This window comes from Streptomyces sp. NPDC127092 (assembly GCF_042722475.1).
Lineage (GTDB): Bacteria > Actinomycetota > Actinomycetes > Streptomycetales > Streptomycetaceae > Streptomyces.
This window is the reverse complement of sequence record NZ_JBHXFE010000010.1, coordinates 97,485-138,731: the sequence shown is the minus strand read 5'-3', so window position 1 is coordinate 138,731 and position 41,247 is coordinate 97,485. Positions and strand designations below refer to the sequence as shown.

General features: G+C 74.3%; 34 protein-coding genes and 1 pseudogene. 18 read left to right on the top strand and 17 right to left on the bottom strand.

Annotated elements, in window-relative coordinates:
• Positions 1-160 precede the first annotated feature (160 nt).
• From ACFWJO_RS11340 to ACFWJO_RS11310, 7 genes are all read left to right on the top strand, one after another.
• Positions 161-385: a hypothetical protein gene (locus ACFWJO_RS11340; RefSeq protein WP_386864456.1), complete on the top strand. Its 225-nt coding sequence runs from the start codon at positions 161-163 to the stop codon at positions 383-385.
• Entirely contained in the window at positions 382-1,671 is a 1,290-nt protein-coding gene (locus ACFWJO_RS11335) for a hypothetical protein (protein ID WP_386864455.1), read from the top strand. Before ACFWJO_RS11340 ends, ACFWJO_RS11335 begins: the two co-directional genes overlap by 4 nt.
• 187 nt (positions 1,672-1,858) lie before the next feature.
• Positions 1,859-2,443, top strand: coding sequence for a TetR family transcriptional regulator (locus ACFWJO_RS11330; protein ID WP_386864520.1), 585 nt, complete (start codon positions 1,859-1,861; stop codon positions 2,441-2,443).
• A 225-nt stretch (positions 2,444-2,668) separates the two neighbouring features.
• A complete protein-coding gene (locus ACFWJO_RS11325; protein ID WP_386864454.1) occupies positions 2,669-4,882 on the top strand; it encodes a molybdopterin oxidoreductase family protein in 2,214 nt (737 codons plus the stop codon).
• 133 nt (positions 4,883-5,015) lie between these two features.
• Complete coding sequence (locus tag ACFWJO_RS11320) at positions 5,016-6,503, top strand: CitMHS family transporter (RefSeq protein WP_386864453.1); 1,488 nt, start codon at positions 5,016-5,018, stop codon at positions 6,501-6,503.
• A gap of 190 nt (positions 6,504-6,693) precedes the next feature.
• Positions 6,694-7,359 carry a hypothetical protein gene (locus ACFWJO_RS11315; protein WP_386864452.1) on the top strand — a complete coding sequence of 222 codons (666 nt, stop codon included), beginning with the start codon at positions 6,694-6,696 and terminating at the stop codon, positions 7,357-7,359.
• A 151-nt stretch (positions 7,360-7,510) separates the two neighbouring features.
• A complete protein-coding gene (locus tag ACFWJO_RS11310; RefSeq protein WP_386864451.1) occupies positions 7,511-8,230 on the top strand; it encodes a class F sortase in 720 nt (239 codons plus the stop codon).
• 426 nt (positions 8,231-8,656) lie between these two features.
• Here the strand turns inward: ACFWJO_RS11310 and ACFWJO_RS11305 are convergent, their stop codons facing one another.
• The 3 genes from ACFWJO_RS11305 to ACFWJO_RS11295 are packed head-to-tail and all read right to left on the bottom strand — an operon-like array spanning position 8,657 to position 17,548.
• Positions 8,657-12,001, bottom strand: coding sequence for an ATP-binding protein (locus ACFWJO_RS11305; protein WP_386864450.1), 3,345 nt, complete (start codon positions 11,999-12,001; stop codon positions 8,657-8,659).
• A gap of 55 nt (positions 12,002-12,056) precedes the next feature.
• Entirely contained in the window at positions 12,057-14,924 is a 2,868-nt protein-coding gene (locus ACFWJO_RS11300) for a hypothetical protein (RefSeq protein ID WP_386864449.1), read from the bottom strand.
• Complete coding sequence (locus ACFWJO_RS11295; RefSeq protein ID WP_386864448.1) at positions 14,924-17,548, bottom strand: S8 family serine peptidase; 2,625 nt, start codon at positions 17,546-17,548, stop codon at positions 14,924-14,926. Before ACFWJO_RS11295 ends, ACFWJO_RS11300 begins: the two co-directional genes overlap by 1 nt.
• 608 nt (positions 17,549-18,156) lie before the next feature.
• Between ACFWJO_RS11295 and ACFWJO_RS11290 the strand changes: the two genes are divergently transcribed.
• The gene (locus tag ACFWJO_RS11290; RefSeq protein ID WP_386864447.1) at positions 18,157-19,548 is read left to right on the top strand and encodes an aldehyde dehydrogenase family protein; all 1,392 of its coding nucleotides are present in this window, start codon (positions 18,157-18,159) and stop codon (positions 19,546-19,548) included.
• Positions 19,549-19,619: 71 nt separating this feature from the next.
• On the top strand, positions 19,620-20,699 hold the full coding sequence (locus ACFWJO_RS11285) for a zinc-binding dehydrogenase (protein WP_386864446.1): 1,080 nt from the start codon (positions 19,620-19,622) through the stop codon (positions 20,697-20,699).
• 76 nt (positions 20,700-20,775) lie between these two features.
• Here ACFWJO_RS11285 and ACFWJO_RS11280 read toward each other — a convergent pair whose 3' ends face one another.
• The 3 genes from ACFWJO_RS11280 to ACFWJO_RS11270 all read right to left on the bottom strand — a co-directional run bounded on the left by ACFWJO_RS11280 (position 20,776) and on the right by ACFWJO_RS11270 (position 23,291).
• Entirely contained in the window at positions 20,776-21,738 is a 963-nt protein-coding gene (locus tag ACFWJO_RS11280) for a DMT family transporter (RefSeq protein ID WP_386864445.1), read from the bottom strand.
• Between the two features lie 161 nt (positions 21,739-21,899).
• Complete coding sequence (locus tag ACFWJO_RS11275) at positions 21,900-22,598, bottom strand: ArsR/SmtB family transcription factor (RefSeq protein WP_386864444.1); 699 nt, start codon at positions 22,596-22,598, stop codon at positions 21,900-21,902.
• Between the two features lie 18 nt (positions 22,599-22,616).
• A complete protein-coding gene (locus ACFWJO_RS11270; RefSeq protein WP_386864443.1) occupies positions 22,617-23,291 on the bottom strand; it encodes a TetR/AcrR family transcriptional regulator in 675 nt (224 codons plus the stop codon).
• A gap of 101 nt (positions 23,292-23,392) precedes the next feature.
• On the opposite strand from ACFWJO_RS11270, the gene ACFWJO_RS11265 reads away from it, so the two are divergent.
• From ACFWJO_RS11265 to ACFWJO_RS11255, 3 genes and pseudogenes are all read left to right on the top strand, one after another.
• The gene (locus ACFWJO_RS11265; RefSeq protein WP_386864442.1) at positions 23,393-24,544 is read left to right on the top strand and encodes an acyl-CoA dehydrogenase family protein; all 1,152 of its coding nucleotides are present in this window, start codon (positions 23,393-23,395) and stop codon (positions 24,542-24,544) included.
• 60 nt (positions 24,545-24,604) lie between these two features.
• Positions 24,605-24,820: pseudogene (locus ACFWJO_RS11260) on the top strand (YiaA/YiaB family inner membrane protein); the annotation flags it as partial.
• Between the two features lie 74 nt (positions 24,821-24,894).
• Positions 24,895-25,521, top strand: coding sequence for a TetR/AcrR family transcriptional regulator (locus ACFWJO_RS11255; protein WP_384416245.1), 627 nt, complete (start codon positions 24,895-24,897; stop codon positions 25,519-25,521).
• Here the strand turns inward: ACFWJO_RS11255 and ACFWJO_RS11250 are convergent.
• A complete protein-coding gene (locus ACFWJO_RS11250) occupies positions 25,512-25,976 on the bottom strand; it encodes a MaoC family dehydratase (RefSeq protein WP_386864441.1) in 465 nt (154 codons plus the stop codon). The two genes, ACFWJO_RS11255 and ACFWJO_RS11250, sit on opposite strands and share 10 nt — an antisense overlap.
• Before the next feature lie 103 nt (positions 25,977-26,079).
• Between ACFWJO_RS11250 and soxR the strand changes: the two genes are divergently transcribed.
• On the top strand, positions 26,080-26,544 hold the full coding sequence (soxR, locus tag ACFWJO_RS11245) for a redox-sensitive transcriptional activator SoxR (RefSeq protein ID WP_386864440.1): 465 nt from the start codon (positions 26,080-26,082) through the stop codon (positions 26,542-26,544).
• Between the two features lie 57 nt (positions 26,545-26,601).
• On the opposite strand, the gene ACFWJO_RS11240 is transcribed toward soxR, so the two are convergent.
• On the bottom strand, positions 26,602-27,675 hold the full coding sequence (locus ACFWJO_RS11240) for an RNA ligase (ATP) (protein ID WP_386864439.1): 1,074 nt from the start codon (positions 27,673-27,675) through the stop codon (positions 26,602-26,604).
• Between the two features lie 153 nt (positions 27,676-27,828).
• Here ACFWJO_RS11240 and ACFWJO_RS11235 point away from each other — a divergent pair, with 153 nt between their 5' ends.
• On the top strand, positions 27,829-28,041 hold the full coding sequence (locus ACFWJO_RS11235) for a hypothetical protein (protein ID WP_386864438.1): 213 nt from the start codon (positions 27,829-27,831) through the stop codon (positions 28,039-28,041).
• Here ACFWJO_RS11235 and ACFWJO_RS11230 read toward each other — a convergent pair.
• From ACFWJO_RS11230 to ACFWJO_RS11215, 4 genes are all read right to left on the bottom strand, one after another.
• A complete protein-coding gene (locus ACFWJO_RS11230; protein WP_386864437.1) occupies positions 27,987-28,706 on the bottom strand; it encodes a 3-keto-5-aminohexanoate cleavage protein in 720 nt (239 codons plus the stop codon). The genes ACFWJO_RS11235 and ACFWJO_RS11230 overlap by 55 nt on opposite strands.
• A complete protein-coding gene (locus ACFWJO_RS11225; RefSeq protein ID WP_384416232.1) occupies positions 28,706-29,317 on the bottom strand; it encodes a hypothetical protein in 612 nt (203 codons plus the stop codon). Before ACFWJO_RS11225 ends, ACFWJO_RS11230 begins: the two co-directional genes overlap by 1 nt.
• 105 nt (positions 29,318-29,422) lie before the next feature.
• The gene (locus tag ACFWJO_RS11220; protein WP_386864436.1) at positions 29,423-30,670 is read right to left on the bottom strand and encodes a serine-threonine protein kinase; all 1,248 of its coding nucleotides are present in this window, start codon (positions 30,668-30,670) and stop codon (positions 29,423-29,425) included.
• A 180-nt stretch (positions 30,671-30,850) separates the two neighbouring features.
• Positions 30,851-32,107, bottom strand: a complete 1,257-nt coding sequence (locus ACFWJO_RS11215; RefSeq protein WP_386864435.1) for an exo-beta-N-acetylmuramidase NamZ domain-containing protein — start codon at positions 32,105-32,107, stop codon at positions 30,851-30,853.
• Between the two features lie 186 nt (positions 32,108-32,293).
• On the opposite strand from ACFWJO_RS11215, the gene ACFWJO_RS11210 reads away from it, so the two are divergent.
• The 3 genes from ACFWJO_RS11210 to ACFWJO_RS11200 are packed head-to-tail and all read left to right on the top strand — an operon-like array spanning position 32,294 to position 35,405.
• Entirely contained in the window at positions 32,294-33,058 is a 765-nt protein-coding gene (locus tag ACFWJO_RS11210; RefSeq protein ID WP_386864434.1) for an SDR family oxidoreductase, read from the top strand.
• Complete coding sequence (locus ACFWJO_RS11205) at positions 33,055-34,755, top strand: AMP-binding protein (protein WP_386864433.1); 1,701 nt, start codon at positions 33,055-33,057, stop codon at positions 34,753-34,755. Before ACFWJO_RS11210 ends, ACFWJO_RS11205 begins: the two co-directional genes overlap by 4 nt.
• A gap of 56 nt (positions 34,756-34,811) precedes the next feature.
• The gene (locus ACFWJO_RS11200; RefSeq protein ID WP_385693561.1) at positions 34,812-35,405 is read left to right on the top strand and encodes a TetR/AcrR family transcriptional regulator; all 594 of its coding nucleotides are present in this window, start codon (positions 34,812-34,814) and stop codon (positions 35,403-35,405) included.
• Between the two features lie 53 nt (positions 35,406-35,458).
• Here ACFWJO_RS11200 and ACFWJO_RS11195 read toward each other — a convergent pair whose 3' ends face one another.
• Together ACFWJO_RS11195 and ACFWJO_RS11190 are read right to left on the bottom strand one after the other, a co-directional pair.
• Complete coding sequence (locus tag ACFWJO_RS11195) at positions 35,459-36,673, bottom strand: acyl-CoA dehydrogenase family protein (protein ID WP_386864432.1); 1,215 nt, start codon at positions 36,671-36,673, stop codon at positions 35,459-35,461.
• A gap of 6 nt (positions 36,674-36,679) precedes the next feature.
• Positions 36,680-37,732, bottom strand: a complete 1,053-nt coding sequence (locus ACFWJO_RS11190; RefSeq protein WP_386864431.1) for a phosphotransferase family protein — start codon at positions 37,730-37,732, stop codon at positions 36,680-36,682.
• Between the two features lie 150 nt (positions 37,733-37,882).
• On the opposite strand from ACFWJO_RS11190, the gene ACFWJO_RS11185 reads away from it, so the two are divergent.
• Positions 37,883-39,190 carry an enolase C-terminal domain-like protein gene (locus tag ACFWJO_RS11185; RefSeq protein WP_386864430.1) on the top strand — a complete coding sequence of 436 codons (1,308 nt, stop codon included), beginning with the start codon at positions 37,883-37,885 and terminating at the stop codon, positions 39,188-39,190.
• Between the two features lie 139 nt (positions 39,191-39,329).
• Here the strand turns inward: ACFWJO_RS11185 and ACFWJO_RS11180 are convergent, their stop codons facing one another.
• The 3 genes from ACFWJO_RS11180 to ACFWJO_RS11170 form a co-directional block, all read right to left on the bottom strand.
• Positions 39,330-40,241 (bottom strand): MBL fold metallo-hydrolase, encoded by a 912-nt coding sequence (locus tag ACFWJO_RS11180; protein WP_386864429.1) that lies wholly within the window; start codon positions 40,239-40,241, stop codon positions 39,330-39,332.
• Between the two features lie 128 nt (positions 40,242-40,369).
• Entirely contained in the window at positions 40,370-40,666 is a 297-nt protein-coding gene (locus ACFWJO_RS11175; RefSeq protein WP_386864428.1) for a hypothetical protein, read from the bottom strand.
• Between the two features lie 189 nt (positions 40,667-40,855).
• Positions 40,856-41,188 carry a DUF202 domain-containing protein gene (locus ACFWJO_RS11170; RefSeq protein WP_386864427.1) on the bottom strand — a complete coding sequence of 111 codons (333 nt, stop codon included), beginning with the start codon at positions 41,186-41,188 and terminating at the stop codon, positions 40,856-40,858.
• Positions 41,189-41,247 lie beyond the last annotated feature (59 nt).

Sequence of the window (41,247 nt, the reverse complement as noted above, 5' to 3'; positions counted from 1 at the left end):
CCGGAGTTCTGGGTCTTTTGCTGTCCCCTTTTTGGGTTCCCCTTTCCTCCCTGCTGTTGGTGTTTGTTGGGGACCCCCCCCCCCCCCCCCAACCCCAGCACCGGCACCGACACCGGCGCCCCCGGGCCGTATCCTCACCGTCACCATCACCGGCAACTCCGTGCAACCACCCCCTTCGCGCGTCGAGTTGAAGAAGGGCGAGCGCCTCACCCTCCAGGTGACGGCCGACCGCGCGGACACCCTGCACGTCCACGGCTACGACCGTGAGCTCCCGCTCACCGCAGGCCGTACGGCCACCCTCACGCTCACGGCCGACCGCACCGGTCTCTTCGAGGTGGAGACCCACGAGTCCGGACTCGTGCTCACCCAACTCGTCGTCCGATGACGGCACTCGCCGCGCCCGCGCCGCTGTCGCTCGCCCATGGCGTGGGCGCCCAGCACGACCTGCCCCTCTCGCCCTTCTACGCCTACGCCGGAGCGTTCGCCGCGCTGTTCGTCTCCTTCCTCTCCCTCGGCCTGCTCTGGTCCTCCTCCCGCTTCCGCGGCGACCTGGCCGGCCGCCCCCTGCCCGCTGTCGTCCAGCGCCTCGCCGACGCCCCCGCCACCCGCACCGCCCTGCGGCTGCTCGGCGTCGCCGCCGCGCTCGTACTCGTCCTTCACCTCCTCCTCGGCCCCGACGACCCCGACCGCAACCCGGCACCCGGCGCCGTCTACGTCCTGCTCTGGGTCGGCCTCGTCCCCGCCTCCCTTCTCCTCGGCCCCGTCTGGCGCCTGGTCAACCCGCTCCGCGCCCTGCACGCCCTGCTCCCCGCCCGGCGGCCGCCCCGGCCGCTGCCTGCCCGGCTCGGCATCCGGCCCGCGGCCGCCGGGCTGCTGCTCTTCACCTGGCTGGAGCTGGTCGCGCCCGACAACACATCGACCTCCGTCCTCCTCGCGGCACTCGGCGCCCACACCGCCGTCCACCTGCTCGGGGCCGCCCGCCACGGATCCGCGTGGTTCGCCCACGCCGATCCCTTCGAGGTCTACTCCTCCCTCCTCGCCCGGCTCTCCCCGCTCGGCCGGCGCGCCGACGGCCGACTCGTCCTCCGCTCACCCTTCAACGGCCTCGACGCCACACCGCCCGTGCCCGGCCTCGTCGCCACCGTCTGCGTCCTCCTCGGCTCCACCGCCTACGACGGCTTCTCCGACAACCCCCGATGGATCACCCTCCTCCAGACCTCACCCCTCGGCCGCACACCCACCGCGACCCTCGGGCTGCTCGGTGCCGTCGCCCTCGTCGCCGCGCTCTACGGGCTCTGCGCCGGAGGTCTCCGGCTCGTCGACCGCGAACTCACCACCCCACTCACCTCCTTCTCCCACTCGCTGCTGCCCATCGCCCTCGGCTATCTCGTCGCCCACTACTTCACACTCTTCGTCACCGAAGGACCACGTACAGTCATCATGGCAGCCGGCACTGACAACGCCTCCGCGCCCGCCCCACCGCTGGGTCCCGGCGGCCTCGCCGCCCTCCAGATCGCCGCGATCGTCGCCGGTCACGTCCTCGGCGTCATCGCCGCCCACGACCGCTCGGTCCGCCTCTTCCCGCCCGCACGAGCCGTCGCGGGCCAACTCCCGCTGTTCGCCCTGATGATCGCGTACACCCTCGGCGGAATCGGCCTGCTGATCGCCTGACCACGGCAGGAGCGGCATGATGGTCCCCGTGCCCCAGCCCACCCCGAAGCCTGCTCCCACCCCGAAGCCCGTTCCCTCCTCGAAGCCTGAGCCCACCGAGCAGCCCTCGCCCACCGAGCAGCCCTCGCCCGCCGCGGGTCCGGCGGCGCCCGCCACAGGTCCGGCGCCCGCGCTCCGCCGTGCCCCCGTGCAGCAGCGCAGCGCCGAACGCCTCGCCCGCATCCTCGACGCCTGCGCCGAGCTCCTCGACGAGACCGGCTACGAGCAGCTGAGCACCCGGGCCGTCGCCGTGCGGGCCGGTGTTCCCATCGGCTCCGTCTACCGCTTCTTCGGCAACAAGCGGGCCATGGCCGCCGCCCTCGCCCACCGCAACCTCGACAGCTACGCCGCCCGCATCACCGCCGGGCTCGCCGCGCTGCCGGCCGTCGACGCCATCGCCGTCATCGACACCGTCCTCGACGCGTACATCGCGATGAAGCGGACCGTGCCCGGCTTCGGCCTCGTCGACTTCGGCATTCCGGCAGCGGCGCCCGGGGAGCCGGCCGGGGACGAGGACCCCAACCTCCGCGTTGCCGACCGGCTCTGCGGACTTCTCGCCGCGCCGCTCGGCCGCCCGGTCGACGAGACCCTGCTGCGCAAGGTCCTCGTCTGCGTAGAGGCCACCGATGCCCTGCTCCGGCTCGCCTTTCGCGTCGACCCGGCCGGTGACCCGGCCCTCGTGGCCGAGACCCGTGAACTGCTCCACGCGTACCTCGGTCCATCACTGGCCTGACAGCCCTCGCAGCCGTCGCACGGCCCTAACCCAACACCCGCCCGACCGCCCTCCCGCGGCCCCACCCGAAACGCGCCCGACCGCCCCTCGCGCGCACGGCCCCAACCCCCCCGTTTCCCCTCCCGCCAGTAGCCGGCTGCGGGGTCTGTCGAACCTCCCTACTGGTCGGTATGCTCGCGCTTGCCCGCGCGCCACCGTCGTTGCCGCCGCCCCAGGGAGACCACCATGTCCACCGCCCTGCGCATCTGCCCCCTGTGCGAAGCGACCTGCGGGCTGACCCTCACCCTCGACGGCGACCGGGTCACCGCCGCGCGCGGCGACCAGGACGACGTCTTCAGTCAGGGCTTCATCTGCCCGAAGGGCGCCTCTTTCCCCGCGATCGACGCCGATCCCGACCGGCTCACCCGGCCGCTCGTTCGCGAGCACGGGACCCTGCGCGAGGCCGACTGGGCCGAGGCCTTCGACGTCATCGCCGCCCGGATCCGGCCGCTGGTCGAGGAGCACGGGCCGCACGCCGTCGGCATCGTCCTCGGCAACCCCAACGCCCACACCGTCGCCGGCGCCCTCTACCCGCCGCTCCTCGTCGGCGCCCTGCGCAGCCGCAGCCTCTTCACCGCCTCGACGCTGGACCAGATGCCCAAGCACGTCTCCAGCGGACTGCTCTTCGGCGACGCCTTCGCCATCCCGGTACCCGATCTCGACCGCACCGACCACCTGCTGATGCTCGGCGCCAACCCGCTGGATTCCAACGGAAGTCTGTGTACCGCACCCGACTTCCCCGGCCGGCTCAAGGCGCTGCGCCGTCGCGGCGGCACCCTCACCGTCGTCGACCCGCGGCGCACCCGTACCGCCCGTCTCGCCGACCGGCACCTCGCCATCCGCCCCGGCACCGACGCGCTCTTCCTCGCCGCACTCGTCCACACCCTCTTCGCCGAGGGACTCACGGACCTGGGCGCGCTCGCGGCGCACGTCGAAGGCGTCGACGACGTTCGGGAAGCCGTACGGGAGTTCAGCCCCGAGGCGGTGGCCGCCACCTGCGACCTCGACGCCGACGTCATCCGTACCACCGCCCGCGAACTCGCCGCCGCGCCCACCGCCGCCGTGTACGGACGGATGGGCTCGTCCACGGTCGCGTACGGCACGCTCGGGAACTGGCTGGTGGACGTCCTCAACGTCCTCACCGGCAACCTCGACCGGCCCGGCGGCGCCCTCTTCCCGCTGTCCGCGACCGCTCCCGCGCCCCGGCCCGCCGGTCCCGGCAAGGGCTTCGCGCTCGGCCGGTGGACCAGCCGCGTCTCCGGCCACCCCGAGGCCAAGGGCGAACTGCCGCTGGCGGCCCTCGCCGAGGAGATCGACACACCAGGGGAAGGGCGGATCCGAGCGGTGATCACCGTCGCCGCCAACCCCGTCCTGTCCGCGCCCGACGGCCGGCGCCTCGACGCCGCCCTGGACTCCCTCGACTTCATGGTCGCCGTCGACCCGTACCTCAACGAGACGACCCGGCACGCCGACGTCGTCCTGCCCCCGCCGCCGCCCTCGCAGAGCGCGCACTTCGACTTCGCCTTCAACCAGTTCGCCGTACGCAACCAGGTCAGGTACACGCCGGCCGCCGTACCGCTCGCCGCCGGCCGCATGGACGAGTGCGAGATCCACGCCCGGCTGATCCTCGCCGTGTCGGGAATGCACGGCGCTCCGCCGTCCGCCGTGGACGACCTCGCGATCGACGGCATGCTCGCCAAGGCCGTCGCGCAGGAGCACTCGCCCGTGTACGGCGAGGACCCGAAGGACGTGGCCACGCGCCTCACCGGAGCCACCGGGCCCGAACGGCGCCTGGACCTGATGCTGCGCCTCGGCCCGTACGGACGCTCCCACGGCCTCACGCTCGACGCGCTGCGCGCCGCGCCCCACGGCATCGACCTCGGGCCACTCCAGCCGCGGCTGCCCGGCCTGCTCAAGACCCGCAGCGGGCGCATCGAGCTGCTGCCCGCGCCGATCGCCCGCGATCTGCCGCGGCTGCGTGCCGCCCTCGACGCCTCACCGGACCCCGACACCCTCCGGCTCGTCGGACGGCGCCACCTGCGCTCCAACAACAGCTGGCTGCACAACATTCCGTCCCTGACCGGCGGTTCGAACCGCTGCACCCTCCAGGTCCACCCCGAGGACGCCGCCAGGCTCGGCCTCACGGCCGGCGCCCCGGCCCTCGTCAAGGGAGAGGGCGGCGAACTGGAGGCCGAGGTGGAGATCACCGACGCCGTGCGCCCCGGTGTCGTGAGCCTGCCGCACGGCTGGGGCCACGACCGTCCCGGCACCCGGCTCGGCGTCGCCGCGGGCACCCCCGGAGTCAACGTCAACCAGCTGCTCGACGGCTCGCTGCTCGACCCCCTGTCGGGCACCGCCGTCCTCAACGGCTTCCCCGTCCAGGTCGGCCCCGCCTCGTAGCCCATGCTGTGACCTGGGGTTTTGCTCGTATTGCTCACGCGTGAACGTCTTGTTAACGCGTGACGACGGCACCTACCGTCATCCGCACCGCCGCTCTGGCGGGAGTTCAAGGGTGAACGTGAGGTGTCCTCCCATGCTGACCATCCTCGGCTTCGCCATGATCGCGACCTTCCTGGTCCTGATCATGATGAAGAAGATGTCGCCGATCGCGGCGCTCGTGCTCATTCCGGCGTTGTTCTGCGTCGCCGTCGGCCAAGGTGCCCAGCTGGGCGACTACGTCATCGAGGGCGTCGGCAAGCTGGCGCCCACGGCTGCGATGCTGATGTTCGCGATCGTCTACTTCGGCGTGATGATCGACGTCGGTCTCTTCGACCCGATCGTCCGGGCCATCCTGCGGTTCTGCAAGGCCGACCCGATGCGTGTGGTGGTCGGTACGGCGGTGCTGGCCGCGATCGTCTCGCTGGACGGCGACGGCTCGACGACCTTCATGATCACGGTCTCGGCGATGTATCCGCTCTACAAGAGGCTCGGCATGAGCCTGGTCGTCATGACCGGTGTCGCCGCCACCGCCAACGGCGTCATGAACACCCTTCCGTGGGGCGGCCCGACGGCCCGCGCGGCCACCGCGCTCAAGCTGGACGCGGGCGACATCTTCGTCCCGATGATCCCGGCGCTCGGCGTCGGCCTGCTCTTCGTCTTCGCCCTCGCCTACGTCCTGGGCCGGCGCGAGCGCAAGCGCATCGGCTACCTCAGCCTGGACGACGTCCTCGCGCCGCGTACCGAGACCGTCCTGGTCACGGCCGGCGGCGGCGACGCCGAAGGCGGCGAGGGTACGGGCACTCGTACGGGTACGGCCACCGGTACGGGTACGGGCACTGGTGCGGGGACGGGCACTGGTACCGGCAAGGGCGCCGCGACCGGGACGGGCGCATCCGCGGGCTCCGCAGGCGCAGCCGCAGACGCGGACGCCGACGGCGGCTTCCAGGGGCTCGACCCGCGCCGCGAGACGCTGCGCCCCCGGCTGTACTGGTTCAACGCCGGCCTCACCGTCGCCCTGCTCACCGCGATGATCATGGAGCTGCTGCCCATCCCGGTGCTGTTCCTGCTCGGCGCCGCGCTCGCGCTCACCGTCAACTTCCCGAAGCCGGCCGACCAGAAGGCCCGGCTCGCCGCCCACGCCGACAACGTCCTCAACGTCGCCGGCATGGTCTTCGCCGCCGCCGTCTTCACCGGGGTCCTCACCGGTACGGGCATGGTCAAGCACATGGCCGACTGGCTGGTCGGCGCCATTCCCGAGGGCATGGGGCCGCACATGGCCCTGGTCACGGGTGTGCTGAGCCTGCCGCTGACCTACTTCATGTCGAACGACGGCTTCTACTTCGGTGTCCTGCCGGTGCTCGCCGAGGCGGGCGCGGCGCACGGCGTGTCGCCGCTGGAGATCGCCCGGGCCTCCCTGGTCGGCCAGGCGCTGCACATGTCGAGCCCGCTGGTCCCGGCCGTGTACGTGCTCGTCGGCATGGCGAAGGTGGAGTTCGGCGACCACACGAGGTTCACGGTGAAGTGGGCCGCGCTGACCTCGCTGGTGGTGCTCGCCGCGGGGATCCTGTTCGGGATCATCTAGGCCCTTCAGGACCGGGCTCTCCTGAGGCCCGGGGGGCGCCGGACAGGGCTGGACGGGGGGCGCCGAGGGCCGGACGGGTGGAAGTCGGAGGGCGGCACGGCACGGTGTCGCCCTCCGTGGCCATGTGGTGACCAATAGTCAGATTATCGGCCCGAGAGATCCGATATCTGACCGACTGGAGGAATCCCGCATGACCGTTCCGGTGCTCCGTCCCCTGCTCACCACCGCAGCCACCGCGCTCGTGATCAGCTCCGCCGCCCTCGCGGGCGCGCCCTCGGCGCTCGCCGCGCCCGGCGACAACGGCGACATCAAGATCCATGAGAAGGGCACGATCGAGCCCGACCCGAGCAACGACCCGAAGGTCTGCGAGTTCCACATCGCCGCCTTCAACTTCGACGGCCTCCAGGACGTCGACTGGCAGATCTTCAACCAGCCAGGGCCCAACCTTGCCGTGAAGGAGGGCAGCATCATCCTCGACCAGAACGGCGACGGCTACACCGCCGACATGACGCTCCCCGACGGCATGTACAAGGTCGAGTGGACGTTCCAGGGCCAGCAGGGCGCCAAGAAGAGCAAGGTGTTCAAGGTCGAGTGCGTCACCCCGCCCACCAAGCCGCCGACCCACCCGCCCACCACCGGCGGCAACGGCGACGGCGGCCACCACGGCAAGCCGCCGCACCACAAGCCCCCGCACGGGCCCGTCGGTGCCGGCGGAGGCGGAGCGGCCGACCCGACCTCTCCCGCCGCTGACAGCTCCGCCTTCGGCGTCGGATCGGCCATCGCCGCGGGTCTCGCGGGCACCGCAGGCCTGATCCTCATCCGCCGTTCGCGCCGCCGCAACGATGGCGCCGCGTAGGTCCGACATCCCGCGCGCGGCGGCACCCGCCGGCCCGGCCCCGTCCCCGTACGGGCGGAACCCGCGCCGGTCCCACCCGCGCGGGTCCGCCCGGCGCGGGCGCACCACCCGGCGCCAGCGCCGGCTCCTCCGGCTCGCCAGAACCATCGCCGTGACCGTCACCCTGGTCGTCGGCGGCGTCTGGTGGGCCCAGGGCGAGGAGCCGGCCGGCCCGGCACTCGCCGCCGGACCCGCAGCGCACGGTGTGGCTGCGGACGGCGGCGCCGGCGGTGACGGAACCGGCGGCAACGGAAAGGGGGCGTCCGGGCACCCGGGCGCCGCTCCCGGCGCCGCCCCGGCCGCCGCCGGGCCGGGGACCCGTGGCGCGACCGCCGCGCCGAAGCCCCAGCGGCCGCCCGAGCCTCTGAGCCGTTCCCGGCCCACCACCCTCGCCGTCCCCGCGATCACCATCGAGGCACCCGTCATCGGACTCGGCCTCGACAGCACCGGAAGCCTCGCCACCCCGCCCGTCGACAACCCGCGGATCGTCGGCTGGTACGCCAGTGGCGTCGCTCCCGGGGAACGGGGCACCGCCGTCGTCGTCGGCCACCGCGACACCCGCACCGGACCGGCGATCTTCATCAACCTCAACTCGCTCAACCCCGGCAACACGATCCGGATCGCCCGCGCCGACGGACGCGTCGCCGTCTTCACGGTCGACCGGGTCCGTACGTACGCCAAGTCGGCCTTCCCCAGCGAAGAGGTGTACGGGGCCACCCAGCGGCCCGAACTCCGCGTCCTCACCTGCGGCGGAACCTTCGACCGCAAGGAGGGCTACGCCTCCAACATCGTGGTCTTCGCCCACCTCACGGGCGTCGAGCGGGAGATCTGACCCGTGCGCCCCGCAGCCGACGCGGGCGCACGACACCCGGCACCACGCCAACCGGGACAGGCCCCGGCGGGTCGGCGACCGGGACGGGGCCCACGGCGTCTGGTGTCGGCGCCGCCCGGAACGGCCCGGCGCGGGACGGGACGGCCCGGCGTGGCGGCCCGGCCCCGCCCGCCCCAGCTCGGCCCGGCCCGGCCCCGCCCGGCCCAGCTCGGCCCGGCCCGGCGCGGAACCGCACCGCACCGCGCCGCACCCCACCGCACCGCACCGCGCCGCGCCCCGGAGCGCTCCACGCGATGCTCGCCCCGGCCCCCGCGATGCTCGCCCCGGCCCCTGCCGGGCCCGGCAGACCCACGCGCCGAACGCCGCCCCCTGAACCGGCCTGACCGACGAGGCGCCCGCCAGGGTCCGGCCGCCGGCCCGGCCTGATCAGGCGGACTGACTCCAGCCCTGGCGGGCCCGCGCGATCCTGCGCGTGCCCGCCGGATACGGCAGCTCGGCCGCGAGTTCCGCCGCGTGGACGAACTCCTCCTCGGCCTGCGGAGTCCGGCCCAGCGCGGCCAGGGCCGCCGCGTGCACCGTCCTCGCCTCCGTCTCGGCCAGCCGCTCCCCGGCGCGCAGCGCCCGCGCCACCTCGGTTGCCGCGACGTCCGCCGCCTCAGCCGGGCGGTCACAGCCCAGCAGTGCCCACGCCGTCAGATGCGCGGTGCCCGTCTCCCGGTGCCCGGCGAGCAGCGTGAGCGCCTCCTCAGGGCGGCCTTCCCGTACGGCCAGTTCGGCGCGTACCGACCGCACCTCGTACTGCGCCTGATGGTCGCCCTGGGCAAGGGCGGAACGTTCCGCCGGATCCAGAAGGGCCGCCGCGCCCGGCTCCGCCGTCCGTATCCGCACGCGGGCCAGGGCCACCAGCGCGTACGGGCGGCTCCAGGCGGCCTCGGACTCCGCGTCCCGCACCGCCGTCGCCGCCAGCTCGCGCGCCTCGGCCGGCTCCTCGACCAGCAGGTGCAGTTCCGCCAGATTGGCCCGCTCGAAGACCGTCGCGGTCGGATCGCCCGAGCGCTCCGCCAGGGCGAGCGCCCGCCGGCCCGTCGCGATCGCCTCCCGCAGCCGCCCCGCCCGCCGCGCCGTCTCCCGCAGCACTGACAGGACCGAGGCCAGCAACTGGGGATCCCCGTACGCCTCCGCGTGCGGCAGCGCCCCCTCCGCCACCGGACCCGCCTCCCCGAACCGGCCCGCGAGCCCCAGCGAGGTCGCCCGTGCCGCGAGCGCCCGGGCGAGCAGCCCGCGCTGCTCCGGGCCGGTCACCGCCTGCGCCGCCTCCTCCGCGGCGCGCGCCGCCGCCACTCCCTCCTCGTAGCGGCCGGCCACGAAGCACAGCACCCCGCGCGCCAGATGGTGCGCGCTCGCCACCGCCGGTGGCGTGCCCGGGCCCGGCACGGCCGCGTCGAGCAGCCGGAAACCCTCGTCCGTGCCCCGCGTCTTCGGCATCAGCTCCGCGAGCCGCGCCGCCGCGAGCACCCGGCCGTCCGCGTCCCCGCGCCGGTCGAGGTCGTCGAGCGCCTCGCGCAGCAGCGCCGCCGCCTCCTCGAACCGGCCCATCCGGCGCAGCACCGCGCTGCGGTCGATCCGGGCCCGGGCGGACTCGGCGGCCAGCGCGTCGAGCCGGTCGGTCAGTTCGGTGTAGTAACGGTCGGCCGTGTCGTTGGCGTAGAGCGCGGCGGCGCGCTCGGCGGCCTGGCGCAGATAGCCCGTGGCGCGCGGGTCGTCCGCCCGCGCCAGGTGCGTGGCGAGGGTGTCCACGGCATCGGGGCGACGCCGCAGCACCGACTCCGCGTACGCCGAGTGCAGCAGCCGCCTTCGGGCCGCCGAAAGGCCGTCGTAGCAGGTCAGCCGCACCAGCGGATGGCGGAAGGCGAGCCCGGCTGCCGGCCTGCCGCCCACGACCACCTGCCGCTCCTGCACCACCGACGCGGCCACCGCGGCCTCCACCGCCTCGGTGGCCTCGGCCGCCGAGAGGCGCGGGTGCCCGCCCCGGCAGGCCACGTCCAGGACCTCGGCGAGTGCCGCGTCCTGACCGGCCACCGCCACCACGTCCACCACCCTGCGGGCCGCGGGACCGAGGCGCCCGAGCCGCTCCGCGACCAGCTGCCGCACGCCCTCCGGGGCGCCGGACCCGCCCGTGCCCTCGCGCAGGGCGCGGGCCAGTTCGAGGGCGAACAGCGGGTTGCCCAGGGAGAGTTCCCACACCCGTTCCGGGGCGGGGCCGTCGCCGGTGTCACCGACCGCGTCCGCCGCCACGGCCAGACAGGCGGTACGGGACAGCCGCGGCAGCTCCACCGACACGGCGAGGGACCGCCGGCGCAGCGCGTCCAGGGCCTGGCGACGCGGATCGGTCCCGGAAAGTTCCTCGTCACGCAGAGTGGCGAGAAATCGCCAACCGCTTCCGTTCTCGCCGGCCAGGCGCGCAAGATGACTGAGGAGCTGGAAGGAGCCCGCGTCCGCCGCGTGGAGATCGTCCAGCACCACCACCACGGGCCGCTCCGCCGCCAGTTCGCCGAGCAGCCCCGCCGTCGCCCGGAACAGCCGGTCCCGCTCCTCCTCGGGACTGCGCCCCGCCTCCGGGCGCACCCGGCCCAAGGACGGCAGCAGCGAGGCCAGTTCGGGATACTCCGCCCCCGTACGGGCCCGCTCCGCGGCCGGCCGGTCCGCCAGCCAGCCGTCCAGGGCCTCGGCGAAGGGGCCGTACGGAGTGTGCCCCTCCGCGTCGTGGCCGGCGCCCCACAGCACGGCCGCACCGCCCCCGGCAGCCAGCCGGGCGGCCTCCCCGACGAGCCGGGTCTTGCCGAGCCCCGCCTCGCCGGTCACCAGAAGGGCGGGCGGCGCGTCCTCGGAAAGCAGCCGGGCCAGCACCTCGTCGCGACCGCGCAGCGGCGAGCCCGGCGGACGGCGGAGCGCGGCGGGCGGCGCCGGGCTGGCCGCGCGCGGGACCGGCCGGGGCGCGGCCAGGGCGAGGGCCTCCTGGTGCAGCGCCTCCGTCTCCGGCCCCGGACGCACCCCCAGCTCCGCGTCCAGGGCCTCCCGGCACAGGTGGTACTGGCGCACGGCCCGCCGCCGCAGCCCCTGGCGGAGATACGCCTCGATGAGAATCCGATGCGCGCCCTCCTCCGCCGGGGCCGCCGCCAGGACCCGCTCGGCGGCCGGCACCGCCTCCTCCGGTGCGCCCGCGGCCAGATGGGCGGCGGCGAGTGCGAGCAGGGTGCGCTCGCGCAGGGCGGCCAGGTGCTCCCGGCGTGCCTCGGCCCAGGGGGCGTAGCGGTCCTCCGGCAGCAGTTCGCCGGTGAAGGCGTCCAGCGCGGCGGCGAGACCGGCCCGCCCGCCGTGCGCCAGGGCCGCCTCGGCGGCGGCCTCGGCCTCGTCGGCGTCGATCCGTACGGTGCGCGGATCGAGGCGGAGGAGGGCGCCGTCGCCGGTCAGGTAGGAGGAGGCGGCACGCGGGGCGAGCTCCGGCTCGATCGCCCGGCGGGCGGCGTGCAGCGCCACCCGCAGGCTGCCCAGCGCGGCCTGCGGGTCGGCGTCGGGCCAGCAGACCTCCATGGCCTGCTCGCGGTGGAGGCGGTGCCCGGGGGAGACCGCGAGCAGTTTCACGAGCGTGCGGGCGCTCGGCCGGGGCCACCGCTCGGCGAGCGGCGCGTCGCCGTCCCGCTCGACCCGGAACCCGCCGAAGAGGTGCAGCCGCAGCAACGGCACCGCACCCGCTGATATGTCAGTGCTCATGAGGGCGCCCACTCTAACGGGCGCCCTCAGGAAGGAATTTCGCTATGACAAGGTGTTAGGAAAGGGACAGAACCCCCGTGATCATTCCGTGGAGCGAGGAGTCCGACAGCACCTGCCGCCCGCCGGACAGCTCGATCGTCCGGTCGAAGCCGGTGTCGTCCTTGCCGAGGCCGATCACCTCGTCCACCCCGTCACCGGTCAGGTCCGCGACGACGATGTTCTGCGTCGCGTAACCGGCCAGCTTGGTCAGGTGCTCGGGGTAGTGGCGACCGGCGGTCAGGACGGCCGGGTCCCAGACGTAGGCCGCGCCCTCGGTGCCGCCGACGACCAGACGGCGGCCGCCGGGGCCGGTGGCGAACTCGGCCCGGTGCAGGGTCGGCAGCGTGTACACCTCGTACTCGCCGCCGTCCTTGTGGAAGGTGCGCAGGCTGGCCGTGCCGGCGAGGAGCAGACCCTCGTCGCCGGTGAACCAGTTGCCGACCGTCCACGCGCCGCCGCCCGTGGCGGTGCGGACGACCTTGCCGGAGCGGATGTCACGGAACTCGAAGTACGTGGTCCACCAGCCGCCTTCGCGGACGATCCAGGAGTGGACGACGGCGTGGCCGTCGGCGTACGGGACGGCGGGGGAGGCGTACACGCCGTGGTAGAGCTGTGCGGCGTAGATCCGGGTGTCCGGGTCGCCGGTCCAGGTCGGGTCGGCCTCCCAGGCGAGGGCGCCGGTGGCCGCGTCGAGGGCCATGCCGCCGACCGTGGCCGAGCCGTCGAGGACGCCGCGGGTCTGGTAGGAGCCGAGGACCCTGCCGTCGGCCACGGCCAGGTCGGAGAAGACCAGGCCCGTGCCCGGGGCGTACTCCCACAGCTTCCGGCCGGAGCCGCTGTAGGCGCGGACCGCGTCCGTCGGGACGAGGAGCTCGTCGGCGCCGTCGCCGTCCAGGTCCGCCACGGTCACCGAGCGGACGAACCCGCCCTGTCCGTCGACGCGTTCACGGACCCGCCCGGTGCGGGCGTCGACCACCACGGCGGCGTGGTCGGCGGCGACCACGAGGTCGTCGTCCTGCCCGTCTCCGTCGGTGTCGCCGATCCGGAGGTCGCCCTGCACCGAGCCCGGCAGGGTGGTCTGCCACAGCAGCTTCGGCCTGCCGGCGGCGAGCGACGGGCCGTCGTACGCCCACAGGCCCTGGGACTGGCCGCCGACGACGACGTCCTTGCGGCCGTCGCCGTTGACGTCGGCGGCGAGTCCGCTGTGCAGGTTGCCCTGGAGCGGGTGGACGGAGGCCTGACGGCCGCTGCCCAGCCGGTACGAGCGGACGTTCTGCTCGTTGTCGACGGTCCGCACCCGCCACTCGTCGTCCTCCCGGTACGGCTGGGCGTAGATCGGGGAGGCGTCGGGGCCCTTGTGCTGCCAGCGGACCGCGCCGTCCCGGCCGGCGAGGGCGAGCAGGGTGCCGTAGCGGCCGGCGCCCGAGTTGGCCGCGGTGTCCTTGTCGGCGGTGGTGAAGTACGAGGCGAGGACCCGGCCGTCGACGATCCTCAGGCCGAGGGCCGAGTCGCCGTCCTTGCCGTTGGACTCGTCACGCTTGACCGTGTGCGCCCACAGCTCGCGGGCGTCGGCGCCGTCGAGGGCCCGGACGGTGGCCGTGTTGACGTAGAGGTACGGGTCGAGGGTGGACTCGCTGACCACGTACTCCGGCCCCGCCTCGTCGCGCAGTTCGCCGACGCGCAGGCCGACGGCCAGGGCGTTGACGCGGGTGTCGAGGGTGGTGCGGGTGCCGTCGGCGGGGTCGTAGGCGGCGATCTCGTAGCGGATGCCGTCCCGGTAGTCGGCCTGCTCCAGGGCGACGAGCCGGCCGCGGGCGGTGTCGAGGGCGAGCTGCCGGCCGTAGAGGTCGCCGTCGGTGCGCCACTTCACCGCGCCGTCCGCCGTGTCCAGGACCAGGGTGTGCGCGGTCGCCGGTGCGGTGGCGGTCTTCTTCACGTACCAGGAGACGGCGAGCAGCCCGTCGCCGAGCGGCAGCGTGGAGCCCCAGCGGCCGTCGCGGGCGCCGGTTCCGTAGGTCCAGGCGGTGGTGGCGGTCAGCTTCCCGTCCGCTGCGGGGGTGAACCGGAGGGCCTGGAGGCTCGCGGTCGCGTCCTTGGCGGCGTTGGGGTTGGTGGACGGCTGGTCGCCGATGACGAGGGTGTCGCCGACGAGCGTGACCTGCTGGGCGTCCGCGTACAGCCTCGACCACAGGGTGCGGCCGGTGGCGCCGTCGAGGACGGTGACGAAGGTGCCGGTGGTGAGCGGGGAGCCGGGAGAGGTGAAGGGGCGGTAGGGGCTGTTGCCGACGTCGGCGGTGAAGACGACGTCGGCGACGCCGTCACCGGTCAGGTCGCCCTGCGCCCAGCCGCGGTCGGAGGCATCCAGGAAGGGGCTGTTGGCGTGGTAGCCGATGGTGATCCGGGCCGGGCCGGGTTCCGTCTGCCACGGGCGGATCGGGGTGACCTGCCAGTCCGCGTACAGGGAGGCGTTGTCCCGCTTCCACGCGGTGCGGCCGTCGGCGGTGAGGCGGGTGACCGTGCCCAAGCTGTGCACGGCGAGGAAGTCGCCGCGGCCGCCGCCGAGCTGGGCGGTGTCGGCCTGGCCCTGGTACGTCTCCAGGGCGGAGGCGCGGTTCAGCGCGAGCCCGCCGCCGGCGGTCGTCTCCTCCGCCGACCGGAGCTGCTGCGGGGCGCGGCCGTCGTCCTGCGGGGTGACGTCGAGCGGCGCGGCCGGTTCGGCGCGCTGCTCCAGGGCGTCGGCCTGGGCGTCGGTGAGGATCCGGCCGAGCGGTGCGTCGTCGGCGTGGGCGGTGCCGGCGGGCATCGCGGTGAGCGCGGTGAGGCCGAGGCCGGCCGCGACGAGTACGGAGGCGAGGCGGACGCCCCGCCGGGATCGGTCGGTCATCACGCCGCCTTCAGGGAGATACGGATCGCGGAACGGTCGGTGAGCACGGGCTGGTCGGCCGCGTACTGCAGGGCGTCGGTGCCGGCCTGGTTCTCGATGCCGACGGTGGCCCGGGCGCCGGACTCGTACGAGCCGCTGCCGATGGACTGGTACTGCAGGACGACGGCGCCGGTCGCCTCCTCGAAGACGGCCTCGAAGGTGACGCGCTGGGAGGTGTCGGCGGCGAAGGCCGCGTTCTCCCAGACGATCGCGAAGCGGCGCTGCCCGGGCGTGCCCGTGGTGCCGGTCTTCACCGCCGACCTGGCGTCCAGGGTGAGGTCGTCCCAGAAGGCGGCGAGGATGCCGTTGGGCTGGTTGGCGTTCGGCAGCGTGGTGTTGGCGTAGTCGCCGAGGCGCGGGGAGAGCAGGTTCACCAGGCCGTTGGTGGTGACGTGCGCCTGCGTGTAGCCGACGCCGTAGAAGCGGACGGGGAAGGGCAGGGCGACGGTGGTGGCGTTCTCGTCGCCGGAGAGCGCGACCCGGGTGGTGGCGCCGACCCAGGAGTAGGCGGCGGGCAGGCAGCTGTTGCCGGAGTCGTCGGTACGGGCGGGCAGCGCTGCCGTCACGTCCTCGGTGCCGTCCACGGTGAGCGGGGCCCGGTAGGTGCCGTTGCACAGGAAGGGCGCGGCGGGCGCGGCGGTGAGGGTGAAGGAGCCCTCGGCGACGGCGGGGAAGCGGAAGGCGCCGGAGGCGTCGGTGACGACCGGGGCCAGCGGGGCGTCGGTGAAGCGGACGGTGGCGCCCTTGAGCGGCTTGCCGGTGACGTCGAGGACGGTGCCGGAGACCGCGTGCGCGGGGACGGTGTCGAGCGCGAGGTCCCGGGTCGCGGCCTGGCCGGTGGTGACGGTGAGACCGTCCTGGACGAGGTCGCGGTAGCCGTAACCGGCCGCCGTGAGCGTGTACGTGCCCGCGGTGAGCGTCAGCCGGTAGCTGCCGGCGGCGTCCGTGGTGACCGAGCGGCGGCCGTCGCCGGAGGCCGAGCCGGCGGTCACGGTGATCCCGGGGAGCGGGGTGCCGGTGGCGCGGTCGGTGACGGTGCCGGTGAGCGTGGCCGCGGTGTGCGGGGCGCGGTCGACGGCGCCGAGGACGTCCAGCCTGCCCTCGCCCCATACGTTGTTGGCGTCGGCGGTGCCGCCGCAGTGGGTGTCGTCGACGTCCCGGGCGGAGTCGTCCAGGACGGCGCGGGTGGCGTCGATGTCGCCGATGAGGGAGGGCGCGGCGGACCAGAGCAGGGCGACGGCGCCGGCGACGTGCGGGGTCGCCATGGACGTGCCGGAGAGGGACCGGTAGAGGCCGCCCGGCCAGGAGGAGCGGACGTCGACGCCCGGGGCGGAGATGTCGGGCTTCGTCGAGCCGTCGACGCGGGACGGGCCGAAGCCGGAGAAGCTCGCGATCCTCCCGGTGGCGTCGTAGGCGCCGACGCCGTACGCCGGGGCCTGGGCGCCCGGGGCCTCGCTGGTGGAGCAGGTCGTGCCGTCACCGGAGTTGCCGGCGGCGAAGGCCTCGAAGATGCCGGCGGCGTTCCAGGCCTCGATGATGTCCTGGTAGAAGGTGGTGTTCCCGCCGCCCCACGAGTTGTTGACGATGTCGGGTGCGAGGTCCGGCCGCGGGTTCTGCCCCGTGCGGTCGGTGGGCGCGAGGATCCACTGGCCCGACTTCAGGAGCGAGGAGTCGGAGCAGCTGCGGGCCTCGCAGCCCTTGGCGGCGATCCAGGTGGTGCCGGGCGCGACGCCGATGCCGCCGGCGCCGGCGATCGTGCCCATGGTGTGGGTGCCGTGGCCGTTGTTGTCGCACGGGACGCCGCCGGTGCACTGACCCGTGGGGTCGTACCAGTTGTAGTCGTGACTGAAGGTGCCGTCGCCGAGGCTGCCCCGGTAGTTGGCCTTGAGCGCGGGGTGGTCGTACTGCACGCCGGAGTCGATGTTCGCGACCACGATGCCTTCGCCGCGGTCGTCGTACTGGCTCCAGACCTGGTCGGCCTTGATGTCCTTGACGCCCCATTCGGGGGTGACGGCGCCGTCGGCGGTCGTGGCGGTCGCCGCGGCGGTGACCGGTCCCTGGGCGGCGGTGTCGAGGGCGTAGTGCCGCTCCTGGCGGAGGGCGGCCACGTCGGGGCGGGCGGCCAGCTTCTCGACGAGCGCCTTGCCGCCGGTGACCTTGACCGCGTTGGCGATCCAGTACGACTCGTAGCCGACCTTGGCGTCGTCGAGGAACCGGGTGAGCGCCCGCTGGCTGCGGCCGGCCTCCGCGCGCAGGGCGTCGAACGTGGCCCGGGCCTTGCGGGCGTGGCCGCGCTGCCCGTGGGCCCGGGAGAGGTCGGCCTGGCCGGCGAGCACGACGAAGAAGGTGGCCTCACGGCCGGCCGCCACGGTCGCCGTGACGCCCGGGTCGACCTCGGCCGCGGTGGTACGGGCCGGGGGCGCGTCGGGTGCGGGGGCGGCGGCCGCGGACGGGGCGGCGAGCAGGGCGGCGGCGGTGGCGGCCGTCGCGGCCCAGACGGTGGCGCCCCGTCTGAGGGAGCTTCGGGGAGGCGTGCCGACGGGCGGCCTGAGGGATGACCCCAGGGGTGAGCGGGGCAGGTGCATGGGGTGGCTCCTCCAACGCTGGTTCGGGGGGAAGCCGGCGCCCCGCCGACCGGGCGGGACGGGCTCGGCCCGGACGCTAGGGCGGTGCCGTTACTGGGGAATTACTGGCTCCGCGCGGCCGCGCCGCGCGCCCGGCGGGGAGGCGGCGCCGGCCGGCCGCGGTGCGCGGCGGCGAGGGCCGTCCGCACGGGCTGTCCGCGCGGGCCGTGGACAGGGCGGGCCGCGGAGCGCGACGATCGGTCGGTGGCCGTGACCTGGTCGGTGACCCGGCGCCGCGCGTGGTCCGGCGAGGCGGCGCGGGGCAGTCGCCGCGTGACCCTCTGGCGCCAGAAAACTAACAGCGCTAGTTTGGGGTACCGGCGAGTAGCCGGGCGGCCCCCACGGCCGCCCGGCCCGGCGCCGGACCGGTGGGATTCACCGCCTGGCACGCATGGCGCCGGACCGGTGGACTTCACCGGCCCGGCACCGCGCCGGCCGGTGACAGGCACACCCACCGCCCGGCACCGCGCCGGACGGTGACAGGCAACACCCACCGCCCGGCCGGTTTCCGGCCGGTGCACCGCCGGCAGCGCACGTACCCGTGCCCGACACGCGAGGAGAGACAGCGGATGAAGGCCCACGACGCGATGTACATCGGCGGGGAGTGGCGCCCCGCCGCCTCCACGGAGACCATCCCGGTGGTCGACCCGGCCACCGAGCAGGTCGTCGCCCGGGTTCCGGCCGGCACCGCCGAGGACGTCGACGCCGCCGTGCGCGCCGCCCGCGCCGCCTTCCCCGGCTGGGCCGCCACGCCGCCCGTCGAGCGGGCCGCCCGGCTCGCCGCCCTGCGCGACGCGCTCGCCGCCCGCGCCGAGGAGATCGCCGCCACCGTGACCACCGAGCTCGGCGCCCCGCCGCAGCTCGCGGCCGCCGTGCACACCGGGCTGCCGATCGCCGTGGCCGGCTCGTACGCCGAACTCGCCGCCACCCACTCCTTCGAGGAGAAGGTCGGCAACTCCACCGTCTACTCCGAGCCGGTCGGCGTGGTCGCCGCGATCACGCCCTGGAACTACCCGCTCCACCAGATCGTCGCCAAGGTCGCCCCGGCCCTCGCCGCCGGCTGCACGATCGTCCTCAAGCCCGCCGAGGACACCCCGCTCACCGCCCAGCTGTTCGCCGAGGCCGTCCACGAGGCCGGTGTCCCGGCCGGCGTCTTCAACCTGGTCACCGGACTCGGCACGGTCGCCGGACAGGCCCTCGCCGAGCACCCCGGCGTCGACCTGGTCTCCTTCACCGGCTCCACCGCCGTCGGCAAGAAGATCGGCGCGCTCGCCGGGGGCGCCGTCAAGCGCGTCGCCCTCGAACTCGGCGGGAAGTCCGCCAACGTCATCCTCCCGAGCGCCGACCTCGGCAAGGCCGTCGCCGTCGGCGTCGCCAACGTCATGTCCAACTCCGGCCAGACGTGCAGCGCCTGGACGCGGATGCTGGTGCACGCCGACCAGTACGAGGAGGCGGTCGAGCTGGCCGCCGCGGCCGTCGCCAAGTACGTCCCGGGCGAGCGCGTCGGCCCGCTCGTCAACGCCCGCCAGCGCGACCGGGTGCGTGGCTACATCGAGAAGGGCATCGCGGAAGGCGCCCGGCTCGTCGCCGGCGGCGCCGACGCCCCGCGCGAGACCGGCTACTACGTCTCGCCGACCGTCTTCGCCGACGTCACCCCGGACATGACCATCGCCCAGGAGGAGATCTTCGGCCCCGTCGTCTCGATCATCCGCTACGAGGACGAGGCCGACGCCCTGGCCATCGCGAACGGCACCGTGTACGGGCTCGCCGGCGCCGTCTGGGGCGACCCCGAGGAGGCCGTCGCCTTCGCCCGCCGCATGGAGACCGGCCAGGTCGACATCAACGGCGGCCGTTTCAACCCGCTGGCCCCGTTCGGCGGCTGGAAGCAGTCCGGCGTCGGCCGCGAACTCGGCGCCCACGGCCTGGCCGAGTACCTCCAGACCAAGTCCCTGCAGTTCTGAGCGCCGGAGTTTCCCGCGCTCCGGTTCTCAGCGCCGTACCCCGCGTCGTCCGCACAGAAGGAGCCCCACGCGTGATCCGCGCCGCCGTCCTGCCCGCCGTCGGCTCTCCCCTGGAGATCACCGGCATCCATCTGCCCGAGCCCGGACCCGGGCAGGTCAGGGTCCGCCTCGCCGCCGCAGGCGTCTGCCACTCCGACCTGTCGCTGTCCAACGGCACCATGAGGGTGCCGGTCCCCGCCGTCCTCGGCCACGAGGGCGCCGGTACGGTCGTGTCCATCGGCGAGGGCGTCAGCCACGTCGCGCCCGGCGACGGCGTGGTCCTCAACTGGGCGCCGTCCTGCGGCGCCTGCCACCACTGCGGGCTGGGCGAGGTGTGGCTCTGCGCGAACGCGCTGACCGGCGCCGCGAACGTGTACGCCCGCACGGAGGACGGGACCGCACTCCACCCCGGCCTCAACGTGGCCGCCTTCGCCGAGGAGACCGTCGTCGCGGCCGACTGCGTGCTGCCCGCCCCCGACGGGGTGCCGCTCACCGACGCCGCCCTGCTCGGCTGCGCGGTCCTCACCGGCTGGGGCGCCGTCCACCACTCGGCGCGGGTGCGGGCCGGCGAGTCCGTCGCCGTCTTCGGCGTCGGCGGCGTCGGCCTCGCCACCCTCCAGGCCGCGCGGGTCGCCGGGGCCTCGACGATCGTCGCGGTCGACGTCTCGCCCGAGAAGGAGGCCCTGGCCCGGGCCGCGGGAGCCACCGACTACCTCCTCGCCTCCGAGACCACCGCCAAGGAGATCCGGCAGCTGACCGGAGGCCACGGCGCCGACGTGTCCGTCGAGTGCGTCGGCCGCGCGACCACCATCCGTACGGCCTGGGAGGCCACCCGGCGCGGCGGTCGCACCACCGTCGTCGGCATCGGCGGCAAGGACCAGCAGGTCACCTTCAACGCCCTGGAGATCTTCCACTGGGGCCGCACCCTGTCCGGCTGCGTCTACGGCAACTCCGACCCGGCGAGGGACCTCCCGGTCCTGGCCGAGCACATCCGGGCCGGCCGCCTCGACCCGGGCGCCCTGGTCACCGAGCGGATCACTCTGGAGGGCATCCCGGTCGCCTTCGAGAACATGCTCGCGGGCAAGGGCGGCCGGGCGCTCGTCGTCTTCTGACGGCCTGCTTGCGAGGGCCGCCCCTTGCCGGCGGCCTTCGTCCGTCCGCCCGCTGCCGAAAGCTCCTGCCGGCCGGCTACTCGCTGACGGCGGCCTGCTCGGCCGCGGCCGCGGGCTTCATGACGGTCCGCGGCCGGGACCGGGACACCGCCACGCCCGCCAGGCACAGCGCGCCGCCGGCGAGCGTGAGCAGCCCCGGCAGCTCGCCGAGGAGCACCCAGGCCATCAGGACGACCAGGGCGGGCACGGCGTAGGTCGTCGCGCCCATCCGTCCCGCGGTCGTACGGGCCAGGGCGTAGGCCCAGGTGGTGAAGGCGAGGGCGGTCGGGAACACCCCGAGGTAGACCATGTTGAGCGTCGCCGACAGCGGGGCCCGGCCCGCCTCCTCGACCAGCTGCCCGGCGAACGGCAGACAGGCCACCGCCCCGATCGCGCAGCCGAAGGTGGTCACCTGGAGCGCGCTGCCGTGGGCCAGGGCCGGCTTCTGGGAGACGACCCCGCCCGCGTACGCGAGTGCGGCGAGCAGACACAGCACCACGCCGAGCACCGAGGCGTGCCCCTCGCCGGAGCCGGCCGACATCGACAGGCCGACCGCGACGGCACCCGCGAAGGACACCGCCATGCCGGCGAGCAGTCGCGGCGGCAGGGACTCCTTGAGGAACCGCGCGCCGAGCAGGGCGATCAGGATCGGACCGATGTTCACGACCATCGCGGCCGTACCGGCGTCGACCTCCTGCTCGCCCCAGTTCAGGACGACCATGTAGACCCCGAACCACAGCAGCCCGGACGTCACGATCCCGGGCCAGGCCGCTCGCGGCGGCAGCCCCTCGCGCCGTATCAGCAGGACGGCGCCGAGGACCAGGGCGCCCGCGAGGAGCCGGCCGAGGGCGAGCGCGCCGGGGGAGTAGGCGGCGCCCGCGCTGCGGATGGACACGAAGGCCGAGGCCCACAGGACGACGGTGACGGCCGCGGCGGCGAGCGCGAGCCGCGAGGTCCGGCCCGACGCGCCCATCGAGCCCGTCTCGCCCGAGGCGCCCATCGAGCCCGTCGCGCCCGACGGACCGGGGGAAGAGACAGGAGCGGAAGGCGAAGAGGACGAGGCAGCGGAAGAGGAAGAGGAAGAGGTGGACGACATGGCACGACCGTAGGGCGCGGACCGTTCGGCGGTCACCGCAATATCGCGTGCGGCGCCGGGCCGGCTCACCGGAGCACCGCCGGCTCGATGCCGAGTGCCGAGTGCAGGGCCCGTTCCCCCTCCGGCGTCACCTTCACCGCCCGCTCCGACCCGATCCGTACGCACCAGCCCTCGTCCAGCGCGTGCCGGCACAGGGCCGCGCCCGCGAGCCCCGCGAGGTGCGGCCTGCGCTCGGTCCAGTCGAGGCAGCCGCGCGCGACGGGCCGCCGCCCCCGGCCCGGTGCGAGCGGGACGCCCAGGTCCTCGAACCAGGCCAGGCCGTCGTCGGTGAGCGCGAACCCGGTGTCCTGGCGCAGCAGTCCCCGCGCGGTCATCGCGTCGGTGATCGCGATCCCGAGCCTTCCGGCGAGGTGGTCGTAACAGGTGCGCCCGCGGGCCATGGCCTGCCCGGCACTCGCGGCCCGCAGGGTCCGCGGCGCCTCGGGCACGGCCGGCTCCGCGCGGGCGGCCAGGTCCTCGACGAGATGCGCGATGCCGGGGTCGGCGAGCCGTACGTAACGGTGTCTGCCCTGCCGCTCTTCCGCGAGCACCCCGCCCGCGACGAGCTTCCCCAGGTGCTCGCTGGCGGTGGACGGCGCCACCCGCGCGTGCCGGGCGAGCTCCCCGGCGGTCCAGGCCCGTCCGTCGAGCAGGGCGAGCAGGAAGGCGGCGCGGGTCTCGTCCGCGAACAGGGCGGCGAGTGCGGCGAGGTCTTTGGGGGCCATGCCGTCAGGGTGCCGCACTCATCCTTCGGTCGTCGCCGAAGTGTCGCGGGCTCCGGCCTCGTACTGCAGCGCGAGGCCGTCGAGCAGGGCCCGCAGTCCCGTCGTGAACGCGCTCTCGTCGACCTGTTCGCGGCGCTCGGCGAGCAGGTGGGCCTGGCCGAGGTGCGGGTAGTCGGCCGGGTCGTAGGCGGTCTCGTCGTCGACGAAGCCGCGGGCGAAGGAGCCGAGCGCGGAGCCGGTGATGAAGTAGCGCATCAGGGCGCCGATGCGGGTGGCCTGGGCCGGCGGCCAGCCGGCGCGGACCATCGCGCCGAAGACCGCGTCGGCGACCTTGAGGCCGGCCGGGCGGCGGCCCGGCCCCTGGGCGAGCAGCGGGACGAGGTTCGGGTGGTCGGTGAGCGCGGCGCGGTAGGAGACGGCCCAGTCGTGCAGGGCGGTGCGCCAGTCGCGGGAGTCGTCCGGCGCGAACATCGACAGGTCGACCTTGGCGCTGACGCCGTCCGCGACGGCGTCCAGGATCTCGTCCTTGGTCCGGAAGTGGTTGTAGAGCGAGGGGCCGCTGACGCCCAGTTCGGCCGCGAGGCGCCGGGTGGAGAGGGCGGCGAGCCCCTCGGCGTCCACGAGTGCTCCCGCCGTCTCGACGATGCGGTCTCGGCTGAGGAGGGGCTTGCGCGGTCGGGCCATGGCGCACATAGTAGGCGGCAGCGAAAAAACTAGCAGTGGTAATTAAAGTGGCGGCGAAGCCGGGACGACGACCGTTTCCCGGCCGCCGGCCGGCGGCGGAAGGTGGCGCGATGAACCTGGAGCTCAGCGAGGAGCAGGAGGCCGTGCGACGGCTCGCGCGGGACTTCGTCGCCCGCGAGGTCGCCCCGCACGCCGTCGAGTGGGACCGCGCCGAGAACGTCGACCGGGCGATCGTGAAGAAGCTCGGCGCCGTCGGCTTCCTGGGACTGACGGTCCCCGAGGAGTACGGCGGATCCGGCGGCGACCACCTCTCCTACTGCCTCGTCACCGAGGAGCTCGGCCGGGGCGACTCCTCGGTCCGCGGCATCGTCTCCGTCTCGCTCGGCCTGGTCGCCAAGACCATCGCCTCCTGGGGGAACGAGGAGCAGAAGCGCACCTGGCTGCCCCGGCTCACCTCCGGCGAGGCGGTCGGCTGCTTCGGCCTCACCGAGCCCGGCACCGGCTCCGACGCCGGGAACCTGGCCACCCGGGCGGTCCGCGACGGCGACACGTACGTGATCGACGGCGGCAAGATGTTCATCACCAACGGCACCTGGGCCGACGTCGTGCTGCTCTTCGCCCGCACCGGCGCCGCGCCCGGCCACAAGGGCGTCTCCGCCTTCCTGGTCCCCGCCGACACCCCCGGTCTCACCCGCCGCACCATCCACGGCAAGCTCGGCCTGCGCGGGCAGGCCACCGCCGAGCTGGTCCTGGAGGGCGTCCGCGTGCCGGCGAGCGCGATGCTCGGCCCGGAGGGCAAGGGCTTCTCCGTCGCCATGTCCGCCCTCGCCAAGGGCCGGATGTCGGTCGCGGCCGGCTGCGTCGGCATCGCCCAGGCCGCCCTGGACGCGGCGGTGCGGTACGCGGGGGAGCGCGAGCAGTTCGGCCGGCCCATCGCCTCGTACCAGCTGGTCCAGGAGCTCATCAGCGACATCGCCGTCGACGTGGACGCGGCCCGGCTGCTCACCTGGCGGGTCGCCGACCTCGTCGACCGCGGCCAGGAGTTCGCCACCGCAGCGTCCAAGGCCAAGCTGTACGCCTCCGAGGCCGCCGTGCGCGCGGCGAACAACGCCCTCCAGGTCTTCGGCGGCTACGGCTACATCGACGAGTACCCGGTCGGCAAGCTGCTCCGGGACGCCCGCGTCATGACCCTCTACGAGGGCACCAGCCAGATCCAGAAGCTCATCATCGGGCGGGCGCTGACGGGCGTCTCGGCGTTCTGAGTACGCCCTGAGTACGAGGGCGGATGTGGCGGGGGCCACATCCGCCCGATGCTGTTCGGCATGAGCCACCCACTCGTCAAACAGCAGCAGAACACCGCCGCCTACTACGTGCAGGCGGTCGTCTCCTTCGGCCTCGCCCTCCTGGCCGTGACCGTCGGGATCTACAAGCTCGACGCCAGTGCCTGGGTCCGCGCCTTCCTCGCCGTGGCCGTGCTCTACCTCACCACCTCGGCCTTCACCCTCGCCAAGGTCGTCCGCGACCGGCAGGAGCTCGGCACCCGCAATCTCTAAGCGCTTGCTCACCGTCGTTGTATGGTGTTCGTCCCTGACGGCCCGAGGAGGAGTGTGCGATGAGCGCGGCGGAGGAGACGCCCGGCGGCGAGGACATGCCGTGGGGCGAGGTCACGCCCGAGGCCGCCCGGCGGCTGCTGGTCGCGGCCGTCGACGCGTTCGCCGAGCGCGGCTACCACGCCACCACGACCCGGGACATCGCGGGCCGGGCCGGCATGAGCCCGGCCGCGCTCTACATCCACTACAAGACCAAGGAAGAGCTGCTCCACCGGATCAGCCGGATCGGCCACGACAAGGCCCTGGAGATCCTGCGGGCCTCCGCCGACGGCCCGGGCACGGCCGCCGAGCGGCTCGCCGACGCGGTGCGCTCCTTCGTCCGCTGGCACGCCGAGCGCCACACCACGGCCAGGGTCGTGCAGTACGAGCTCGACGCGCTCGGTCCCGAGCACCGCACCGAGATCGTGGCGCTGCGCCGCGAGTCGGAGGCGACCGTGCGGCGGATCCTCAACGAGGGCGTGGCGGCAGGGGAGTTCGACGTCCAGGACGTGGCCGGCACCACGGTCGCGGTGCTCTCGCTCTGCATCGACGTCTCGCGCTGGTTCAACACCCAGGGCCGTCACACCGCCGACGAGGTCGGCGCGCTCTACGCCGACCTCGTCCTGCGGATGGTCGGCGCTCAGAAGTAGTAGCGGGAGACCGACTCCGCGACGCAGACCGGCTTGTCGCCGCCCTCGCGCTCCACCGTCACGGTCGCCGTGACCTGCACCCCGCCCCCGGCCGCCTCCGTCACCTCGGTGAGGACGGCGGAGGCGCGCAGCCGCGAGCCGACCGGCACGGGAGCGGGGAAACGGACCTTGTTGGTGCCGTAGTTGAGGCCCATCTTCATGCCCTCGACCCGCATGATCTGCGGCACCAGGGCCGGCAGCAGGGAGAGCGTCAGATAGCCGTGGGCGATGGTCCGGCCGAACGGGCCGGCCGCGGCGCGCTCCGGGTCGACGTGGATCCACTGGTGGTCACCCGTGGCATCGGCGAACTGGTCGATCCGCTTCTGCTCGATCTCCAGCCACTCGCTGTGCCCCAGCTGCTCGCCGATCGCGGCGCGCAGCTCCTCGGCGGAGGTGAAGATCCTCGGCTCGGCCATGTTCCCGCTCCCTCTCAGGTGGACGTGTCTAAGCGCTTGCTCAGCATGTGCGGCGAGCGGTCTCCTGTCAACGGAACGGACCTCCTCACGTAGGCTCGGACGAGTGCCGCAGATTCCCGAGAAGATCCACGAACTGACCGTCGGCCAGCTGTCCGCGCGCAGCGGGGCGGCCGTCTCGGCCCTGCACTTCTACGAGGCGAAGGGCCTGATCAGCAGCCGCCGCACCAGCGGGAACCAGCGCCGCTACGGCCGCGACACGCTGCGCAGGGTCGCCTTCATCCGCGCCGCCCAGCGGGTCGGCATCCCGCTCGCCACCGTCCGCGACGCCCTCGCGCAGCTCCCCGAGGAACGCACCCCGACCCGCGAGGACTGGGCCCGGCTCTCGGGCACCTGGCGGACCGAGCTGGACGAGCGGATCAAACAGCTCGGGCGGTTGCGGGACCATCTCAGCGACTGCATCGGCTGCGGCTGTCTGTCCCTCGAGAACTGCGTCCTGTCCAACCCCGACGACGTCTTCGGCGAGCGGCTCACCGGCTCGCGCCTGATGCCGGAACGCAAGGACGCATGACGAACAGGGACCCGCCACCCCCGTGGGCGGGCCCCTGCTCGGTCCGGGAAGCGGGCGTCACTCGTACTCGGTGCCGCCCTTGCGGGTCAGGTACGCGGGGCTGACCGCCTTCGCTATCGCGCGTCCGCCGGTGACCGGGCTGTACCGCTCGGCCGCCGGGCGGATCACGACGCCCTCACGCAGGTGCAGCTCGCGCCCGGACACCGTCTCCCGGCCGCTCGCGAGGGCCAGGACGGTGTCCAGGTCGTACGGACCGGCGTAGAGCCGCGGGACGAGCGGCAGTTCGCCCGGCTCGAGCACCTCGGCCGGATCCAGCCACCGCACCTGCCCGTCGATGTCGGCGGACAGGTCGAACAGCGCGAAGCCGACGCCCTCCTCGGCGCGGGCGTTCGCCCCGTACGCCAGGTCCTGCACCCCGGCGCCGTACACCTCGCCGAACAGGCCGACGCGCCGGGCGCCGAGGCGGGCGGCGAGCCGGGCGGCGACGGCGGACAGGCCGTGGCCGTGGACGGCGCGCCAGTACAGGTTGCGCGGGTCCTCCTTCAGGGCCAGGCCCTTCGCGCCGAAGCCCTTGGACGAGACGACCGTCCGGCCCTCCTCGGCGAGATAGGTGACGAGGCAGGCCGTGCCGTGCAGCTTCTCGGTGAGGACCACCGGCTCGCCCGGCTCGAACACGTCCGGGAAGCGGTGCAGGTTCTCGATCTCCACCCACGGCAGCAGATCCGGTGCCGCCTCCACGTCCCCGCTCATCGTCGGCGGGACCGGCGGCGCCCACTTGGTGATGCCGAGCAGCTCCGCGAAGTCCGTGCCGTCCTGCGCCGCCTGCTTCAGGTCCACGCCGTCGAGCGCCTTCGGCAGGCACACCAGCCCCTGCGACAACTCCCCGCGCAGCCGTACCGCCTTGACCCGGTCCGAGGCCTTCCCGGCGAGCCGCCCGGTCAGCCCCAGCTCCTCGACGAGCGGGGCGGGCAGCACGGCCTGTTCCGGGATGTAGAGCGCCACGTCACCGGTGCGGAAACGGCCCTTCGCGACGACCGCCCGGTAGAGGCCGACCTGCGCGAGTTCGAGCGCGTCGGCGTTGGGGTGGTCGTGGACGGTCAGGGTCTCGGCGGTGACGCGCAGCGTGGACATTCAGAACTCCGGCAGCTCGGTGGGTTTTCCGTGTGTGGTCATCGCCGCACACTCTGACGGCTCCAATTCCGCTGGGCGAACGGTTTGTCGGCTGGTAGCGTCGCTCTCTTCGCCGGGCGCCGGCCCGGCGGAGTCCCGTCAGGACCCGCCGCCATGACCGGCACGCCGCTCCCTCCCGCCCTCGCCGCCGCCCTCCGTCGCGTCGAGGACGTCTTCCGCGGGATGACCGCGCCACCCGCCGGATGCTCGCACTGCTACGGCGCCGAGGAGTTGGCGCTGCTCGCGGTGCCGTACGAGGAGCGGTGGCTCCGCTACGACGAGACGGTCGCCCGGGCGGACTCGGCGAGGGCCGCCGAGACCAGCTGAGCGTTGGAGCCGGCCCGCGTCCTGTCCGGGAGCAGCAGGGTGTCCTCCAGGCCCGTGCGGGCGGCCAGGCCCAGGCGGCGGGCCAGGCGGAAGAGCGGCCACGCCGCGCCGTCGCGTCCGTGGAGCAGGACCGGCCGGGCGTGCGGCGAGCGGGCGAGCGTCGCGAGGAGGGCGAGTGCCGCCTCCTCCGACCCGGCCTCGGCCAGGACCCGCGGCACGCGCGGGGCCGTCGAGGAGCGCAGGAAGCGCGCCGGACCGTCGGTGCCCTGGCGCAGGACCGCGTCGACCGCGACGCCCCGGTCGAGCAGCGCCGTCGCGAGGGCCTCCGCGCCCGGCTCGTGCCAGGCGACCGTCGCGCGGTCCGGCAGCACCGTCCAGGAGCGCACCCGCGCGAGCCTGCGCACCGGGTCGGGCTCCGCGCGGGCGCCGGTCGACACGCTCAACGGCACGCCGGCGCCCACGGCCGCGCGGATCGCGGCGAGCGTGTCGGCGAGCACCCGCGGCGAGAGGGTGTCGCTGCCGCAGGGCGTCCTGGGGTGGACGTGCACCTCGTCCGCGCCCGCGGCGACCGCCGCGGCCGCCGCCTCGGCCATCGCGACCGGGGACATCGGCACTCCGGCCGCGTCCCCGGGCCCGCGGCCCCCGTTGAGACACACCTGGAGCATCAGGCCACCGACGCCAGCCGGGACGTCACGTCACCACGGGTCCTGGCGAGCGCCCGGGGCGTCAGCACGCCCCGCGGTATCAGCACCCCGCAGTCCTCGCACACCGGCCCGAACCACGGCTCGTCCCGCAGCTCCGACCGCCACTCGATGCGCGGGCCCGCACACACCGGGCAGTGCTCGCCCGGGCCGTTCCGCAGCGCCTCCACCAGCCTGCCCACCACCTCCGGCAGCGGCTCCGAGGGATGGCGCGCCGGGTCGTCGCAGCGGGCCACCCCGTTGCCGCCCCAGATCCTGCGGTGCCACTCGTCGAGCCCGCCCGGCCGGCGCAGCCCGCCGTGTTTCTCGCGGCGCCGCCGCTCGGCGAACTCCCTCTCGTACGCGAGCCACACCGAGCGGGCCGCCTCCAGCTCGTCGAGCGCGGCCACCAGGCGGCTCGGATCCGCCTCCCGGTCCTCGGGACCGAATCCGTGCCTCCGGCACAGATGGTCCCAGGTCGCCCGGTGACCGTAGGGCGCGAACCGCTCCAGGCACTTGCGCAGCGAATACCGTCGCAACGCCGTGTCGCACCCCGGATCGCGGACCTGTCTCGCGAGACTCCGGAACCCGGCCATCGTCTGCCACCTCCGTCGCTAGCACTCCGGCGATATGAGAGGGACGAACGAGCGGCGCTTCCTGTTCCATCGACCCGCGAAACAGGCCACCGTGGCCGGGCGGCGTCAGTCGAAGCGGCCCGCCCGGGCCACCAGCCGGGCCAGTTCCTCGTGGCAGATGTCGCTGTGCTCGGCCACGACCCGCGCCGCGTCCACGCTCACGCAGCCCGAACCGGGCAGCCCGTCCCGCAGCACGGCCTCCAGCGTGCGGGCGGCCGCGCCCGGCACGCCCTGGACGCCGTCGTGGCCGACGGCCCACCAGCGCCGGTCGTCGCCGAGCAGCGACGCGTCGTCCCGGGCCAGCCGGGAGGCCAGCGGGTAGAACACCCGCAGCGCCTTGTCGTGGTGCGAGTGGCAGGCCACCAGCGGACCGTCGACCCGGCTCTGGAGGCCGCCGAGCGAGCCGCGCCGGTCCTGGTCGTGCGGGAGCCGGTCCGCGAAGGCGTAGTGCGAGAAGGCGCCCTGAAGGAGCGTCACCGACTTCACGGTGCGGACGCCGGCGGGCAGCCCGCGCAGGGCGTGCGCGACGAGCCGTGCGCCGAAGCTGTGGCCGACGAGGTGGACGCGCAGCTCCGGGGCCCGGCGCCCCAGGTCACCGAGCAGGGGGCCGAGGCCGCGCTCGCCGACGACGCCCGCCCGGCGCTTCATCGTGAAGTACGTCGCCTGGCGGAGCGCCTCCTTCGCGCCCTTCCACAGCCGCGTGACGCGGTCGCCGCCGAACAGCGACTCGGTGCCCGGGCCCGCCCCCGGAGCCGCCGCTGCCGCTGCCACCGCCGTGGCCTGGGCGTCGGCCACGGCCGCCGTCCCGGCCTCGTGGGCGTCGGCGAACATCGCGTACACCGTCAGCGGGTCGGCGACCAGGAACGCGGGCACCTCGGTCGCGACCAGCCCGGCCTCCTCCGTGCCCGTCAGCTCCCTCAGCAGCCCCGCGAACTCGGCGAACGCCGCCTCGTCCGCCGGTTCCCGCGCGAGCAGCTCCGCGATCCGGGTCACCGCCGCCGTCCGGCCGGGGACGACCGCGGCCAGCGTCGCGTAGTCCGGCACCCGCTCGTCCGAGAACATCATCGAAGGCCAGACCAGGCCCGCGTACCCGAGCCGCGTCCCGCCGCCGGTCACCCCGGGGAACGGGGCGAAGAAGCGGTCGAAGAGGCCGCTCGCCACCGCACGGGAGTTGTTCCAGCCGTGCGCGAAGAGCACCAGGTCCGTGCAGCCCCGCCGGGCCAGCGACGCGAGCGCCTCCGCCTGGCCCGCCGGTCCGTCGCCGTCCTTGTCGAAGTCCACCTCGCGGTACGGCTCGACACTCGTCACCGTCATGGGCCCGTCCCTCCGCGTCGAGGTGCGCCGTTGGCACCGGCATTCTTCCCGCGCGGAGGTACGGCCAGTCGTCGGACAGCCAGGTGCGCCGGCGCCCGGCGGTGTCCCCCTCAGGGTCCGGGGGCGGGCGGGACGGGCCCGCCCGGCCTCCGGAGCCGAGGATCGGTACGAGGACGGGCACTAGCGGTACATCAGGTACTCCCGCCGCACCGCCCGGAAGGCCGCGAGGTCCGTCTCCCAGGCGGCGACCACCTCGTCCGTCGTCGCGCCCGCGTCGATCAGCGTCCGCACGCGGGCCGAGCCGGTCAGCTTGTCGATCCAGTGGTCCGCGCGCCACGCGAAGCCGCTCCAGCTGCGGCGCGCGGTGACGAGCAGCGCGATCCCGGTCCGCACCGGGTCGAAGGCCTCCCGGTCGTGCACCATCAGCTGCACCCCGCCGACGGTCTTCCCCTGGAACTTCGAGAAGGTCGGCGCGAAGTACGCCTCCCGGAAGCGGACGCCCGGCAGGCCGAGCGCGTTCGCCGCCTCCGCCCACCGGCCGTCGATGCCCTCCGCGCCCAGCAGCTCGAACGGGCGGGTGGTGCCGCGGCCCTCGGACAGGTTGGTGCCCTCGAAGAGGCAGGTGCCGGAGTACACGAGGGCGGTGTCGGGCGTCGGCATGTTGGGGCTCGGCGGCACCCAGGGCAGCCCGGTCGCGTCGAAGAAGTCGTCGCGCCGCCAGCCGCTCATCGCGACCGTCTCCAGCGGCACCGGCTTCGTCAGGAACTCGCCGTTGAAGAGCCGTGCCAGCTCCGCCACCGTCATCCCGTGCGCCTGCGCGACGGGCTCGCGGCCCACGAAGGTCGCGAACGCCCGGTCCAGGACCGGGCCGAGCGCGGCCCGCCCGGTCACCGGATTCGGCCGGTCGAGGACCACGAAGCGCTTGCCCGCGAGCGAGGCCGCGGCCATGCAGTCGTAGAGCGTCCAGATGTACGTGTAGAAGCGGGCGCCCACGTCCTGGATGTCGAACACGACCGTGTCCACGCCCGAGGCCGTGAAGACGTCCGCGAGCGCCTGACCGCTCTTCAGGTACGTGTCGTAGACGGGCAGCCCGGTCGCCGGGTCGTCGTAGCGGCCCTCCGAACCGCCGGCCTGGGCGGTGCCGCGGAAGCCGTGCTCGGGGCCGAAGACGGCCACCAGGTCGACGCGTTCGTCGGCGTGCATCACGTCCACGACGTGCCGGGCGTCCGCGGTGATGCCGGTCGGGTTGGTGACCACGCCGACCCGCCGGCCGGCGAGCTGCGCGTAACCGTCGGCGGCGAGCCGCTCGAAACCGGTCCGCACCCGGCGGCCCCGGCCGGGCGGCGCGTCGGCGGCGGCCGGACCGGCCCCCGCCGCCACCGCCGCCGCGCCGAGTGCACCGCTCGCGGCCAGCAGACCCCGTCTGGACAGGCTCATGAAGAAACCTCCTTGATCGCCTTCCGTGACATGCCCACGCACGCTAGCGCCGCCGCGCTCCCCGCGGAACGAGGCGTACCGCGAAGCCGTGCGGGACCCGTGGAGGGAGGGTGCGCCGCACCCTTCCCCGGCTCCATACCGACCGGTTAGTCTGCCCGCACAACCGCGAGCGAGAGGTGGGCCGGGATGAGTTCGGTGCAGGGTGCGGGAGTGGTCGTCACGGGGGCGGGAGGCGGTATCGGGGCCGCGCTCGCCCGGCGGTTCGCCGCCGAGGGCGCGCGCGTCGTCGTCAACGACCTCGACCCCGGCCGCACCAAGGCCGTCGCCGAGGAGATCGGCGGCCTCGCGGTGCCCGGGGACGCCTCCGCGGTCGTCGAGGAGGCCCGGGAGGCCCTGGGCGGCACCGTGGACGTCTGGTGCGCCAACGCCGGACTCGCCTCGCCCGGCGACGCCTTCGCCGAGGAGGACGTGTGGGCGGCCGCCTGGGACGTCAACGTGATGGCCCACGTCCGCGCCGCCCGCGCCCTGCTGCCCGACTGGCTGGAGCGCGGCAGCGGCCGCTTCGTCTCGACCGTCTCCGCCGCGGGACTGCTCACCATGATCGGCGCCGCCCCGTACAGCGTCTCCAAGCACGGCGCGTACGCCTTCGCCGAATGGCTCTCGCTCACCTACCGCCACCGCGGTCTGAAGGTCCATGCCATCTGCCCGCAGGGCGTGCGTACGGACATGCTCACCGCGGCAGGATCGGCGGGCGACCTGGTGCTCGCGCCGACCGCCATCGAGCCCGAGGACGTCGCCGACGCGCTCTTCGAGGCCATGGCCGCCGACCGCTTCCTGGTCCTGCCGCACCCCGAGGTGGCCGACTACTACCGGGCCCGGGCCACCGACCCCGAGCGGTGGCTCGGCGGCATGAACCACATCCAGCGCACGTGGGAAGGAGCCGGCGCATGACCCAGGACACCGCTGCCGGGAAGGGCTCGATCTACGCCGCCAAGCCCTGGCTCGGCCGGCTCAGCGAGGCCCAGCGGGCCCCGATCGACCCGCCGCCCACCCTCCTGCACGCCTTCCGGGCCGCCGTCGCCCGCACGCCCGGTCATCCCGCCCTCGCCTACTTCGACGGCCGGATCAGCTACCGCGAGGCCGACGCCCTCTCCGACTCCGTCGCCGGCCACCTCGCCGCCCGCGGCGTCGAGCGCGGCGACCGCGTCGCGGTCATGCTGCAGAACAGCCCGCACTTCGTCCTCGCCCTCCTCGGCGCGTGGAAGGCCGGGGCCACCGTCGTCCCGCTCAACCCCATGTACAAGTCGGCCGAGGTCCGCCACGCCCTGCGCGACTCGGGCGCCCGCGCCGTCGTCTGCTCCGACCGCGCGTGGGCCGGGCACGTGCGCGCCGCCGCGGCCGGCACCGGCGTCGCCGTCGCGCTCACCGCCGACGAGCGCCAGCTCCAGACCCGCGACGACCCGCGCGTCCTGGGCTTCGAGCCCGTCCCCCGCGACACCGGCACCGATGCCGACACCGGCGCCCATGCCGACGACCTCCTGGCCGTCGCCCGAGCCGGGCACCCGGCACCCGCGGACCGCGAGCTCACCACCGACGACATCGCCCTGATCAGCTACACCTCCGGCACGAGCGGCACCCCCAAGGGCGCCCTCAACCTCCACCGGGGCATCGTCCACAACGCCGAACGGCAGCGCACCGGCCATCCGGTGCCCCCCGGCGCCGGCTACTTCGTCCTCGCCCCGCTCTTCCACATCACGGGTCTCGTCTGCGAACTCGGCGCCTGCTTCGTCAACGCCGGCACCCTCGTCCTCGCCTACCGCTTCGAGCCCGGCGTCGTCCTCGACGCCTTCCTGGAGCACCGGCCCGCCTACACCGTCGGCCCGTCCACCGCCTTCATGGCGCTCGCCGCCCACCCCGCGGCGACGCCCGACCACTTCTCGTCCTTCCTGGTCGTGTCGTCCGGCGGCGCGCCCGTCCCGCCCGCGCTCGTCGAGAAGTTCCGGGCCGGCTTCGGCCCGTACCTGCGCAACGGCTACGGCCTCACCGAGTGCACCGCGCCCTGCGCCTCCGTACCGCCGGAGCACGAGGCACCCGTCGACCCGGTCTCCGGCACCCTGTCGGTCGGCGTACCGGGACCCGACACCGTGGTCCGCATACTCGACGAGGACGGCGCCGAGGTGCCCTTCGGCACCCACGGCGAGATCGCCGTCCGCGGCCCGCAGGTCGTCCCCGGCTACTGGGGACTGCCCGAGGCCACCGCCGCCGCCTTCCCCGACGGGGAACTGCGCACCGGCGACATCGGCTTCATGGACGAGGACGGCTGGCTGTACGTCGTCGACCGCAAGAAGGACATGATCAACGCCTCCGGCTTCAAGGTCTGGCCGCGCGAGGTCGAGGACGTCCTCTACACCCACCCGGCCGTCCGCGAGGCCGCCGTCGTGGGCGTCCCGGACGCCTACCGCGGCGAGACCGTCAAGGCGTACGTGAGTCTGCGCCCGGGCGCGGCGGCGGAGCCCGGCGAGCTCTCCGACTACTGCGAGCAGCGGCTCGCCGCGTACAAGTACCCGCGCGAGGTCGAGATCCTGCCGGAGCTGCCCAAGACGACAAGTGGGAAGATCCTCAGGCGGGACCTGCGGTCCCGGCAGTGAGCACCAGAAGCACCAGCAGCACGAGCGGCACCCGCGTGAACGAAAGGCGGCCCAGTATGGCCAGGACGACGGACGGGAACGGCACCCCCGTCCCCCAGAGGCTCCTCGCCGCCGCCACCCGGCTCTTCGCCGAGCAGGGGTACGACAGGACCTCCGTCCAGGAGATCGTGGAGGCGGCGGGCGTCACCAAGGGCGCCCTCTACCACTACTTCGGCTCCAAGGAGGACCTGCTCCAGGAGGTCTACGCCCGGGTGCTGCGCCTCCAGCAGGAGCGGCTCGACGCCTTCGCGGACGCCGACGCGCCGATCGAGGACCGGCTGCGCGGCGCCGCCGCGGACGTGGTCGTCACCACGATCGAGAACCTCGACGACGCGGCGATCTTCTTCCGCTCCATGCACCACCTCAGCCCGGAGAAGAACAAGCAGGTACGGGCCGAGCGGCGGCGCTACCACGAGCGGTTCCGGGCGCTGATCGAGGAGGGCCAGCGGTCCGGGGTGTTCTCCGACGCGACGCCCGCCGACCTGGTGGTGGACTACCACTTCGGCTCGGTCCACCACCTGTCGACCTGGTACCGCCCGGACGGACCCCTGACCCCGCAGCAGGTCGCCGACCACCTCGCCGACCTGCTGCTGCGGGCCCTGCGCCCGTAGATGGGTTGTGCCCGCCTCCCCAGGACCGGGGGGCGGGCACCTGCCGGGCTCCGTCAGAGGTACTTCTTCAGCTCCCGCCGGGCCAGCGAGCGCTGGTGCACCTCGTCCGGGCCGTCCGCGAGCTTCAGGGTGCGGGCCGCGGCCCACAGCTCGGCGAGCGGGAAGTCCTGCGAGACGCCGCCCGCGCCGTGCAGCTGGACGGCCTTGTCGACGATGTCGACGACCGCGCGCGGGGTGGCGATCTTGATCGCCTGGATCTCCGTGTGCGCGCCGCGGTTGCCGACGGTGTCCATCAGCCACGCCGTCTTCAGGACGAGCAGCCGCAGCTGCTCGATCGTGACCCTGGCGTCCGCGATCCAGTTCTGCACCACGCCCTGCTGGGCGAGGGACTTGCCGAAGGCGTGGCGGGACACGGCCCTCCGGCACATCAGCTCCACGGCCCGCTCGGCCATGCCGATCAGCCGCATGCAGTGGTGGATGCGCCCCGGCCCGAGGCGGGCCTGGGCGATCGCGAAGCCGCCGCCCTCCTCGCCGATCAGGTTGGCGGCCGGCACGCGGACGTCGTCGAACACCACCTCGGCGTGCCCGCCGTGGTAGTGGTCCTCGAAGCCGTACACCCGCATCGCGCGGCGCACCTCGACGCCAGGGGTGTCGCGGGGGACGAGGACCATCGACTGCTGGCGGCGGATGTCGGATCCGTCCGGATCCGTCTTGCCCATGACGATGAAGATCCGGCAGTCGGGGTTCATCGCCCCGGAGATGTACCACTTGCGCCCGCTGATGACGTACGAGTCGCCGTCGCGCCGGATCCGGGTCTCGATGTTGGTCGCGTCCGAGGAGGCCACCTCGGGCTCGGTCATGGCGAAGGCCGAGCGGATCTCGCCCGCGAGCAGCGGCTCCAGCCACTGCTTCTTCTGTGCCTCGTCGCCGAACTGGGCCAGCACCTCCATGTTCCCGGTGTCGGGGGCCGCGCAGTTGAGGGCGGTGGGCGCGAGCTGGGGGCTGCGGCCGGTGATCTCGGCGAGCGGCGCGTACTGGAGGTTGGTGAGCCCCGCCCCGTACTCCTCGTCGGGGAGGAAGAGGTTCCACAGGCCCTGGCGGCGGGCTTCCGCCTTCAGGTCCTCGACGACCGGCGGGGTGTCCCAGGGCGAGGCGAGCGCGGCCCGCTGCTCCTCGGCGACGGCCTCGGCCGGGTACACGTGCTCGTCCATGAAGGCGAGGAGCTTCGCCCGCAGTTCCTCGGTGCGGGCGTCGTACGCGAAGTGCATGACGGGTCAGCCTTCCTGGAGTTCCTGGTGGCCCTGGAGGGTGGTGAGGCCGTGCTCGATGAAGACGGGGACGAGCTCGCCGATCCGGTCGAAGCCGGCGCCGACGGTCTGGCCGAGGGTGTAGCGGTAGTGGATGCCCTCGAGGATCACGGCGAGCTTGAACCAGGCGAAGGCCGTGTACCAGCCGATCGCCCCGACGTCCCGGCCGGAGCGCTCGGCGTACCGGGCGATCAGCTCGGCGGTGCCCGGGTGGCCCGCGGCCGTCGCGGTGGTGGAGACGGGGGAGTCCGGCACCTCCAGCGGCGTGCTGTACATGACCAGCAGGCCGAGGTCGGTGAGCGGGTCGCCGAGGGTGGACATCTCCCAGTCCAGGACCGCCTGGATGCGGTCGTCCGCGCCGATGAGGACGTTGTCGAGGCGGTAGTCGCCGTGGATCACGGTGGGGGCGGGGGAGACGGGCAGCTCACGGCCCAGCGCGGCGTGCAGCTCGTCGATGCCGGCCAGTTCGCGGCCCCGTGAGGCGGCGAGCTGCTTGCCCCAGCGGCGCAGCTGCCGGTCCAGGAAGCCCTCGGGCCGCCCGAAGTCGGCGAGTCCGACGGCGGCCGGGTCGACGGCGTGCAGGTCGACCAGGGTGTCGACCAGGCCGAGGACGGCGGCGCGGGTGCGTTCGGGGCCCAGCGGGGCCAGCTCGGCGGCGGTGCGGTACGGGGTGCCCTCGACGAAGTCCATCACGTAGAACGGCGCTCCCAGCACCGACTCGTCCTCGCACAGCAGCACCGCCTCGGGCACCGGCACGGCCGTGGGGCCCAGGGCGCTGATCACGCGGTGCTCGCGCTTCATGTCGTGCGCGGTGGCCAGGACGTGGCCGAGCGGCGGGCGGCGGACGACCCATCGGGCGGTCCCGTCGGTCACGACGTACGTGAGGTTGGAGCGGCCGCCCTCGATCAGCCGGGCGGTGAGGGGGCCGGCGACGAGGCCGGGCCGCTCGCGGTCGAGGAACCGGCGCAGCGGACCGGGGTCGAGACCGGGTGGCGGGGGACCGGGCGGGGTGGTGGTCATACGGGCGTACCTCCGGGGTCGGCGTCGCCGTTCATGATGACCGACCAGTCGGTATGTCGTCCAGAGTGTGCCCCGTCGCTCGCCGGGCCGCCAGGGAAAGGCGATGCGCACCTCTGGTGCCCGATCCGCGTTCCTGAATAGGGTTCACATATGGATTCAGCGCTGCGCATCGACCATGTCCGGCTGACCCCCGTCCTCATTCAGGACCCACCCCTCCTCAACACCCAGGGCGTCCACCAGCCCTTCACCCCGCGCCTGGTGGTGGAGGTGGTCACCGCGGGCGGCGTGACCGGCCTCGGCGAGACGTACGGCGACACGGTGTACCTGGACCTGGCGCGGCCGCTGGCTGCCGCCCTTCCCGGGCGCTCGGTCACGGATGTGAACGGCCTGTTCGCGCTGGCCGCCGAGGTGTGCGGCGCGGCGGCGGCCGGGGACGCGGGCGAGCGGGTCGACGAGCGGGTCGACGCCGGCGGTCTGCGGGGCGTCCGGACCGCCGACAAGCTCCGGCTCTCCGTCGTCTCCGCCGTCGAGACCGCCTGCCTCGACGCCCTCGGCAGGAGCCTCGGCCTGCCCGTGCACGCCCTGCTCGGCGGCAAGGTCCGCGACGAGGTCGAGTACAGCGCGTACCTCTTCCACAAGTGGGCCGCCCACCCCGGCGGCGCCCCCGACGCCTGGGGCGAGGCCCTCGACCCGGCCGGCGTGGTCGAACAGGCCCGCCGCTTCGACCGCCTCCACGGCTTCGGCTCGTTCAAGCTCAAGGGCGGGGTCTTCGAGCCGGACCAGGAGATCGCCGCGATCCGCGCCCTCGCGAAGGAGTTCCCCGGCAGGCCGCTCCGCCTCGATCCCAACGGAGCCTGGTCCGTGCCGACCTCGCTCGCCGTCGCCCGCGAACTCGGCGACGTCCTCGAATACCTCGAGGACCCGTCGGCCGGCACCACCGCGATGGCGGAGATCGCCGCCCGTACGGACGTGCCGCTCGCCACCAACATGTGCGTGACCACCTTCGAGGAGGTGCCGGAGGCCTTCTCGCGCGGAGCGGTGCACATCGTGCTGTGCGACCACCACTACTGGGGCGGGCTGCACCGCACGCGCGAACTCGCCGCGCTCTGCCGCACGTACGGGGTCGGACTCTCCATGCACTCCAACACCCACCTGGGCATCAGCCTCGCCGCGATGACCCAGGTCGCCGCCACCCTGCCCGGACTCCACCACGCCTGCGACACCCACTACCCGTGGCAGACCGACGACGTGGTCACCGCCGCACCCGAGTTCCGGGCCGGCCGGCTCGCCGTCTCCGACGCGCCGGGCCTCGGCGTGGAACTCGACCGCGACCGGCTCGCCGACCTCCACCGCCGCTGGTGCGAGGACGACGGCCGGATGCGCGACCGCGACGACGCGGCGGCGATGCGGGCGGCGGACCCGGACTGGCAGACCCCGCCCCCGGGGCCGCGCTGGTGAGGACGGGGGCGGAGCCGGAGCCGGAGCCGCGCTGGTGAGGACCGGGCGGGGGCCGTAGCCGCCCCTCCCTGGCCTGCGCTGGAAGGACCGGGACGGGGCCGGCCGGTCAGGCGTCCCCGTCCCCGGGCGTCGGACGGACCTACGCGTGGCAGGCCACCGGCATCCCGCCGTTCATCGCGGCCATGTCCCCGAACACGGCCGCCGCGTCCAGCGGGTGACCCTCCGGCAGCCCGTCCAGCTCCGCGTACGCGCGGTGCAGATTGGCGACCAGGCGCTCGCTCTCCTGCCACGCGGCGAACTCGCCCAGGTCCGCCCGGCGCGCCGTCTCCAGCGGCGTCGCGCCCTTGGCGTGGCCCTCGGCCGCGAGTTCGCCCACCCAGCGCAGATAGCGCTCGGTCGCGTCGTACGCGGACGGGTCGGTGACCCGGCCGTGCCCCGGCACCACCGTGGACGCGTCCAGCGTGCGCAGCAGTTCGAGCGCGCGCAGCGAACCGGCCAGCGAGCCCATCGGCAGGAACGGCGTGCCGCCGTGGAAGATCAGGTCGCCGGTGAACACCACGCCCTGCTCGGGCAGATGGACGATCGAGTCGCCGGTGGTGTGCGCGGGACCCGGGTGGATCACCCGTACCTCCGTCTCCCCGACGTACAGCGTCAGACGGTCGCCGTACGTGAGGTCCGGCGGCAGGATCTCGACCTCGCCGAAGTCGGTCTGCGGCCAGATGAGATGGAGCTGCCGCCCGGCGGCCAGCTGCTCGGCGCGGCAGTTGTCGTGCCCGACGATCCGGGCCTCGGGCCGGAACACCCCGTTGCCGTAGGTGTGGTCGCCGTGGTGGTGGGTGGAGACGATCGTGCGCGGCAGGGCGAGGCCCGCGTCGAGGACGGCGGCGCGCAGCAGCCTGGCCCGGCGCTCGGTGGCGGCGGTGTCGACGAGCAGGGACTCGCGGCCGTCGCCGACGAAGCCGGCGTTGTTGAGGCACCAGCCCCCGTCGGGCTGGACGAAGGCGTGGACGTTCGGCGCGACGGCGACCACGTACGGCTCGGTGGCAGACAAAGGGAATCCCCCGGTTGAGAGCCCTGACCGGACAGGGCTGGGCAGGGGGAAGCGTGCCAGCAGGTCCCGGCCCGGGGGAAGTCGGTCTGCTGCTGCCGTACGTCTGGGGTCCGTCCGCCGGACAGGCCCTAGTGGTCGTCCCAGTGGTTGCCGTGCTCGGCGTGCCGGTGTCCGTCGTGCAGGTAGTCGACGTGGTCGCCGTGCGTCACGCCGGTGTGCCCGCAGTCTGGCCCGTGGGTGTGGTCGGGATGGGTGTGCGGGACGTGGGAGGTGGGCTCGCACTCGTCCCAGTGCCCGGCGTGCTCGCGGTGCAGATGGCCGTCGTGGGCGTAGTCGACGTGGTCCCGGTGCGTGACCGCGGTGTGCCCGCAGGACGGGCCGTGGGTGTGCGCGTGGGTGGGGTGCTCATGATGGAGAACGGTCATGGCTCCGCCTCTGGCAGGGGTCGGCTGTCCACCTCAGGCTAGTCCGGAATGCCCGTAAGGGCAGATTCGGGCGGATATGCCCGACTGGGCGGGTCAGGCCTCCTTCCCAGGGAGGCTGCCCCGGCCCCGGCCCCGGCCCCGGCCCCGGCGCGGGGCCGGCGCCGGGGGTCGGCCATGGGGGCCCGTCGCTCAGAGCAGCACCGCGACCGCGAAACCCGCGAACGCCACCGTGCACGTCGCCGCGAGCAGCGCGCCCCGGCGCGACAGGGCCGGCGGCCGCGCCGCGCCGAGGGACTGGATCCGGCGGTGCGCCACCGCGAGGAAACCGATGCACACCAGCGCCGAAAGGCCCGCCGCGACGAGCCCGGGCGCCGTCACGTCGTCGTGGATCGCCTGCTTGCCCGCGAGCACCGCCACCACCGTGGCGGACAGGGTGGTGCGCCGCCAGGCCAGCCGGGTCCGCTCCGGCTGCAGCCCGGGGTCCCGGGCGACCGCCGCAGCGGAGGGCCCGGCGGTAGTCACCCCACGACACAAACCAAGAAAAAAACAACCACCAGCGCCAGCGGGAAAAAAGCCAACGA

Coding starts and splice junctions, on each gene's coding strand:
- ACFWJO_RS11335 (WP_386864455.1), top strand. CDS start 382: ATGACGGCACTCGCCGCGCCCGCGCCGCTGTCGCTCGCCCATGGCGTG.
- ACFWJO_RS11325 (WP_386864454.1), top strand. CDS start 2,669: ATGTCCACCGCCCTGCGCATCTGCCCCCTGTGCGAAGCGACCTGCGGG.
- ACFWJO_RS11320 (WP_386864453.1), top strand. CDS start 5,016: ATGCTGACCATCCTCGGCTTCGCCATGATCGCGACCTTCCTGGTCCTG.
- ACFWJO_RS11315 (WP_386864452.1), top strand. CDS start 6,694: ATGACCGTTCCGGTGCTCCGTCCCCTGCTCACCACCGCAGCCACCGCG.
- ACFWJO_RS11305 (WP_386864450.1), bottom strand. CDS start 12,001: ATGAGCACTGACATATCAGCGGGTGCGGTGCCGTTGCTGCGGCTGCAC.
- ACFWJO_RS11300 (WP_386864449.1), bottom strand. CDS start 14,924: ATGACCGACCGATCCCGGCGGGGCGTCCGCCTCGCCTCCGTACTCGTC.
- ACFWJO_RS11295 (WP_386864448.1), bottom strand. CDS start 17,548: ATGCACCTGCCCCGCTCACCCCTGGGGTCATCCCTCAGGCCGCCCGTC.
- ACFWJO_RS11290 (WP_386864447.1), top strand. CDS start 18,157: ATGAAGGCCCACGACGCGATGTACATCGGCGGGGAGTGGCGCCCCGCC.
- ACFWJO_RS11280 (WP_386864445.1), bottom strand. CDS start 21,738: ATGGGCGCCTCGGGCGAGACGGGCTCGATGGGCGCGTCGGGCCGGACC.
- ACFWJO_RS11275 (WP_386864444.1), bottom strand. CDS start 22,598: ATGGCCCCCAAAGACCTCGCCGCACTCGCCGCCCTGTTCGCGGACGAG.
- ACFWJO_RS11270 (WP_386864443.1), bottom strand. CDS start 23,291: ATGTGCGCCATGGCCCGACCGCGCAAGCCCCTCCTCAGCCGAGACCGC.
- ACFWJO_RS11265 (WP_386864442.1), top strand. CDS start 23,393: ATGAACCTGGAGCTCAGCGAGGAGCAGGAGGCCGTGCGACGGCTCGCG.
- ACFWJO_RS11255 (WP_384416245.1), top strand. CDS start 24,895: ATGAGCGCGGCGGAGGAGACGCCCGGCGGCGAGGACATGCCGTGGGGC.
- ACFWJO_RS11250 (WP_386864441.1), bottom strand. CDS start 25,976: ATGGCCGAGCCGAGGATCTTCACCTCCGCCGAGGAGCTGCGCGCCGCG.
- ACFWJO_RS11240 (WP_386864439.1), bottom strand. CDS start 27,675: ATGTCCACGCTGCGCGTCACCGCCGAGACCCTGACCGTCCACGACCAC.
- ACFWJO_RS11235 (WP_386864438.1), top strand. CDS start 27,829: ATGACCGGCACGCCGCTCCCTCCCGCCCTCGCCGCCGCCCTCCGTCGC.
- ACFWJO_RS11230 (WP_386864437.1), bottom strand. CDS start 28,706: ATGCTCCAGGTGTGTCTCAACGGGGGCCGCGGGCCCGGGGACGCGGCC.
- ACFWJO_RS11225 (WP_384416232.1), bottom strand. CDS start 29,317: ATGGCCGGGTTCCGGAGTCTCGCGAGACAGGTCCGCGATCCGGGGTGC.
- ACFWJO_RS11220 (WP_386864436.1), bottom strand. CDS start 30,670: ATGACGGTGACGAGTGTCGAGCCGTACCGCGAGGTGGACTTCGACAAG.
- ACFWJO_RS11215 (WP_386864435.1), bottom strand. CDS start 32,107: ATGAGCCTGTCCAGACGGGGTCTGCTGGCCGCGAGCGGTGCACTCGGC.
- ACFWJO_RS11210 (WP_386864434.1), top strand. CDS start 32,294: ATGAGTTCGGTGCAGGGTGCGGGAGTGGTCGTCACGGGGGCGGGAGGC.
- ACFWJO_RS11205 (WP_386864433.1), top strand. CDS start 33,055: ATGACCCAGGACACCGCTGCCGGGAAGGGCTCGATCTACGCCGCCAAG.
- ACFWJO_RS11200 (WP_385693561.1), top strand. CDS start 34,812: ATGGCCAGGACGACGGACGGGAACGGCACCCCCGTCCCCCAGAGGCTC.
- ACFWJO_RS11195 (WP_386864432.1), bottom strand. CDS start 36,673: ATGCACTTCGCGTACGACGCCCGCACCGAGGAACTGCGGGCGAAGCTC.
- ACFWJO_RS11190 (WP_386864431.1), bottom strand. CDS start 37,732: ATGACCACCACCCCGCCCGGTCCCCCGCCACCCGGTCTCGACCCCGGT.
- ACFWJO_RS11185 (WP_386864430.1), top strand. CDS start 37,883: ATGGATTCAGCGCTGCGCATCGACCATGTCCGGCTGACCCCCGTCCTC.
- ACFWJO_RS11175 (WP_386864428.1), bottom strand. CDS start 40,666: ATGACCGTTCTCCATCATGAGCACCCCACCCACGCGCACACCCACGGC.